The organism is Pseudomonas sp. BN415, from assembly GCF_029871195.1.
Taxonomy (GTDB): Bacteria; Pseudomonadota; Gammaproteobacteria; order Pseudomonadales; family Pseudomonadaceae; genus Metapseudomonas; species Metapseudomonas resinovorans.
In genome coordinates, this window is the sequence record NZ_SSOK01000064.1 from 56,808 (window position 1) to 111,629 (window position 54,822).

57 protein-coding genes and 1 other RNA gene (2 of these 58 running past the window's edge) are annotated in these 54,822 nt (G+C 61.7%); 41 read left to right on the plus strand and 17 right to left on the minus strand.

Annotated elements, in window-relative coordinates; genetic code table 11:
* The 6 genes from E8F20_RS22315 to E8F20_RS22340 form a co-directional block, all read right to left on the minus strand.
* Window positions 1-289: the 5' end (the start) of an RNA polymerase factor sigma-54 gene (locus tag E8F20_RS22315; protein ID WP_280285702.1), read on the minus strand. It extends 1,208 nt beyond the left edge of the window; only the first 289 of its 1,497 coding nucleotides appear in the window; its start codon is at window positions 287-289; the stop codon falls past the left edge of the window.
* 147 nt (window positions 290-436) lie between these two features.
* Window positions 437-1,162, minus strand: coding sequence for an LPS export ABC transporter ATP-binding protein (gene lptB / locus E8F20_RS22320; RefSeq protein WP_016490964.1), 726 nt, complete (start codon window positions 1,160-1,162; stop codon window positions 437-439).
* The gene (gene lptA, locus E8F20_RS22325; RefSeq protein WP_028628494.1) at window positions 1,162-1,698 is read right to left on the minus strand and encodes a lipopolysaccharide transport periplasmic protein LptA; all 537 of its coding nucleotides are present in this window, start codon (window positions 1,696-1,698) and stop codon (window positions 1,162-1,164) included. The genes lptB and lptA overlap by 1 nt, the downstream gene beginning before the upstream one ends.
* On the minus strand, window positions 1,685-2,254 hold the full coding sequence (gene lptC / locus E8F20_RS22330) for an LPS export ABC transporter periplasmic protein LptC (RefSeq protein ID WP_280285703.1): 570 nt from the start codon (window positions 2,252-2,254) through the stop codon (window positions 1,685-1,687). Before lptC ends, lptA begins: the two co-directional genes overlap by 14 nt.
* Window positions 2,255-2,262: 8 nt before the next feature.
* Complete coding sequence (locus E8F20_RS22335) at window positions 2,263-2,787, minus strand: HAD family hydrolase (protein ID WP_280285704.1); 525 nt, start codon at window positions 2,785-2,787, stop codon at window positions 2,263-2,265.
* Window positions 2,787-3,761 (minus strand): KpsF/GutQ family sugar-phosphate isomerase, encoded by a 975-nt coding sequence (locus E8F20_RS22340; protein ID WP_280285705.1) that lies wholly within the window; start codon window positions 3,759-3,761, stop codon window positions 2,787-2,789. Before E8F20_RS22340 ends, E8F20_RS22335 begins: the two co-directional genes overlap by 1 nt.
* Window positions 3,762-3,992: 231 nt before the next feature.
* Here E8F20_RS22340 and E8F20_RS22345 point away from each other — a divergent pair, with 231 nt between their 5' ends.
* From E8F20_RS22345 to hisC, 10 genes are all read left to right on the plus strand, one after another.
* The gene (locus tag E8F20_RS22345; protein ID WP_137821112.1) at window positions 3,993-4,802 is read left to right on the plus strand and encodes an ATP-binding cassette domain-containing protein; all 810 of its coding nucleotides are present in this window, start codon (window positions 3,993-3,995) and stop codon (window positions 4,800-4,802) included.
* Complete coding sequence (gene mlaE / locus E8F20_RS22350; RefSeq protein ID WP_280285706.1) at window positions 4,802-5,599, plus strand: lipid asymmetry maintenance ABC transporter permease subunit MlaE; 798 nt, start codon at window positions 4,802-4,804, stop codon at window positions 5,597-5,599. Before E8F20_RS22345 ends, mlaE begins: the two co-directional genes overlap by 1 nt.
* Window positions 5,599-6,066: an outer membrane lipid asymmetry maintenance protein MlaD gene (mlaD, locus tag E8F20_RS22355; RefSeq protein ID WP_028628488.1), complete on the plus strand. Its 468-nt coding sequence runs from the start codon at window positions 5,599-5,601 to the stop codon at window positions 6,064-6,066. The genes mlaE and mlaD overlap by 1 nt, the downstream gene beginning before the upstream one ends.
* Before the next feature lie 11 nt (window positions 6,067-6,077).
* Complete coding sequence (locus tag E8F20_RS22360) at window positions 6,078-6,722, plus strand: ABC transporter substrate-binding protein (RefSeq protein WP_280285707.1); 645 nt, start codon at window positions 6,078-6,080, stop codon at window positions 6,720-6,722.
* On the plus strand, window positions 6,719-7,027 hold the full coding sequence (locus E8F20_RS22365) for an STAS domain-containing protein (protein ID WP_280285708.1): 309 nt from the start codon (window positions 6,719-6,721) through the stop codon (window positions 7,025-7,027). Before E8F20_RS22360 ends, E8F20_RS22365 begins: the two co-directional genes overlap by 4 nt.
* 109 nt (window positions 7,028-7,136) lie before the next feature.
* Window positions 7,137-7,376 (plus strand): BolA family protein, encoded by a 240-nt coding sequence (locus E8F20_RS22370; RefSeq protein WP_028628485.1) that lies wholly within the window; start codon window positions 7,137-7,139, stop codon window positions 7,374-7,376.
* 20 nt (window positions 7,377-7,396) lie between these two features.
* Complete coding sequence (murA, locus tag E8F20_RS22375; RefSeq protein ID WP_028628484.1) at window positions 7,397-8,662, plus strand: UDP-N-acetylglucosamine 1-carboxyvinyltransferase; 1,266 nt, start codon at window positions 7,397-7,399, stop codon at window positions 8,660-8,662.
* A gap of 90 nt (window positions 8,663-8,752) precedes the next feature.
* Window positions 8,753-9,388, plus strand: a complete 636-nt coding sequence (hisG, locus tag E8F20_RS22380) for an ATP phosphoribosyltransferase (protein ID WP_028628483.1) — start codon at window positions 8,753-8,755, stop codon at window positions 9,386-9,388.
* A gap of 123 nt (window positions 9,389-9,511) precedes the next feature.
* Window positions 9,512-10,840, plus strand: coding sequence for a histidinol dehydrogenase (hisD, locus tag E8F20_RS22385; RefSeq protein ID WP_280285709.1), 1,329 nt, complete (start codon window positions 9,512-9,514; stop codon window positions 10,838-10,840).
* 2 nt (window positions 10,841-10,842) lie between these two features.
* Window positions 10,843-11,895, plus strand: coding sequence for a histidinol-phosphate transaminase (gene hisC, locus E8F20_RS22390; protein ID WP_280285710.1), 1,053 nt, complete (start codon window positions 10,843-10,845; stop codon window positions 11,893-11,895).
* A 63-nt stretch (window positions 11,896-11,958) separates the two neighbouring features.
* Here the strand turns inward: hisC and E8F20_RS22395 are convergent, their stop codons facing one another.
* From E8F20_RS22395 to algW, 3 genes are all read right to left on the minus strand, one after another.
* A complete protein-coding gene (locus E8F20_RS22395; protein ID WP_280285711.1) occupies window positions 11,959-12,687 on the minus strand; it encodes a DUF4198 domain-containing protein in 729 nt (242 codons plus the stop codon).
* Window positions 12,688-12,699: 12 nt separating this feature from the next.
* Window positions 12,700-14,799 (minus strand): TonB-dependent siderophore receptor, encoded by a 2,100-nt coding sequence (locus tag E8F20_RS22400; RefSeq protein ID WP_280285712.1) that lies wholly within the window; start codon window positions 14,797-14,799, stop codon window positions 12,700-12,702.
* Between the two features lie 131 nt (window positions 14,800-14,930).
* A complete protein-coding gene (algW, locus tag E8F20_RS22405; protein WP_280285713.1) occupies window positions 14,931-16,082 on the minus strand; it encodes a Do family serine endopeptidase AlgW in 1,152 nt (383 codons plus the stop codon).
* A gap of 111 nt (window positions 16,083-16,193) precedes the next feature.
* Between algW and E8F20_RS22410 the strand changes: the two genes are divergently transcribed.
* The 3 genes from E8F20_RS22410 (at window position 16,194) to cysN (ending at window position 19,932) form a co-directional block, all read left to right on the plus strand.
* Window positions 16,194-16,952: a Nif3-like dinuclear metal center hexameric protein gene (locus tag E8F20_RS22410; protein WP_280285714.1), complete on the plus strand. Its 759-nt coding sequence runs from the start codon at window positions 16,194-16,196 to the stop codon at window positions 16,950-16,952.
* A gap of 148 nt (window positions 16,953-17,100) precedes the next feature.
* A complete protein-coding gene (cysD, locus tag E8F20_RS22415) occupies window positions 17,101-18,018 on the plus strand; it encodes a sulfate adenylyltransferase subunit CysD (protein WP_028628478.1) in 918 nt (305 codons plus the stop codon).
* A gap of 12 nt (window positions 18,019-18,030) precedes the next feature.
* Entirely contained in the window at window positions 18,031-19,932 is a 1,902-nt protein-coding gene (gene cysN / locus E8F20_RS22420; RefSeq protein ID WP_280285715.1) for a sulfate adenylyltransferase subunit CysN, read from the plus strand.
* A gap of 88 nt (window positions 19,933-20,020) precedes the next feature.
* On the opposite strand, the gene E8F20_RS22425 is transcribed toward cysN, so the two are convergent.
* Window positions 20,021-20,461 (minus strand): DUF1043 family protein, encoded by a 441-nt coding sequence (locus E8F20_RS22425; protein WP_028628476.1) that lies wholly within the window; start codon window positions 20,459-20,461, stop codon window positions 20,021-20,023.
* 129 nt (window positions 20,462-20,590) lie between these two features.
* Between E8F20_RS22425 and E8F20_RS22430 the strand changes: the two genes are divergently transcribed.
* From E8F20_RS22430 to zapE, 3 genes are all read left to right on the plus strand, one after another.
* The gene (locus tag E8F20_RS22430; protein ID WP_280285716.1) at window positions 20,591-21,217 is read left to right on the plus strand and encodes an alpha/beta fold hydrolase; all 627 of its coding nucleotides are present in this window, start codon (window positions 20,591-20,593) and stop codon (window positions 21,215-21,217) included.
* Between the two features lie 29 nt (window positions 21,218-21,246).
* Window positions 21,247-22,593 (plus strand): tryptophan--tRNA ligase, encoded by a 1,347-nt coding sequence (locus E8F20_RS22435; RefSeq protein ID WP_280285717.1) that lies wholly within the window; start codon window positions 21,247-21,249, stop codon window positions 22,591-22,593.
* 95 nt (window positions 22,594-22,688) lie between these two features.
* Window positions 22,689-23,783, plus strand: coding sequence for a cell division protein ZapE (gene zapE, locus E8F20_RS22440; protein ID WP_280285718.1), 1,095 nt, complete (start codon window positions 22,689-22,691; stop codon window positions 23,781-23,783).
* A gap of 60 nt (window positions 23,784-23,843) precedes the next feature.
* On the opposite strand, the gene E8F20_RS22445 is transcribed toward zapE, so the two are convergent.
* Both E8F20_RS22445 and E8F20_RS22450 read right to left on the minus strand, forming a co-directional pair.
* Window positions 23,844-24,809, minus strand: coding sequence for a hypothetical protein (locus E8F20_RS22445; RefSeq protein ID WP_280285719.1), 966 nt, complete (start codon window positions 24,807-24,809; stop codon window positions 23,844-23,846).
* A 129-nt stretch (window positions 24,810-24,938) separates the two neighbouring features.
* Window positions 24,939-25,838 (minus strand): GlxA family transcriptional regulator, encoded by a 900-nt coding sequence (locus E8F20_RS22450; RefSeq protein WP_280285944.1) that lies wholly within the window; start codon window positions 25,836-25,838, stop codon window positions 24,939-24,941.
* A gap of 249 nt (window positions 25,839-26,087) precedes the next feature.
* Between E8F20_RS22450 and E8F20_RS22455 the strand changes: the two genes are divergently transcribed.
* Window positions 26,088-27,227 carry an acyl-CoA dehydrogenase family protein gene (locus E8F20_RS22455; protein ID WP_280285720.1) on the plus strand — a complete coding sequence of 380 codons (1,140 nt, stop codon included), beginning with the start codon at window positions 26,088-26,090 and terminating at the stop codon, window positions 27,225-27,227.
* 48 nt (window positions 27,228-27,275) lie between these two features.
* Here the strand turns inward: E8F20_RS22455 and E8F20_RS22460 are convergent, their stop codons facing one another.
* Entirely contained in the window at window positions 27,276-28,313 is a 1,038-nt protein-coding gene (locus tag E8F20_RS22460) for an NADP(H)-dependent aldo-keto reductase (RefSeq protein WP_280285721.1), read from the minus strand.
* Window positions 28,314-28,588: 275 nt separating this feature from the next.
* Here E8F20_RS22460 and rplM point away from each other — a divergent pair, with 275 nt between their 5' ends.
* The 7 genes from rplM to E8F20_RS22495 all read left to right on the plus strand — a co-directional run bounded on the left by rplM (window position 28,589) and on the right by E8F20_RS22495 (window position 33,410).
* Window positions 28,589-29,017: a 50S ribosomal protein L13 gene (gene rplM, locus E8F20_RS22465; RefSeq protein ID WP_016490991.1), complete on the plus strand. Its 429-nt coding sequence runs from the start codon at window positions 28,589-28,591 to the stop codon at window positions 29,015-29,017.
* A gap of 14 nt (window positions 29,018-29,031) precedes the next feature.
* Entirely contained in the window at window positions 29,032-29,424 is a 393-nt protein-coding gene (rpsI, locus tag E8F20_RS22470; protein WP_028628468.1) for a 30S ribosomal protein S9, read from the plus strand.
* Between the two features lie 254 nt (window positions 29,425-29,678).
* Window positions 29,679-30,272: a ubiquinol-cytochrome c reductase iron-sulfur subunit gene (gene petA / locus E8F20_RS22475; RefSeq protein ID WP_280285722.1), complete on the plus strand. Its 594-nt coding sequence runs from the start codon at window positions 29,679-29,681 to the stop codon at window positions 30,270-30,272.
* Window positions 30,272-31,483, plus strand: a complete 1,212-nt coding sequence (locus E8F20_RS22480) for a cytochrome bc complex cytochrome b subunit (RefSeq protein WP_280285723.1) — start codon at window positions 30,272-30,274, stop codon at window positions 31,481-31,483. Before petA ends, E8F20_RS22480 begins: the two co-directional genes overlap by 1 nt.
* Window positions 31,483-32,265, plus strand: a complete 783-nt coding sequence (locus E8F20_RS22485) for a cytochrome c1 (RefSeq protein WP_280285724.1) — start codon at window positions 31,483-31,485, stop codon at window positions 32,263-32,265. Before E8F20_RS22480 ends, E8F20_RS22485 begins: the two co-directional genes overlap by 1 nt.
* A gap of 88 nt (window positions 32,266-32,353) precedes the next feature.
* The gene (locus tag E8F20_RS22490) at window positions 32,354-32,971 is read left to right on the plus strand and encodes a glutathione S-transferase N-terminal domain-containing protein (RefSeq protein ID WP_280285725.1); all 618 of its coding nucleotides are present in this window, start codon (window positions 32,354-32,356) and stop codon (window positions 32,969-32,971) included.
* A gap of 10 nt (window positions 32,972-32,981) precedes the next feature.
* Window positions 32,982-33,410, plus strand: coding sequence for a ClpXP protease specificity-enhancing factor (locus E8F20_RS22495; RefSeq protein ID WP_280285726.1), 429 nt, complete (start codon window positions 32,982-32,984; stop codon window positions 33,408-33,410).
* Between the two features lie 48 nt (window positions 33,411-33,458).
* Here the strand turns inward: E8F20_RS22495 and E8F20_RS22500 are convergent, their stop codons facing one another.
* The 4 genes from E8F20_RS22500 to E8F20_RS22515 are packed head-to-tail and all read right to left on the minus strand — an operon-like array spanning window position 33,459 to window position 36,784.
* Complete coding sequence (locus tag E8F20_RS22500; protein WP_280285727.1) at window positions 33,459-33,989, minus strand: BON domain-containing protein; 531 nt, start codon at window positions 33,987-33,989, stop codon at window positions 33,459-33,461.
* A complete protein-coding gene (locus tag E8F20_RS22505) occupies window positions 33,986-34,579 on the minus strand; it encodes a phosphoheptose isomerase (protein ID WP_088192012.1) in 594 nt (197 codons plus the stop codon). Before E8F20_RS22505 ends, E8F20_RS22500 begins: the two co-directional genes overlap by 4 nt.
* A 28-nt stretch (window positions 34,580-34,607) precedes the next feature.
* Window positions 34,608-34,976 (minus strand): YraN family protein, encoded by a 369-nt coding sequence (locus E8F20_RS22510; protein ID WP_280285728.1) that lies wholly within the window; start codon window positions 34,974-34,976, stop codon window positions 34,608-34,610.
* The gene (locus E8F20_RS22515) at window positions 34,973-36,784 is read right to left on the minus strand and encodes a penicillin-binding protein activator (RefSeq protein ID WP_280285729.1); all 1,812 of its coding nucleotides are present in this window, start codon (window positions 36,782-36,784) and stop codon (window positions 34,973-34,975) included. Before E8F20_RS22515 ends, E8F20_RS22510 begins: the two co-directional genes overlap by 4 nt.
* Before the next feature lie 120 nt (window positions 36,785-36,904).
* On the opposite strand from E8F20_RS22515, the gene rsmI reads away from it, so the two are divergent.
* The 17 genes from rsmI to ftsZ all read left to right on the plus strand — a co-directional run.
* A complete protein-coding gene (gene rsmI, locus E8F20_RS22520; RefSeq protein ID WP_280285730.1) occupies window positions 36,905-37,777 on the plus strand; it encodes a 16S rRNA (cytidine(1402)-2'-O)-methyltransferase in 873 nt (290 codons plus the stop codon).
* A 40-nt stretch (window positions 37,778-37,817) separates the two neighbouring features.
* Window positions 37,818-38,176: RNase P RNA component class A (rnpB, locus tag E8F20_RS22525), an RNA gene on the plus strand.
* A gap of 323 nt (window positions 38,177-38,499) precedes the next feature.
* Entirely contained in the window at window positions 38,500-38,955 is a 456-nt protein-coding gene (mraZ, locus tag E8F20_RS22530; protein WP_028628457.1) for a division/cell wall cluster transcriptional repressor MraZ, read from the plus strand.
* Entirely contained in the window at window positions 38,952-39,899 is a 948-nt protein-coding gene (rsmH, locus tag E8F20_RS22535; protein ID WP_280285731.1) for a 16S rRNA (cytosine(1402)-N(4))-methyltransferase RsmH, read from the plus strand. Before mraZ ends, rsmH begins: the two co-directional genes overlap by 4 nt.
* Window positions 39,896-40,189 carry a cell division protein FtsL gene (ftsL, locus tag E8F20_RS22540; RefSeq protein ID WP_280285732.1) on the plus strand — a complete coding sequence of 98 codons (294 nt, stop codon included), beginning with the start codon at window positions 39,896-39,898 and terminating at the stop codon, window positions 40,187-40,189. Before rsmH ends, ftsL begins: the two co-directional genes overlap by 4 nt.
* Window positions 40,189-41,919, plus strand: coding sequence for a penicillin-binding transpeptidase domain-containing protein (locus E8F20_RS22545; RefSeq protein ID WP_280285945.1), 1,731 nt, complete (start codon window positions 40,189-40,191; stop codon window positions 41,917-41,919). Before ftsL ends, E8F20_RS22545 begins: the two co-directional genes overlap by 1 nt.
* On the plus strand, window positions 41,919-43,382 hold the full coding sequence (gene murE, locus E8F20_RS22550; RefSeq protein WP_280285733.1) for a UDP-N-acetylmuramoyl-L-alanyl-D-glutamate--2,6-diaminopimelate ligase: 1,464 nt from the start codon (window positions 41,919-41,921) through the stop codon (window positions 43,380-43,382). The genes E8F20_RS22545 and murE overlap by 1 nt, the downstream gene beginning before the upstream one ends.
* Window positions 43,375-44,739: a UDP-N-acetylmuramoyl-tripeptide--D-alanyl-D-alanine ligase gene (gene murF / locus E8F20_RS22555; RefSeq protein ID WP_280285734.1), complete on the plus strand. Its 1,365-nt coding sequence runs from the start codon at window positions 43,375-43,377 to the stop codon at window positions 44,737-44,739. Before murE ends, murF begins: the two co-directional genes overlap by 8 nt.
* A 2-nt stretch (window positions 44,740-44,741) precedes the next feature.
* A complete protein-coding gene (mraY, locus tag E8F20_RS22560) occupies window positions 44,742-45,824 on the plus strand; it encodes a phospho-N-acetylmuramoyl-pentapeptide-transferase (RefSeq protein WP_028628451.1) in 1,083 nt (360 codons plus the stop codon).
* 6 nt (window positions 45,825-45,830) lie between these two features.
* A complete protein-coding gene (murD, locus tag E8F20_RS22565) occupies window positions 45,831-47,177 on the plus strand; it encodes a UDP-N-acetylmuramoyl-L-alanine--D-glutamate ligase (protein ID WP_280285735.1) in 1,347 nt (448 codons plus the stop codon).
* On the plus strand, window positions 47,177-48,385 hold the full coding sequence (gene ftsW / locus E8F20_RS22570; RefSeq protein ID WP_280285736.1) for a putative lipid II flippase FtsW: 1,209 nt from the start codon (window positions 47,177-47,179) through the stop codon (window positions 48,383-48,385). Before murD ends, ftsW begins: the two co-directional genes overlap by 1 nt.
* Complete coding sequence (gene murG, locus E8F20_RS22575) at window positions 48,382-49,452, plus strand: undecaprenyldiphospho-muramoylpentapeptide beta-N-acetylglucosaminyltransferase (RefSeq protein WP_280285737.1); 1,071 nt, start codon at window positions 48,382-48,384, stop codon at window positions 49,450-49,452. The genes ftsW and murG overlap by 4 nt, the downstream gene beginning before the upstream one ends.
* Complete coding sequence (murC, locus tag E8F20_RS22580; RefSeq protein WP_280285738.1) at window positions 49,445-50,905, plus strand: UDP-N-acetylmuramate--L-alanine ligase; 1,461 nt, start codon at window positions 49,445-49,447, stop codon at window positions 50,903-50,905. The genes murG and murC overlap by 8 nt, the downstream gene beginning before the upstream one ends.
* Window positions 50,902-51,849 carry a D-alanine--D-alanine ligase gene (locus tag E8F20_RS22585; protein ID WP_280285739.1) on the plus strand — a complete coding sequence of 316 codons (948 nt, stop codon included), beginning with the start codon at window positions 50,902-50,904 and terminating at the stop codon, window positions 51,847-51,849. The genes murC and E8F20_RS22585 overlap by 4 nt, the downstream gene beginning before the upstream one ends.
* 4 nt (window positions 51,850-51,853) lie before the next feature.
* The gene (locus E8F20_RS22590) at window positions 51,854-52,717 is read left to right on the plus strand and encodes a cell division protein FtsQ/DivIB (protein WP_280285740.1); all 864 of its coding nucleotides are present in this window, start codon (window positions 51,854-51,856) and stop codon (window positions 52,715-52,717) included.
* Window positions 52,718-52,739: 22 nt separating this feature from the next.
* The gene (ftsA, locus tag E8F20_RS22595) at window positions 52,740-53,990 is read left to right on the plus strand and encodes a cell division protein FtsA (protein ID WP_280285741.1); all 1,251 of its coding nucleotides are present in this window, start codon (window positions 52,740-52,742) and stop codon (window positions 53,988-53,990) included.
* 48 nt (window positions 53,991-54,038) lie between these two features.
* A protein-coding gene (ftsZ, locus tag E8F20_RS22600) for a cell division protein FtsZ (RefSeq protein ID WP_028628443.1) crosses the window boundary here: on the plus strand, window positions 54,039-54,822 show its 5' portion. Its footprint extends 404 nt past the window's final position; the window shows 784 of its 1,188 coding nt (coding positions 1-784); it begins with the start codon at window positions 54,039-54,041; its stop codon lies off the right edge, out of view.

Genomic DNA, 54,822 nt, shown 5'->3' on the forward strand with positions numbered 1-54,822 from the left:
CGTGCCATTCGCCGTCTTCCAAGGCTTCAGCGTTGGTCTCGACGCTGGACTCTTGAAAGCTGGTCTCCTGATTGCCGGAGTTGGGCAACTGGTCGCCTTCGGCCATCGGGTCGGAGGTGTCGAAATCGTCGCCATCCTCCTGCCGTTCGAGCATCGGGTTGGACTCCAGCGCTTCCTGGATCTCCTGCTGGAGATCCAGGGTGGAGAGTTGGAGTAGGCGGATGGCCTGTTGCAGCTGCGGGGTCATCGTCAGCTGCTGGCCCATCTTTAGGACTAGCGATGGTTTCATGGCAGAGGGCTTAGCACCTTATTCGCCGGCGCTTGCGCGCCATCCACTACAGGGCGCCGTAGCGCCACCAGGAAGCAAATTATATGCCTGACCTTGAAGGATTTTCCTAGCTTACGCAACCGGTCTTGTAGGCAAGGTCGCGGGACGCTACAGGCGGAACTCGTGGCCCAGATAGACTTCCTTCACCAACTGGTTGGCCAGGATTGCTTCCGCATCCCCCTCGGCGATCAGTTGTCCGTCACTGACAATGTAGGCGGTCTCGCAGATATCGAGCGTCTCGCGGACATTGTGGTCGGTGATGAGTACGCCGATCCCTTTGGCCTTGAGGTGATGGATGATCTGCTTGATGTCGCCCACGGAAATTGGGTCCACACCGGCAAAGGGCTCGTCCAATAGTATGAACTTGGGGGCAGTGGCCAGTGCGCGGGCGATTTCCACGCGGCGACGTTCGCCGCCTGACAGGCTCATGCCGAGGCTATCGCGGATATGGCTGATATGAAATTCCTGTAGCAGGCTCTCCAGCTCCTTGCGGCGTGCGGCTCGGTCGAGTTCCTTGCGGGTCTCGAGAATCGCCATGATGTTGTCCGCCACGCTGAGCTTGCGGAAGATCGAGGCCTCCTGCGGCAGATAGCCGATGCCGGCGCGAGCGCGGCCATGCATGGGCTGATGGGTGACGTCCTGCTGGTCGATCAGGACGCGCCCTTGGTCGGCCTTGACCAGGCCGACGATCATATAGAAGCAGGTAGTCTTGCCCGCGCCGTTGGGGCCGAGGAGGCCGACGATCTGACCGCTGTCGATTGACAGGCTGACATCGCGGACCACCTGACGGCTCTTGTAGCTCTTGGCCAGGTGCTGGGCTTTGAGAGTCGCCATTACTGTGCTTTCTGCTCTTTCTTCTTCGGCTGGATGACCATGTCGATCCGCGGGCGCGGCGTGGTCACGTTGCTGCCGGTGGCGCGGCCTGCGTTGACGATCTGGCGTTGGGTGTCATAGACGATCTTCTCGCCTTCGAAGGTGTTGCCTTCCTGAATCACCTTGGCCTGGTCGAGCAGGATGATGCGCTCGTTGGCGGCGAAATATTGAATGGTCAGGCCGTAGGCCTTGACTATTTCCTTGTCGACGGCGGGCTTCTGTTCGTAGTACGCGGGTTTGCCCACCGAGGTGAATACCTCGACGTCGCCGTTGGAGTCTTGGGTAATGGTGACAGTGTCGCCGGTGATTTTCAGGGTGCCCTGGGTAATCACCACGTTGCCGCGGTAGACCGCGACGCCCTGCTTGTCATCAAGCTCGGCGCTGTCGGCCTGGACGCGAATCGGTTGCTCGCGGTCCGTAGGCAGTGCCCAGGCGGCAGCACTTCCGAGTGCGGTGCCCAGGCTGAGCAACAGGGGGAGGGTATTAACGAACCTCATGCTGGCCTCTTACGTTGGACTGCAGGATCATCCTGCTGTCATTCAAGTACGCTTTCATTCCTTGTGCCGTGGTCACCCCATTGGCCGCCTCGATTCTAACGGCTTGCTGGGTCTGCGCATATTCCTCGTCGGGGAATACGGTCAGCCGGCTGGTGGTCAGGAGGGTCGGACGGCCCTTGGCGTCGGTGCGGGCCACTCGGACCTTATCGATCAATTCAACTTGCTTGCCTTCGGGGCCCACTTCGCCACGCTCGCTCTGTACGTGCCAGGGAAAAGCCGTGCCGCGATGCAGGAGCAGGTCGGGACTGGTCAGCAGTGTGACATCAGTGGCCTTGATATGTTCGAGGTGTGTAGCCGTCAGCTCGTAGTGAAGCTTTCCGTCTTCCTGGAACTGGGTGCTCTTGCCATTTTCCACATAGAAGTCGATGGCGTTTTCATTGCCCGCTGCCGGAGACCGGTCCATGAAGCTTTCAGGGCTGATGTTCCAGTAGCCGAGGGCGACGAGCAGTGCTGCGATGGGAATCAGGACCAGCGCCAGTCGGATGTTCTTGGACATGTCAGGCCTCAGAGATAGGCGGCTTGTGCCGCTTCAAGGTTGCCTTGGGCGCGCAGGATGAGTTCACAGAACTCACGGGCCGCCCCCTCGCCGCCTCGTGCCTGCGTGACGCCATGGGCGTGCTGCTTCACGAAGGCGTCCGCATTGGCCACGGCCATGCCCAGGCCGACTCGACGGATTACGGGAAGGTCTGGCAGGTCATCGCCTAGGTAGGCGACCTGGTCGTGGGTCAGATCGAGTTCCGCGAGCAGGCCATCCAGCACAACCAGCTTGTCCTCGCGTCCCTGAAACAGATGCTGGATGCCGAGGTTCTGCGCACGGCGCTCGACGACTTCGGATTGGCGGCCGCTGATGATGGCTGTGCGCACTCCCGTGTTCATCAGCATCTTGATGCCTTGGCCGTCCAAGGTGTTGAAGGTCTTGAATTCGCCGCCTCCGGGGAGGAAGTAGAGGTGGCCGTCGGTTAGTACGCCATCCACGTCGAATACCGCCAGACGAACGGCCTTGGCACGGGTGAGGAGGTCGTTACTCATCAGATCACTCCGGCTCGGGTCATATCATGAATATGCAGGGCGCCGATGGGGTGGTCGTCTTCGTCGACCACGACCAGCACGTTGATCTTGTGGTCATCCATGATCTTCAGGGCCTCAGCGGCGAGCATGTCCGGGCGTACAGTCTTGCCATGGACGGTCATGACGTCGTCGATGCTGGCCTGGCGCACATCGATGCCTTTATCCAGGGTGCGGCGCAGGTCGCCGTCGGTGAAGATGCCGGCGAGACGGCCATCGTTCTCGTATACCGCGGTCATGCCCAGGCCCTTGCGAGTCATTTCCAGAAGCGCTTCGCGCAGCGGCGTGCCACGCGCGACGCTGGGCAGGCTTTCGCCGCCATGCATGATGTTCTCTACCTTGAGCAGCAGGCGTCGGCCCAGCGCGCCGCCCGGATGGGAGAAGGCGAAGTCCTCGGCGGTGAAGCCGCGAGCTTCCAGCAGGGCGATTGCGAGGGCATCGCCCAGTACCAGGGAGGCGGTGGTGGAGGAGGTGGGCGCGAGATTCAGCGGGCAGGCTTCCTGGGCAACGCGAGCGTCCAGGTTTGCCGCAGCGGTCTTGGCCAGTGGGGAATCCGGATTGCCCGTGAGGCTGATCAGGGTGATGCCCAGGCGTTTGATCAGCGGTAGCAGGGTGACGATCTCGGCAGTCGACCCGGAGTTGGAAAGCGCCAGGACCACGTCGTCGCGGGTGATCATGCCCATGTCGCCATGGCTGGCTTCGGCCGGGTGGACGAAGAACGAGGGGGTACCGGTACTGGCCAGGGTGGCGGCGACCTTTTTGCCGACGTGACCTGACTTGCCCATCCCGACTACGACTACGCGTCCCTTGCACGCCAGAATCAGTTCGCAGGCGCGAACGAAATCGGCGTCGATGCGCGGCAGAAGGGCGTCGATGGCCTCGCGTTCGAGTCGGATAGTACGTTGTGCGGACTTGATGAGATCGCTGGATTGGCTCATGGAGGGCGTGCAGTTGCCGAGGGAAAAGGCGGCGATTATAGCGATAAAGGTGATTTAGCTCACGCGCCAATGCCGTGGAGGCTGTCGCAAAGCTGAACAGACGCTGGTGTGGCCTTGGGAGCAGCAATGGCGCGGTGATATAGTCCGCGCCTTGTTCGGCCCGTCCCGGGCGGGGTGTCCTTGCGTTGGGACGCGTCGTCTTTCAGGGAGGCTGTATCGCAAGGAGTTTAGATGAGCGCCGAAAACGCCTATGCCGTCGAGTTGAAGGGAGTGACCTTCAATCGCGGCACGCGCAGCATTTTTCAAGATGTCGATATCCGCATCCCGCGCGGCAAGGTAACCGGCATCATGGGGCCTTCTGGCTGCGGCAAGACCACGTTGCTGCGACTGATCGCTGCCCAGCTCAAGCCCGCCAGTGGCGAGGTCTGGGTCAATGGCCAGAACCTACCCAAACTCTCCCGTGCCGACCTGTTCGACATGCGCAAGCAGTTTGGTGTGCTGTTCCAGAGTGGTGCGCTGTTCACTGATCTGGATGTCTTCGAGAATGTCGCGTTTCCGTTGCGGGTGCACACCAAGCTGCCTGAAGAAATGATTCGTGACATAGTTTTGATGAAGCTCCAGGCCGTTGGCTTGCGTGGCGCCATCGAGCTGATGCCTGATGAACTTTCCGGTGGCATGAAGCGCCGCGTGGCGCTGGCGCGGGCGATTGCACTCGATCCGCAGATACTGATGTATGACGAACCGTTCGTCGGTCAGGACCCCATTGCCATGGGCGTACTGGTGCGATTGATTCGCCTGCTCAACGATGCGCTCGGGATTACCAGCATCGTGGTTTCCCACGACCTGGCGGAAACCGCGAGCATCGCGGACTACCTCTATGTGGTGGGCGATTCCCAGGTACTGGGGCAGGGAACCCCGGATGAGCTGATGAATTCCGATAACCCGCGTATCCGCCAGTTCATGAAAGGTATTCCGGACGGTCCGGTGCCCTTCCATTTCCCGGCGCCGGATTACCGCAAAGACTTGCTGGGGGGGCGCTGATGCGCAAGAAATCCTTGCTCGAGCGCATTCGCCTGCTCGGGCGTTCCGGTCTGGATGTGCTGGAAGCGCTGGGCCGCTCCACCCTGTTCCTGATCCATGCCCTGTTTGGCCGTACCGGCGTGGGCAATGGCTTTCAGTTGCTGGTCAAGCAGCTCTACGCGGTTGGTGTGCTGTCGTTGGCGATCATTGTGGTCTCCGGCATTTTCATCGGCATGGTGCTGGCCCTCCAGGGCTATAACATCCTGGTCGACTACGGGTCCGAGCAGGCAGTGGGCCAGATGGTTGCGCTGACTTTGCTGCGTGAGCTTGGCCCAGTGGTGACCGGTCTGCTCTTCGCTGGACGCGCCGGCTCGGCGCTGACGGCCGAGATCGGCAATATGAAGTCCACCGAACAACTCTCCAGCCTGGAGATGATCGGTGTCGATCCGCTCAAGTACATCATTGCACCGCGCCTTTGGGCGGGCTTCATCTCGATGCCGCTGCTGGCGATCATCTTCAGCGTGGTGGGCATCTGGGGCGGCGCTATGGTTGCCGTGGACTGGCTGGGAGTCTATGAGGGCTCTTTCTGGTCCAACATGCAGAACAGTGTGCAATTCACCGAGGATGTGCTGAACGGCGTGGTCAAGAGCGTCGTATTTGCCTTCGTGGTGACCTGGATCGCTGTGTTCCAGGGTTATGACTGCGAGCCGACCTCGGAAGGGATCAGCCGCGCAACGACTAAAACCGTGGTCTACGCCTCGCTGGCCGTGCTGGGGCTTGACTTCATCCTGACCGCCTTGATGTTTGGAGATTTCTGATGCAAATCCGCACCTTGGAAATTGGTGTCGGCCTGTTCCTCCTGGCCGGTCTGTTGGCCTTGCTGCTTCTAGCTCTGCGGGTCAGTGGTCTGTCTTATGGCGCCAATGGCGACACCTACAAGCTTTACGCGCATTTCGACAATATTGCCGGTTTGACTGTCAGAGCAAAGGTGACCATGGCAGGTGTCACCATAGGCAAGGTTACAGCTATCGATCTGGATCGCGACAGCTACACCGGTCGCGTCACGATGGAGGTGGAGAAGCGCGTGGATAACCTGCCTGCCGACTCCACGGCATCCATCCTCACGGCCGGCCTGCTGGGTGAGAAGTACATTGGCATCAGCGTCGGTGGTGATGAGGAGCTGCTCGCAGATGGCGGCACCATCCGCGACACGCAGTCGGCCCTTGTGCTGGAAGATCTGATCGGAAAGTTCTTGCTGAACACGGTCAATAAAGAGAGCAAATGAGGATTCGAAACATGATCAAAACTCTGCGAAACGGCCTGCTGGTGCTGCTGGCGGCTTTGCCCCTGCTGGCCACGGCTGCGCCGAGTGCGCGCGATGTGGTGCAGCAGACCACTGACCAATTGCTGGCTGATCTCAAGGCGAACAAGCAGCAGTATCGCATTGACCCGAACGCATTCTACGAGGCCTTGAACGGCATTCTCGGTCCGGTCGTCGATGCCGATGGCATCTCTCGCAGCATCATGACCGTCAAGTATTCGCGCAAGGCCACGCCTGAGCAGATGACTCGCTTCCAGGAGAACTTCAAGCGCAGCCTGATCCAGTTCTACGGAAACGCCCTGCTGGAGTACGACAACCAGGAAATCCGGGTGCTGCCGACCAAGAAGGAAGACCCCGAGCGCACCAGTGTGGGAATGGAGGTCAAGGACAGCAAGGGCACGGTCTACCCGGTCTCCTACACGATGGTGAACGTCAATGGGCAGTGGATGCTGCGCAACGTGATCATCAATGGCATCAACATCGGCAAGCTGTTCCGTGATCAGTTCGCCGATACCATGCAGCGCAATGGCAATGATCTCGACAAAACCATCAATGGTTGGGCCGAGGTGGTCGCCAAGGCTAAGCAATCCGATGAGGCCAAACAGGCGGGCGGACAATGAGTGAGGCCCGTATCGAGCAGGCCGCTCCGGGCGAGTTGCGTCTGGTCGGCGTGCTCGATTACAGCACTGGGCCGCAGCTGCGTGAGGCGGGCAGGCAGATGATCCGTGCCAGTAAAGGCACAGGTCTGCTGCTGGACTGCTCCGCAGTAGAGAAGACCAGCAGTGTCGGCCTCGCCTTGCTACTGGCCTTCATGCGGGACGCCGCGGCTGCCGGAAAGGTGGTGACGGTGCGTGGAATGCCCGAGGATATGCGGCAGATCGCCGAAGTATCCGGAGTGACCGAGCTGCTTCCGTTAGAAGCTTGAGCCGGTCCAACGGCCCTCCGTCAGGCCCCGCGCACGCGGGGTTCGCAGGCGGAGGGCTTTTTTGTATCATGGCCGACCCGCGCGCGTTGGGCGCCGATTGAGGTTGAGCATGCAGGCCGTAGAAGTGAAAAGCCTCCTGGAGGCGAAACTGCCAGGTACTCAGGTGGAAGTTGAAGGGGAAGGCTGCAACTTCCAGTTGAACCTGATCAGCGATGAGCTGGCCGGCCTGAGCCCGGTGAAGCGTCAGCAGCAGGTATACGCCCACCTGAATCCCTGGATTGCTGACGGCAGCATCCATGCTGTCACCATGAAATTCTTCAGCCGGGCCGCCTGGGCCGAGCGCTCCTGAGCTCCGCTGCCGAGAGAACTATGGACAAACTGATTATTACCGGCGGTCAACGCCTCGATGGCGAGATCCGCATTTCCGGCGCAAAGAACTCTGCGCTGCCGATCCTGGCCGCTACCCTGCTGGCCGACACACCGGTCACTGTGGCCAACCTGCCACACCTGCACGACATCACCACCATGATCGAGCTCTTCGGTCGTATGGGCGTGCAGCCAGTGATCGACGAGAAGCTGGCCGTAGAAGTTGACGCCAGCAGCATCAAGACCCTGGTCGCTCCCTACGAGCTGGTCAAGACCATGCGTGCTTCCATCCTGGTGCTTGGCCCCATGGTTGCCCGCTTCGGCGAGGCCGAAGTGGCTCTGCCCGGTGGCTGCGCCATTGGTTCGCGTCCGGTCGACTTGCACATCCGTGGTCTTGAGGCCATGGGGGCGAAGATCGATGTCGAGGGTGGTTACATCAAGGCCAAGGCTCCGGCCGGCGGCCTGCGCGGCGCCAATTTCTTCTTCGATACCGTCAGCGTGACCGGCACCGAAAACATCATGATGGCTGCTGCCTTGGCCAACGGTCGTACTGTGCTGCAGAACGCCGCTCGTGAACCGGAAGTGGTTGACCTGGCCAACTGCCTGATCGCCATGGGCGCTCAAATCCAGGGCGCTGGTACCGATACCATCACCATTGATGGCGTCAAACGTCTGGGCGGCGCGCGCTACAACGTAATGCCCGACCGTATCGAAACCGGTACCTACCTGGTGGCTGCCGCCGCCACTGGTGGTCGCGTCAAGCTCAAGGACACCGATCCGACTATCCTCGAAGCCGTGCTGCAAAAGCTCGAAGAGGCCGGTGCCCACATCAATACCGGCAACAACTGGATCGAGCTGGACATGAAAGGCAACCGCCCGAAAGCGGTTAACGTCCGTACTGCCCCTTATCCAGCGTTCCCCACCGACATGCAGGCCCAGTTCATCTCCATGAACGCCGTGGCTGAAGGCACTGGTGCGGTGATCGAGACGGTGTTCGAAAACCGCTTCATGCACGTCTACGAAATGAATCGCATGGGTGCTCAGATCCTGGTTGAAGGCAACACCGCCATCGTTACCGGCGTACCGAAGCTCAAGGGTGCACCGGTCATGGCCACCGACCTGCGTGCTTCCGCCAGCCTGGTAATCGCCGGCCTGGTTGCCGAGGGCGACACTCTGATCGACCGCATCTACCACATCGATCGTGGTTACGAGTGCATCGAAGAAAAACTGCAGTTGCTCGGCGCCAAGATCCGCCGCGTGCCGGGTTAGGTCGTGTTATCGGCCGGCCCTGAACGGGGCCGGCCACTAGCGACCGCGCAACAGGCCCCGAACGGGCCGTAGCCAAGGAAATCCAGTTTCATGCTCACCATCGCACTGTCCAAGGGCCGCATTCTCGACGACACCCTGCCGTTGCTCGCCGAAGCCGGCATTGTGCCCACCGAGAATCCGGACAAGAGCCGCAAGCTGATCATCCCTACCACTCAGGACGATGTGCGCTTGCTCATTGTGCGTGCCACCGACGTGCCGACCTACGTCGAGCACGGCGCCGCCGACCTCGGCGTTGCTGGCAAGGATGTGCTCATGGAGTACGGTGGCCAGGGACTTTATGAGCCTCTGGACCTCAGGATCGCCTGCTGTAAGCTGATGACCGCCGGTGCGATTGGTGCACCGGAACCCAAGGGGCGCCTGCGAGTAGCGACCAAGTTCGTCAACGTCGCCAAGCGCTATTACGCTGAGCAAGGCCGTCAGGTCGACGTGATCAAGCTGTATGGTTCTATGGAGCTGGCGCCCCTTGTGGGTTTGGCCGACAAGATCATCGACGTGGTCGACACCGGTAACACCCTGCGCGCCAATGGCCTGGAGCCCCAGGAACTGATTGCCACCATCAGCTCGCGGCTGATCGTTAACAAGGCGTCGATGAAGATGCAGCACGCACGCATTCAGGCACTGATCGAAGTGTTGCGCAATGCGGTCGAGTCTCGACACCCAAGCTGACACCTTGAGTGCGGCCCTGCGCCGCACGCGCCTATCCGTGTCATAGCCAATATTCTCGGGTGCCCGCACGGTGGGCTTGCTACTCTAGCGGCGCCCGAGCTATTGCCATTCATGAGGCCCGCTATGACCGCTCCAATCGCTATCCGCCGACTCAATGCCGCTGATCCGGACTTTGCTCGACACCTGGATCATCTGCTGAGCTGGGAAAGCGTATCCGACGAAGCGGTCAATCAGCGTGTGCTCGACATCATCAAGGCCGTGCGCGAGCGTGGCGATGCTGCGGTAGTCGAGTTCACCCAGCGTTTCGATGGCGTTCAGGCGTCCTCGATGGCCGAGCTGATTCTGCCGCGCGAGCGCCTGGAGTTGGCCCTGAGGCGCATTACTGCCGAGCAGCGCAAGGCCCTGGAAACCGCTGCCGAACGCGTGCGCAGCTACCACGAGAAGCAAAAGCAGGATTCCTGGACGTACACCGAGGCCGACGGCACCGTGCTGGGCCAGCAAGTCACCCCGCTGGATCGCGCAGGCCTGTACGTGCCGGGTGGCAAGGCGTCCTACCCGTCGTCCGTGCTGATGAACGCGATTCCTGCCAAGGTTGCCGGCGTCACCGAGGTGGTGATGGTGGTGCCCACCCCCCGTGGCGAGATCAATGAAATCGTCCTCGCTGCCGCTTGCGTGGCCGGTGTGGATCGCGTCTTCACCATAGGCGGCGCCCAAGCCGTAGCCGCGTTGGCCTACGGTACCGAGAGCGTGCCTCAGGTAGACAAGATCGTCGGTCCGGGCAATATCTACGTTGCCACCGCCAAGCGCCATGTGTTCGGCCAGGTGGGTATCGACATGATTGCCGGCCCCTCGGAAATCCTGGTGGTCTGCGACGGTGGTACCGATCCGGACTGGATTGCCATGGACCTGTTCTCCCAGGCTGAGCACGACGAGGATGCACAGGCCATCCTGGTCAGTCCCGACGCCGCTTTCCTCGACAAGGTGGCCGCCAGCATCGACAAACTGCTGCCGACCATGGAGCGTGCCGAGATCATCCGTACTTCGTTGCAGAACCGTGGTGCGCTGATCCAGGTGACCGACCAGGCCCAGGCCTGTCAGGTGGCCAATCGCATTGCTCCTGAGCACCTGGAACTGTCCGTTGCCGATCCGCAGGCCTGGCTGCCGCAGATCCGTCACGCTGGCGCCATCTTCATGGGCCGCTACACCGCTGAAGCTTTGGGTGACTACTGCGCCGGCCCGAACCACGTGCTGCCGACCTCCGGTACCGCGCGCTTCTCCTCGCCGCTCGGCGTGTACGATTTCCAGAAGCGCTCTTCGATCATCTTCTGCTCGGCCGACGGTGCGTCCGAACTGGGCAAGACTGCATCCGTTCTGGCCCGCGGCGAGTCGCTGACCGCCCACGCGCGCAGCGCTGAATACCGCATGGCTCCTAACAAGGAGCAGGGGGAGTGAATATGAGCAAGTTCTGGAGTCCCTTCGTCAAGGAACTGGTGCCCTACGTACCGGGTGAGCAACCTAAGCTGGCCAAGCTGGTGAAGCTGAATACCAACGAGAATCCCTATGGTCCGTCACCCAAGGCAGTGGCGGCCATGCACGCCGAGGTTGGCGACAACCTGCGCCTGTATCCGGACCCGAACAGTGATCGCCTGAAGCAGGCGGTGGCCGATTACTATGGTGTGCAGACTAGCCAGGTGTTCGTCGGAAACGGTTCGGATGAGGTCCTGGCCCACGCCTTCCACGGCCTGTTCCAGCACGGCAAGCCGCTGCTGTTCCCGGACGTGAGCTACAGCTTCTACCCGGTCTACTGTGGCCTATACGGCATTCCGTTCGAGGCGTTGCCGCTGGACGAGCAGTTCCAGATCCGCGTCGAGGATTACGCGCGCCCCAACGGCGGCATCGTCTTCCCCAACCCCAATGCCCCGACCGGTTGCCTGCTGGCGCTTGAGGCAATCGAGCGTCTGCTCCAGGCCAATCCAGATACAGTGGTGCTGGTGGACGAGGCCTACATCGACTTCGGTGGCCAGACCGCCATCAGTCTGGTGGATCGCTACCCGAACCTGCTGGTGACTCAGACCCTATCCAAGTCCCGCTCCCTGGCAGGACTGCGGGTGGGCCTGGCCGTGGGGCATCCGGACCTGATCGAGGCGTTGGAGCGGATCAAGAACAGCTTCAATTCCTACCCGCTCGATCGCATGGCAATCGCGGGTGCGGCGGTCGCCTTCGAAGACAGGGCCTACTTCGAGGATACCTGCCGCAAGGTAATCGACAGCCGTGAGCACCTGGTGGCCGAGCTGGGCAAGCTGGGCTTCGACGTACTACCGTCGGCTGCCAATTTCGTCTTTGCGCGTCACCCGCAGAAGGATGCTGCCGGCATCGCCGCTGGGCTGCGCGAACAGGGCGTGATCGTTCGCCACTTCAAGCAGGAACGCATTGCCCAATTCCTGCGGATCACCATCGGCACGCCGGAGCAGAACCAGGCACTGCTGGACGCTCTGAATACGCTTTAAGCCTTCTGCGATCGAAAGAAAGAGCCGAGTGTGGAATTCCGCACTCGGCTTTTTCTTGGGCAATTACTCGTGGTGCGGCGCACCGAGGAACGTCAGTGAACTGAACAGGCCCTGTTGCTTCACGTCCGGATCGTTCGGCGTATCGAGGGTGATCTGGGTGGCGATGATGTTCAGCCCGGCGTTGCGCACCAGTACCGTGGCGCGTCCCTCGGCATCGGTTTTCGCACTGATTGCGTCGGGCTCACCACGATAGTCGCCGATCAGCTCGATACCGGCGGCCGGTTTGCCATCGAGCAGGACTCTCACCGCTAGCGGTTTGCCCGGGCCGACTTCCAGCGGGTCGACCTCAGGCACGATCGCAAGGCGCATGCGTTGTAGCTCCGGCAGTCGGGCGCCGGGCTGATAGAAGGCGAGGCTGTATTTCCAGGTATGAATTGAGGCGATAGCACCGGGCACTTGGCGCTGGCCCTGGTTGAGCCATTGCTTGTCGGCAGTCTGCGACCACGGGCCGTTATCCAGGGCGACTGCCAGGGTCGCCGGGGCTTTCAGGGGTTTGAGACGGGCGTGGTCGGCCAGTCGTTCCACCGTTACCGGAATCATTCTGCCCTTGCCATCGAATGCCCAGGCGCCGCTGACTTTATCCGCCTTGAAAGCGTCGTCCTCGGCGCCGTGGCCATAGATCACTTCGATGTTGCCACGACGTTGCTCGGTCCAAAGGCCGTGGGCCTGGACGCTGCTGGCGAAGAGGGCGGCAATGAGGGGCGTGACGAGTAAGCTTTTGTCCAGTCGCATGGGGGTTCCTTTTCAGAGGTCGAGGGTGAGATTGAAGTTGAGGTTGCGGGGCTCTCCTGGCATGACCCAGACGCTGTTGTAGGCGCGTTCGTAGTACTTGCGGTCGAAGAGGTTGTTGAGGTTCACGCCGAGGCTTACCCGCTGGCTAGCCTTGTAGTGGGCGAGCAGGTCGACGGTCGCGTAGGCGGGCAGTTCGAACTGGCTGCCGGCCTGGCCGGACCGGTCGCCGACATAGTTGAAAGCGGCTCCCACATCTGAGCCGCGCAGGTCGCCGCCCCGGAACTCGTAGACCGCCAGCAGGCTGCCGCTGTGCTCGGGAATGCCAAGCAGCCGGCTGCCTTCGGGAAGTACGTTGTCCTTGGTGATTTCGGCATCGATGTAGGCATAGGCGCCGATAACCCGTACGGCTTCGTTCAGTTGGCCGCTGACCTGCAGGTCCAGGCCCTGGCTGCGCGCACGTCCGGCGGCAATGTTCTGCGAGGGATTGTTCGGGTCGGCAGTGAGCACGTTTTCCTTGTCGATGTGGAAGAAGGCGACTGTGGCGCCGAGTCGGCCGTCCAGAAGGTCGAGCTTGAAGCCGGCTTCCTTGCCCAACCCTTTCTCTGGCTCGAATACCGTGCCCTGGCTGCTGATGGTGTTGGGTTTGACGGAGGTCGCGGCGTTGGCGAACAGACCGAGCTCCGGTGCCAGTTGATAGAGCAGGCCGCTGCGCAGGGTCAGATTGTCTTTGTCCTGGGCGTTGCGCACGGCAGTGGCGCGGTTCAGCGCGGTCTGCTCAAAGTGCTCGAAGCGTGCGCCGATCAGCCCCTTCCAGTTGCCGCCGAAGTCGATTTGGTCTTGCAGGTTCAGGGCATGGCTTTCCACTTGCTCGAAGAAGTTGTTGGGGTTGGTCAGCGCTGGCTTGGGTTTGCCATAGACCGGGTTGTAGATGTCCTGACCGTATTCGAGCGAAGCGAGGCTCTGCGGGTATTTCTGGCTGCTGCGGTAGTTCTCCACCTCCAGACCGACAAGAGGCTGGTGAATCCAGTCGCCCGTGTCGACATGGCCGTGTAGCTCCAGCTGGGTGATGCTGTCGTTCCACTCGAAATCGCGCTGGCGGTAGAAGCGGCTGACGTCGTTGCCGGTCAGTCTTGAACTCTCCGAGGCGTCGCCATGCAGGTGACCCTGGGCATAGTGGTTGGCCAGGCGCAGCTTCCAGCTGTCGTTGAGATCGTGCTCGAGGCTGGCCTGGAGCATCTGGTTGCGGTTTCGGATATCGCCGTCGTTGGGCTCGCCGAGGAAGGTAGAGCGCTTCACCGAGCCCAGTTCGCCGTTTACCGACGGGATTCCGCGATCGAACACCGAGTCGTGCTGCACGAATTCGGTCTCCAGCAACAGGCGAGTGTCGGGGCTCAGTTGCCAGCTCAACGACGGGCTGATCACCAGGCGCTGGTTGCCGAGGTGGTCGCGGAAGCTGCCGTTGTCCTCAGTGGCCAGATTGATGCGCGAGAGCAACCGGGCGCTATCGTCGAGCGGTGAGTTGACATCCAGACTCGTGCGATAGCGGTCCCAGCTACCGGCGCTGGCCTTGAAACGGGAAAACGCTTCGGCCTGGGGCTTCTTGGTCACGATATTCACGGTGCCGCCTGGATCACCACGGCCATAGAGGCTTGCGGCGGGGCCCTTGAGCACTTCGATGCGCTCGATCCCGGAACTGTCGGGCGAGCTGTAGCTGCCGCGGTTGATGGCGAAACCGTTCTTGTACAGCTCGCCGGTAGTGAAACCGCGAATGCTGTAAGAGAGGAAGGTCAGCCCGCCAAAGTTGTTCTGTCGCGACACGCCGCCAGCGAAATCCAGGGCACGGTCGAGGCGAGTGCTGCCGAGATCGTCCAGTACCTGCGCCGGAACCACGCTGATGGCCTGGGGAATGTCGCGGATATCGGTATCGGTGCGGGTGGCACTGGCCGAGCGAGTGGCGCGGTAACCCTGCACCGGGCCGTCGGCACTTTCATGGCTATGGCTTTCGATCTGGATGTCGTCAAGCAGCAGTGGGAGGGCGGGGGCGGCCGCTGCGGCCTCGCCAAGGAGGCTCAGGACCAGTCCTGTGGCAGGTGCAAAGTGGCGGGAGGACATCGGATGATCTCGATATAGATGTAATAACATAACATTTTGCGAGATGGGAATCGTTCTTGTCCAGTGCCGGAAGATGCGTGTGCTCGATTGCAGGAACGAAAACGGCGCCCGAAGGCGCCGTTACTGTGGGGTCAGTTTCCGCCGTTGCTGCTGGGGGGGGGACGAACGCCGACCTCGGCGATCAGCTCCAACTCCTTGCCGTTGCGCATGACCTGGATGCTGACCTTCTCTCCCGGGCGGGCGCGGGCTACCTGGTTCATCGAGCGACGGCCGTCGCCTGCGGGTTCGCCCTCGATACTGAGGATGATGTCACCGGGCTGCAGTGCCGCGCGTTGCGCCGGGCTGTCGCGGTAGATGCCGGCGACGACAATGCCGGGTCGGCCATCCAGGCCAAAGGATTCGGCCAGTTCCGGGGTCAGCGGCTGAACCTCGATCCCAAGCCAGCCGCGAATCACCGAGCCGTGCTCGATGATCGCCTTCATCACCTCTAGTGCTAACTTGACCGGAATAGCGAAACCGATGCCCTGGGAGCCGCCGGACTTGGAGAAGATTGCGGTGTTGATGCCGATCAGGTTGCCATTGGCGTCTACCAGGGCACCGCCGGAGTTGCCGGGGTTGATTGCGGCATCGGTCTGGATGAAATCTTCATAGGTATTCAGGCCCAATTGGTTACGGCCGGTGGCGCTGATAATGCCCATGGTCACGGTTTGGCCGACACCGAAGGGGTTGCCGATGGCCAGGGCGACGTCGCCGATGCGGATGTTGTCCGAGCGGCCGAGAGTGATGGGCGGCAAGTCCTTGAGGTCGATCTTCAGCACCGCCAGGTCGGTTTCCGGGTCGCTGCCCACCAGGCGTGCCAGGGTCTCACGGCCGTCCTTGAGGGCCACCACGATCTGGTCGGCGCCGGCGGTTACGTGGTTGTTGGTCAACAGGTAGCCTTCGGGGCTCATGATCACCGCTGAACCCAGGCTGGACTCCATGCGCCGTTGACGCGGCAGGTTGTCGCCGAAAAAGCGGCGGAACTGAGGATCCTCGAACAGTGGGTGAGCGGGCTTGCTCACCATCTTGGTGGTGTAGAGGTTGGCTACTGCCGGCGAGGCGCTGGTGACCGCGTCCGCATAGGAGTCCGGACCTTGGCGGGTGAAGTTGAACTTGGGTGCTTCCTGCAGATGCACTTCCTGGCGAGGCAGACCGACCCATTCAGGGTATTGCTGGATGATCAGCAGTGCCACGAGCACGCCGACAATCAGGGGCCAGCCGAGATATCGCAGGGCCTTGAGCATCGAGGGAGAATCCTGAGGGTTGCGAGGGGCAGGGGTGCCCCTTAAGGTGGCGCCATTATACGAGGGCGCCCGTTAAAAACGAGCCGTCCGCAACAGCTTGTGAGGAACGCCATGGCCATTGCCTTGAACACTCTGGTGGAAGAAGCGGAGCGCTACCTGAACGCTTCGCGGATCCAGGATTACTGCCCCAACGGCCTGCAGGTCGAGGGGCGTCCGCAGGTCAGCCGAATCGTCACCGGCGTCACCGCCAGCCAGGCCTTGCTGGACGCCGCGGTGGAGGCCGAGGCGGATGTGGTGCTGGTTCACCACGGCTACTTCTGGAAGGGTGAAAATCCATGCGTGGTAGGCATGAAGCAGCGCCGTCTGAAGACGCTGCTGGCCAACGACGTCAGCCTGTTGGCCTACCACCTGCCACTGGATTTGCATGCCGAGGTGGGCAACAACGTTCAGCTTGCGCGCCAGTTGGACATCATCGTTGAAGGCCCGCTGGAACCGGATAATCCGCGTACTGTTGGCCTGATCGGCTCATTGGTCGAGCCCATGACCGCCATCGACTTCGCTCGTCGTGTGCACGAGGTCCTGGGGCGTGAGCCGCTGCTGGTCGAGGGCGACCGGATGATCAGTCGGATCGGCTGGTGCACGGGTGGCGGCCAGGGCTACATCGATACCGCGATTGCAGCGGGCGTTGACCTCTACCTGACGGGCGAAGCCTCTGAGCAGACCTTCCATAGTGCACGGGAAAACGGTATCAGCTTCATCGCCGCCGGCCATCATGCGACCGAGCGTTACGGCGTGCAGGCGCTGGGCGACTATCTGGCGCGGCGTTTCGCCCTGGAGCATCTCTTCATCGATTGCCCGAATCCCGTTTGAGGGCGCTGTGCGGCATCTACCCGGTGGGCATATCACTAGATTTTTTCGTTCTAAACAGGCCTCTCAATAGAAGGGAGGGGCTGTGTTAGAGTGCCCGCTCGTCCACGGCCCGCCGGCCGTCGTATCAGAAAGATCTTCGTGAGTAGCCATGCTCGATAAACTGACGCACCTGAAACAGCTGGAGGCGGAGAGCATCCACATCATTCGTGAAGTGGCCGCCGAATTCGACAACCCGGTGATGCTCTACTCCATCGGTAAAGACTCCGCCGTCATGCTGCACCTGGCGCGCAAGGCGTTCTTCCCCGGCAAGCTGCCGTTCCCGGTCATGCATGTCGACACCCGGTGGAAGTTCCAGGAGATGTACCGTTTCCGCGACAAGATGGTCGCCGAGATGGGCCTGGACCTGATCACCCACGTCAACCCGGAAGGCGTAGCCCAGGGCATCAACCCCTTCACCCATGGCAGTGCAAAGCACACTGACGTGATGAAGACCGAGGGCCTGAAGCAGGCACTCGACAAGTACGGCTTCGATGCGGCATTCGGCGGCGCTCGCCGCGACGAGGAGAAGTCTCGCGCCAAGGAGCGCGTCTACTCCTTCCGCGACAGCAAGCATCGCTGGGACCCGAAGAACCAGCGCCCCGAACTCTGGAACGTCTACAACGGCAAGGTGAAGAAGGGCGAGTCGATTCGCGTCTTCCCGCTGTCCAACTGGACTGAGCTGGACATCTGGCAGTACATCTATCTGGAACAGATTCCGATCGTCCCGCTGTACTTCGCCGCCGAGCGTGAAGTCATCGAGAAGAACGGCACGCTGATCATGATCGACGACGAGCGCATCCTCGAGCATCTCTCCGACGAAGAGAAAGCGCGTATCGAGAAGCGCATGGTGCGTTTCCGCACCCTAGGCTGCTACCCGCTGACTGGCGCGGTGGAGTCCACGGCGACCACGTTGCCGGAAATCATCCAGGAAATGCTCCTGACCCGTACTTCCGAACGCCAGGGGCGGGTCATCGACCACGACGCCGCCGGCTCGATGGAAGAGAAGAAACGTCAGGGCTATTTCTAAGGATTCCGCATCATGAGCCACCAATCCGATCTGATCAGCGAGGATATCCTCGCTTACTTGGCCCAGCACGAACGCAAGGAACTGCTGCGCTTTCTCACTTGCGGCAACGTCGACGACGGTAAGAGCACCCTGATCGGGCGCCTGCTGCACGACTCCAAGATGATCTACGAAGACCATCTGGAAGCCATCACCCGTGATTCGAAGAAAGTCGGCACCACCGGTGACGACGTTGACCTGGCGCTGCTGGTCGACGGACTGCAGGCCGAGCGCGAGCAGGGCATCACCATTGACGTGGCGTACCGCTACTTCAGCACTGCCAAGCGCAAGTTCATCATTGCCGATACCCCCGGCCATGAGCAGTACACCCGCAATATGGCGACCGGCGCCTCCACCTGCGACCTGGCCATTATCCTGGTTGACGCCCGCTACGGTGTGCAGACCCAGACCCGCCGGCACAGCTACATCGCATCCTTGCTGGGTATCAAGCACATCGTCGTCGCCATCAACAAGATGGACCTGAAAGACTTCGACCAGGTGGTGTTCGAGAGCATCAAGGCCGACTACCTGCACTTTGCCGAACGCATCAAGCTCAACCCCACCTCGATCCACTTCGTGCCGATGTCGGCCCTGAAGGGCGACAACGTGGTGAACAAGAGCGAGCGCTCGCCCTGGTACACCGGGCAGTCGCTGATGGAAATCCTTGAAACCGTGGAAATCGCCGGCGACCGAAACGTCTCCGACATGCGCTTCCCGGTGCAGTACGTGAACCGTCCGAACCTCAACTTCCGCGGATTCGCCGGAACCTTGGCCAGCGGCGTCGTGCGCAAGGGTGATGAAGTGGTGGCTCTGCCTTCGGGCAAGGGCAGCCGCGTCAAGTCAATCGTCACCTACGAAGGCGAATTGGAGCACGCCGGCCCCGGCCAGGCGATCACCCTGACACTGGAAGATGAAATCGACGTTTCCCGCGGCGACATGTTGGTGCATGCCGACAACCGCCCGCAGGTCACCGACGGCTTCGACGCCATGCTGGTATGGATGTCCGAAGAGCCTATGCTTCCGGGCAAGAAGTATGACATCAAGCGCGCCACCAGCTATGTGCCGGGCTCCATTCCCAGCATCGCGCACAAGGTGGACGTGAACACCCTCGAGGAAACAGCAGGCAGCAGCCTTCAACTGAATGAGATCGCCAAGGTCAAGGTCAGCCTGGATGCGCCGATTGCCCTCGACGGCTACGAACAGAACCGCACCACCGGTGCATTCATCGTCATTGATCGCCTCACCAATGGCACCGTCGGCGCCGGCATGATCATCGCCGATCCGCAAGCCGGGCGTAATCTCGACGGTCACCATGGCAAACAGGCGCACGTTGCCCGCGAGGAGCGCGCAGCACGCTTCGGCCAGCAGCCGGCTACCGTGCTGTTCAGCGGCCTCTCAGGCGCAGGCAAGAGCACCTTGGCCTACGCCGTGGAGCGCAAGCTCTTCGACATGGGGCGTGCGGTTTACGTGCTGGATGGCCAGAACCTGCGTCATGACCTGAACAAGGGCTTGCCGCAGGATCGCGCCGGCCGCACCGAGAACTGGCGACGTGCTGCTCACGTTGCGCGCCAGTTCAACGAAGCCGGCCTGCTGACTTTGGCTGCCTTCGTTGCTCCGGATGCCGAAGGTCGCGAGCAGGCCAAGGCGCTGATTGGTGCTGACCGCCTGATCACCGTCTATGTGCAGGCATCGCCGCTGGCGTGCCGCGAGCGTGACCCGCAAGGCCTGTACGCTGCAGGTCGGGACAATATCCCGGGAGAGTCCTTCCCCTACGATGTGCCGCTGGATGCCGATCTGGTGATCGATACCCAGGCCGTCACGGTGGAAGAGGGCGTCAAGCAAGTCCTGGAACTGCTCCGCTCTCGCGGTGCGATCTAAGCGACCGAACAACAAAAAGCCCCGCATCGCGGGGCTTTTTGTTGGCCTCCGGTTCGGCTGGCCGATCGGAGGTCCAGCCGTGTCGGAATCAGTACTTGCCTTTCAGGCCGAAGGTCTCGTCCAGGGTGCCAGGGGCGTCCGGGGCTTTGGGCGCATAGTCCTTGGGCGCTTCATTGCTCTTCGGTGGTGTCAGGCGCTCTCGCGGACTGGCAGCCTCATCGGCGTGTAGTGCGGCCAGCAGGCGTTGGCGGGTCAGCTCATCCAGGGCCAGGCGGCTGGCGCCCTCGGACAGATGCTCCTGCACTTCCTGGTAGCTCTGGGTGAGTTTTTTCACCAGGCTGGCGGTGGTGTTGAAGTGAGTGACCACCTCGCTCTGGTAGGTATCGAAACGTTCCTGCAGATCATCCAGCTGGCGCTGCGTCCGGCTCGGAGCGGCATTGGGCACCAGGCGGGCAATCAGGAATCCGATGCCGATACCGGCGAGCAGGGCGAAGGCTGGTAACAACCAGACGGTGAGCGACTGTTCCACGAGTCCTTCCTCTATAAACGGCTTTGCTTTACGTTAACGGCTCGAATCCGCGCTGTATACCGCGACGCAAGCCCTGTTGTGCTAATCCAAGACGAGTCGACCCGTCACGGGGTCACGGAGTTTCCCTAGTTGAGCCGCGAAAACCCTCTCCTGCTCGATGGCCCATGTGGCCAGATCGAGGCGCTGCATCTTGATTTACCTGAGGCCAAGGGCCTCGCGCTGATCTGTCATCCTAATCCGGTGCAGGGCGGCACCATGCTCAACAAGGTGGTTTCCACCCTGCAACGCACCGCCCGTGACGCGGGATACAGCACATTGCGCTTCAATTATCGAGGCGTCGGCGCCAGTGCCGGTAGTCATGATATGGGCACTGGCGAGGTGGACGACGCCGAAGCCGTCGCCCACTGGTTCTACACTCAGCGACCGGAGTTGCCTTTGACCCTGTTCGGCTTCTCCTTTGGTGGCTTCGTTGCTGCCAGCCTTGCCGGTCGCCTCGGGCGTCAGGGTATCTTGGTTCCACGCCTGTTCATGGTGGCACCGGCGGTCATGCGCCTGACGGCGGATAACCCGCTGCCTGAAGGCGGCGAGGTGACAGTGATCCAGCCCGAGGCCGATGAGGTCGTGCCGCCCCAAGCAGTGTATGACTGGTCCGCTGGCCTCACGCGCCCCCATGAGCTGCTGAAAGTGGCAGAATGCGGGCACTTCTTCCACGGCAAGTTGACCGACCTCAAGGATCTGGTCCTGCCGCGTCTCTGATTCCGAACGAAGTCTGACAAGCGAACACCATGACCACTCGTATCCTTACCGGCATCACCACCACCGGCACGCCGCACCTCGGCAACTACGCAGGCGCCATCCGCCCGGCCATCGTTGCCAGTCGCGCCAGCGACGTCGATTCCTTCTACTTCCTGGCCGACTACCATGCCCTGATCAAGTGCGACGATCCGGTCCGCATCCAGCGTTCGCGTCTGGAAATCGCCGCCACCTGGCTGGCCTGTGGCCTGGATACCAATAAGGCGACCTTCTACCGCCAATCTGACATTCCCGAGATCCCCGAGCTCACCTGGCTGCTGACCTGCGTAAGCGCCAAGGGACTGCTCAACCGGGCGCACGCCTACAAGGCTTCCGTGGACAAGAACCTGGAGAACGGCGAAGACCCGGATGCCGGCGTGACCATGGGCCTGTACAGCTACCCGGTGCTGATGGCCGCGGACATTCTGATGTTCAACGCACACAAAGTGCCGGTTGGCCGCGACCAGATCCAGCATGTGGAGATGGCACGCGACATCGGCCAGCGCTTCAACCACCTGTTTGGTGCCGGTCGCGATTACTTCACCCTGCCGGAAGCGGTGATCGAGGAAGAGGTAGCGACCTTGCCCGGCCTCGACGGCCGCAAGATGTCCAAGAGCTACGACAACACGATTCCACTGTTTGGTAGCGCCAAGCAGCTGAAGGACGCCATCGCGCGCATCGTCACCGACTCCCGCGCCCCCGGCGAGCCGAAAGACCCGGACAACTCCCACCTCTTCACCCTCTACCAGGCCTTCGCCACCCCGGCGCAGCTCGCCGAGTTCCGTGCTGACCTGCTGGCTGGCCTGGCCTGGGGTGAAGCCAAGCAGCGTCTGTTCCAGTTGCTCGACAACGAACTGGGCGAGGCGCGCGAGCGCTACCATGCACTGATCGAGCGACCGTCCGATCTGGAGGACATCCTCCTGGCCGGCGCTGCCAAGGCCCGCAAGATCGCCACGCCCTTCCTCAACGAGCTGCGCGAGGCTGTCGGCTTGCGATCGTTCCGCACCAACGTACAAGCTGGTGGTGAGACGAAGAAAAAAGCGGCCAAGAGCGCGCGCTTCGTGAGCTTCCGCGACGAGGACGGCAGCTTCCGTTTCCGTCTGCTGGATGCTGATGGGGAGCAACTGCTGCTGTCTCGCTCCTTCGCCGACGGCAAGACCGCCGGCCAGGTCAGCAAGCGTCTGCAGTCAAGCGATGAGCTGGACCTGCGTGTCGAAGGCGAAGCCTTCGGCATCTGGCTGGATGACGAGCAGGTGGCTTCCAGCCCGGCCTTTGCCGACGCGGCGGCCCGCGATGCTGCTATCCAGCGCCTCTATGCGGCTCTCGCGTCCCAGGAATAACCGCCTTTCCAGCGGCCGGCTTTGCCGGCCAATTGCCAATCCACGGGGCAGGCTCTAAAGTACTCGCCCCGTTTTTCGTTGCCTTGCTACCGATCATGACCCCCCTCGAGCGCTACCAGGCCGATCTCAAACGGCCGGATTTCTTCCACGATGCTGCGCAGGAAACGGCTGTTCGCCACTTGCAGCGGCTGTATGACGACCTGATCGCCGACGGACGCAGCAAGCCTGGCCTGCTGGGTGGCCTGTTCGGCAAGAAGCGACAGGACCCGGTGAAGGGCCTGTACTTCTGGGGTGGAGTAGGTCGCGGTAAGACCTACCTGGTGGATACCTTCTACGATGCACTGCCGTTCAAGCAGAAGATGCGTACCCACTTCCACCGCTTCATGAAGCGCGTCCATGAGGAGATGAAGACCCTCAAGGGCGAAAAGAACCCGCTGACCATCATTGGCAAGCGTTTCGCCGATGAAGCCCGAGTGATCTGCTTCGACGAGTTCTTCGTTTCCGATATCACCGACGCCATGATTCTGGCCACGCTCCTTGAGGAGCTGTTCAAGAACGGCGTCAGCCTGGTGGCGACCTCGAACATTGTCCCTGATGGCCTCTACAAGGACGGCCTGCAGCGGGCGCGGTTCCTGCCAGCCATTGCGCTGCTCAAGGAGCACACCGATATCGTCAACGTTGACAGTGGCGTGGACTATCGGTTGCGCGCCCTCGAGCAGGCGGAGTTGTTCCACTTCCCGCTGGACACCGAGGCCGAGGCCAGCCTGAGTCGCAGCTTCAAGAGCCTGCTGCCGGACTGCACGATGGCTCAGGAAAACGAAGTCCTGATGATCGAGAATCGCGAAATCCGCGCCGTGCGCGTCTGCGAAGACGTCGCCTGGTTCGAGTTCCGTGAGCTTTGCGATGGCCCGCGCAGCCAGAATGACTACATCGAACTGGGCAAGATCTTCCACGCGGTGATCCTTGCCAACGTCGAACAGATGGGCGTGGCCAAGGACGACATGGCGCGGCGCTTCATCAACCTAGTGGACGAGTTCTATGACCGCAACGTGAAGCTGATCATCTCGGCCGAAGTGGAGCTGAAGGACCTGTATTCCGGTGGCCGCCTGAACTTCGAGTTCCAGCGTACCCTCAGTCGCCTGCTCGAGATGCAGTCCCACGAGTTCCTTTCCAGGCCGCACAAGCCCTGAGGAACGCACGCAAGAAAAAGGCTGCCCGAAGGCAGCCTTTTTCATTTTTGCCAGGTTATTTCAGTTCTGCGCCAGCTTCTGTTCCTGCTGTTTCAGCAGCCTTTGCGCATGGGCGACTTCCAGCGCTTCCATGGCGTTGATCGGCTTGATTGCCACCGCCTTTCTCAGGTGTTCCAGCGCCTTGGCTTCCTCGTCCTCGCCGTACACGTATTCCAGTGCGTTGGCGTACTCATAGTGGCCTATGGGCAGGTCGTCGGTGGTCTTGAAAGAGCGGGCAAAGTACTGCTCCATCTTGTCCGAGCTGACCCCGTAGGTCATCTTGCCCACCAGCTTGCCCACCTTGCGGATCACGCCAGCCTCGTAGCCGCCGTATAGGGCGAGAGCGAAAGGCTGCTGCGGTTGTTTCTTCAGCAGGGCGTCCAGCTCATCGGGAATCTGGCTGGTATAGCCGCGCTTGAGTACTACCGGCACCGGCAGCTCCTCACCCAGACGGGCCTTGGCGTAGGCCCGGCCGAACTGGGCGACCACATCGGCCTTGACCAGATCGCCGGCTTCGTCGGTGTAGCGGATCACTTCTTCCAGCAGTTGATGCTTCTCCGCCTGATCGGGCACCAGGAACATGGCATAAACCACTTGGGCGAACATGGCCGGCACCTGGCCGCCGACGCCCAGCTCCAGGCCCTGCTTCTTCGCCTTGGCAAATTCACCCCGGAACATCAGGCGCCAGACGTCCTGCAGCTTGGCTGCGTAAGCCTCGGCTTCCTCGGGCTTGCCCGTGAAGCCGGTATTGCCGGTAACGGTCAGTTCCAGGGCCTTCGGGTACTTGGTGGCCATGGTCACCACCCAGTCGGCATCCGGGTAGGGGTAGTTCGGGCCGAATCCTCGAGTCAGGCGCGGCCAGGCCTCACGCAGCTTGTCACCGGAGTAGTCGTAGGCGGTCTGGTCATAGGGGAAGGGTTTCCAGGTGTCGTCCGCCACAGCGGTAAGGCTGCAGGCGGCTAGCAGGGCAAGCAGGTAGCGGCGCATGGCGATGGACCTTTTCTTGTTGTTGTCCTCCCATGCCGGGGCTGGCGCGGGTTCGGGACATCCCGTTCGGGCATGGACCGATCATAGGGCGGTGGCGCTGCCGGCCAACCTATCCTTGGAATGGCGGCGTCATTCTCCTTTTTGCTGGTACTGACGGCGGTACTGATTCGGAGAGAGCTGGGTGTGCTGGCGAAACAGCCTGGCGAAGAAACTGGCGTCGTCGTAGCCCACTTCGTAACTGATGGTCTTGATGCTCTTGCGCGTAGCCGAGAGCAGCCCTTTCGCCGTTTCGATGCGTAACCGCTGCAGATAGTGCAGGGGCTTGTCGCCAGTAGCTGCCTGGAAGCGCCGCATGAAGTTGCGAATGCTCATGCCATGGTCGCGGGCCACATCCTCGAAACGGAACTTGTCGGCGAAGTGATCTTCCAGCCATTGCTGGATCTGCAGGATGGTCACGTCGTGGTGCAGCTTCTGCCCGCCGAAGCCGATGCGACCCGGGGTGTAGCTGCGCTGTACTTCGTAGAGGATGTCGCGGGCGACCGCCTGGGCGATGCCGGCGCCGCAGAAGCGTTCGATCAGGTAAATGTAGAGGTCGCAAGCCGAGGTGACACCGCCCGCGCAGTAGAGGTTGTCAGCGTCGGAGAGGTGCTTGTCCTGATTCAGCAGAACCTTGGGGAAGCGTTCGGCGAACTCTCCGAAGAAGCGCCAGTAGGTCGTTGCCTCCTTGCCGTCCAGCAGGCCGGCCTGGGCCATCCAGAATACCCCGGTGGCCTCGCCGCAAATGGCGCTGCCGGCGGCGTGGCGCTCTCGCAGCCAGCCACAGACCTGTGGATAACGCGCAAGCAGGGCGTCGAAATCGCCCCAGAAGGCCGGGATGATGATGATTTCCGCGTCGTCCAGAGGCCCGTCGACCGGGAGTTGTACTTCACTGAAACTGTCCGCTGGCCGGCCATCAGGGCTGACCAAGTGGATCTGGAACGCGGGGGTGAGGCCCTTGCCCTGCAGTTTGCCGAAGCGCAGGCTGGCCATGTGGAAGAAGTCCTTGGCCTGCATCAAGGTGGAGGCGAAGACACCGTCGATGGCCAGGATGCTGACCTGCCGAAGGTTAGGGGACTGCGAATTACTCATGGTGTTGTTCTTATTAGGGGAAAGCGGTCATTCTCCGGCTGGATCGTCTTATTTTTTGTCCTAAGTGTCCAGTGTGGCGGGGGAGGGGACTGGCCTAGAGTCGGTGGCCTCCGAACCCACATGACCACAGTGTCATTCCAAGGTGATGCCATGATCCCGAGAACCCTGTTCAGCTCTGACCACGAACTCTTCCGCGACAGCGTGCGCAAGTTCCTCGAGCAGGAGGCGGTGCCCTATCACCATCAGTGGGAGAAAGACGGCCACATCGATCGCACCCTGTGGAACAAGGCGGGTGAGGCCGGCATGCTCTGCTCGCACATTCCTGAGGAATACGGCGGTATGGCTGCCGACTTCCTCTACAGTGCGGTGGTGATCGAGGAGATCGGCCGTCTGGGACTGACCGGAATCGGCTTCTCGCTGCATTCCGATATCGTTGCACCTTATATCCTGCATTACGGCTCCGAGGCGCAGAAGAGGCAGTACCTGCCCAAGCTCGTCAGCGGTGAGATGGTGACTGCCATCGCCATGACCGAGCCTGGCGCTGGCTCGGACCTCCAGGGAGTGAAGACCACTGCGGTACTGGACGGCGGCGACTATGTCATCAATGGCTCCAAGACCTTTATCACTAACGGCATTCTCGCCGACCTGGTGATAGTGGTGGCCAAGACCGACCCCAAGGCAGGTGCCAAGGGCACCAGCCTGTTTCTGGTCGAAGCGGGTACCCCGGGCTTCGCGAAGGGCAAGCGCCTGGAGAAGGTCGGCATGAAGGCCCAGGACACTGCCGAACTGTTCTTCCAGGACGTTCGTGTACCGAAGGAGAACCTGTTGGGCCAGGCCGGTATGGGGTTCGCTTATCTGATGCAGGAGCTGCCCCAGGAACGCCTGACCGTGGGCATCGGCGCACTGGCCTCGGCAGAAGCGGCGCTGAACTGGACCCTGGACTACACCCGTGAGCGCAAGGCCTTCGGCAAATCCATCGCCGAGTTCCAGAACACCCGCTTCAAACTGGCGGAGATGGCCACTGAAATCCAGGTTGGTCGTGTATTCGTCGATCGGTGCCTGGAGTTGCATCTGGATGGCAAGCTGGATGTGCCCACGGCAGCGATGCTCAAGTACTGGGGAACCGACCTGCAGTGCAAAGTGCTGGACGAGTGCGTGCAGTTGCACGGCGGCTACGGTTTCATGTGGGAATACGCGGTGGCGCGGGCCTGGGCGGACGCGCGGGTGCAGCGGATTTACGCCGGCACCAACGAAATAATGAAAGAAATCATCGCCCGTTCCCTGGTGTAAGACGGCGGTGGATACGAGGAGCCCGGCGCGTGCCGGGCTTCTGCGTTTTCAGGGGGCTGGGTTTGGCTGGTCCTTATGGATGGCGGCAATGCCTTCCAGCACGGCTTCGGACAGTTTCAGCTCGCTGCTGTACAGGTTCGCTTCCAGCTGTTCCAGCGAAGTGGCGCCGATGATGTTGCTGGTCACGAAAGGCTGGGCTGTGACGAATGCCAGGGCCATTTGCGCTGGATCGAGCCCGTGTTCGCGAGCCAGTTGCACGTAGCGCGAGCAAGCTGCCTGGGACTGCGGATTGGTGTAGCGGGTGAAGCGACTGAAGAGCGTGATCCGCGCGTTGGTCGGGTGCGCGCCGTTCTCATACTTGCCAGATAGCATGCCGAAGGCCATTGGTGAATATGCCAGCAGCCCACACTGCTCGCGAATCGCCACTTCCGCCAGGCCCACTTCGAAGCTGCGGTTGAGCAGGTTGTAGGGGTTCTGAATGGACGCGGCGCGCGGCAACCCGAGCTGGTCGGCGAGCTGGAGGAACTTCATGGTGCCCCAGGGTGTTTCGTTGGACAGGCCGATATGGCGGATCTTGCCAGCCTTGACCTGCTCGCCGAGCACTGCGAGGGTTTCCTGCAGCGGGGTGAAGTCGTCCTCTTTGTGCTGATAGCCAAGCTGGCCGAAGAAGTTGGTGCTGCGTTCGGGCCAGTGCAACTGATAGAGGTCGATCCAGTCCGTACGCAGGCGCTTCAGACTGGCGTCCAGTGCGGCGGTGATGTGCTGGCGGTTGTGCTTTAGGTTGCCGTCGCGGATATGGCTGATGCCGTTGCCGGGGCCGGCCACCTTGCTTGCCAGGACCCACTCGGCACGGTCGCCGCGCTTGGCGAACCAGTTGCCGATGATGGTTTCGGTGGCGCTGTACGTTTCGGCACGCGGCGGTACCGGGTACATCTCCGCCGTGTCCATGAAGTTGATGCCGTACGACTTGGCGCGCTCGATCTGAGCGAAGGCTTCTTTCTCTGTGTTCTGCTCACCCCAGGTCATAGTGCCCAGACACAGGCTGCTGACCTTGAGGTCAGTGCGGCCGAGTTGGCGGTATTCCATCGCTGCCTCCAGCGTTTTCATAAAGGATGAATGAAATCAGGTTGAAATTTTTCCTGCAATCGGCATAATTTCGCGGCTTTCTTTGCGGGGATGCCTAGCCTGCCGAGAAAGAAGGCGGGGATGCCTAGCCTGCCGAAAACCCTATGCCGTAGCGGACGCGCTGACCCGAGCCCCCGATAGCGTCTGTTTCCGGCTGTCTCTGACCTTGTCAGAGCGAGCACTATTCAGTAAGATCCGCCGTCTTATTTTCAGGGCGGCCCCTGAGGCTATAGCGAATGAAGACTTTTACTGCAAAACCGGAAACTGTTAAGCGCGACTGGTACGTCGTCGACGCTGCAGGTCAGACCCTGGGTCGTCTGGCCACCGAAATTGCCAGCCGTCTGCGTGGCAAGCACAAGCCGGAGTACACCCCTCACGTTGATACCGGCGACTACATCGTCGTGATCAACGCCGAGCAAGTTCGTGTTACCGGTGCCAAGACTACCGACAAGATGTACTACTCGCACTCCGGTTTCCCGGGCGGCATCAAGGAAATCAACTTCGAGAAGTTGATTGCCAAAGCCCCTGAGCGCGTGATCGAGACCGCGGTGAAAGGCATGCTGCCGAAGAACCCGCTGGGTCGCGACATGTATCGCAAGCTGAAGGTGTACAAGGGTGCTGTTCACCCGCACACCGCTCAGCAGCCCCAAGAACTGAAGATTTAACGGGATAGTTCATTATGTCGGCGACTCAAAACTACGGCACTGGCCGTCGTAAGACTGCTACCGCGCGCGTCTTCCTGCGTCCGGGTACTGGCAAGATCTCCATCAACAATCGCACCCTGGATACCTTCTTCGGTCGCGAAACCGCTCGCATGGTCGTGCGTCAGCCGCTGGAGCTGACCGAGACTGTCGAGAAATTCGATATTTACGTCACCGTCGTTGGCGGTGGTGTAAGCGGTCAGGCCGGCGCTATTCGCCACGGCATCACCCGCGCTCTGATCGAATACGACGAGACCCTGCGCAGCTCGCTGCGTAAAGCCGGCTACGTGACTCGCGACGCTCGCGAAGTTGAACGTAAGAAAGTCGGTCTGCGCAAAGCGCGTAAGCGTCCGCAGTACTCCAAGCGTTAATTCAGCGCTTGCAAAGAACGCCCAGTTTCTTCGGAGCTGGGCGTTTTTTTATGCGCTAAAAGTTATGGCATGCGACAGCTTGTCGCATGTGCGAATCCCGCGCCATTCAAGGCTTTCGGCCTATTTGTATCCGGCTATTACCTTGTCAGCAAAGGGGGTTTTCTTTACCATTTGGCGAATTTTTTGCGCGGCTCGATTTTTTACTTAGTAGAGGCCTGAACAACAGGCCACAGAAGCTGATGGGAGACGACTGAATGAGCAATGACGGCGTGAATGCAGGCCGGCGTCGCTTCCTCGTAGCGGCCACGTCCGTGGTCGGTGCGGCGGGAGCGGTGGGGGCTGCGGTCCCGTTCGTGGGGTCATGGCTGCCCAGTGCCAAGGCCAAGGCCGCGGGTGCACCGGTCAAGGTGAATATAAGCAAGGTCGAGGCAGGCCAGCAGATCATCGCCGAATGGCGCGGTCAGCCGGTGTTCATCGTGCGTCGTACCGAAGAGATCCTGGCCAATCTGGGCAAGCTGAGCGGTAGCATGGCCGACCCGGAGTCCAAGGCTTCGGTGCAGCCGACCTACGTTGATCCGGTCAGCCGCTCGATCAAGCCGGAAATCCTGGTGCTTGTCGGTATCTGTACCCACCTCGGCTGCTCGCCGTCCTTCCGTCCGGAAGTCGCGCCGGCTGACCTGGGCGCCGAATGGGTCGGCGGCTATTTCTGCCCCTGCCACGGCTCCCGCTACGACCTCGCCGGTCGTGTCTACAAGGCGCAGCCCGCGCCTCTGAACCTGCCGGTGCCGCCCTACTCGTACGAGTCGGATGACGTTATCGTCGTCGGTGTGGACCAGGAGAAGGCCTGATGAGCAAATTCATGGAATGGGTCGATGCGCGCTTCCCCGCGACCAAGATGTGGGAAGACCATCTGAGCAAGTACTACGCCCCGAAGAACTTCAACTTCTTCTACTTCTTCGGTTCGCTGGCACTGCTGGTGTTGGTTAACCAGATCCTTACCGGTATCTGGCTGACCATGAGCTTCACTCCGTCAGCCGAAGAGGCCTTCGCGTCGGTCGAGTACATCATGCGCGACGTGGAGTACGGCTGGATCATCCGCTACCTGCACTCCACCGGTGCATCGGCATTCTTCGTCGTTGTCTACCTGCACATGTTCCGCGGCCTGCTCTACGGCTCCTACCAGAAGCCGCGTGAGCTGGTGTGGATCTTCGGCATGCTGATCTACCTCGCCCTGATGGCCGAGGCCTTCATGGGTTACCTGCTGCCCTGGGGCCAGATGTCCTACTGGGGTGCTCAGGTGATCATCTCCCTGTTCGGTGCTATCCCGGTGGTGGGTGAGGACCTTACCCAGTGGATCCGTGGTGACTACCTGATCTCCGGTATCACTCTGAACCGTTTCTTCGCCTTGCACGTGATCGCTCTGCCGATCGTCCTGCTCGGCCTGGTTGTGCTGCACATCCTGGCCTTGCACGAAGTGGGTTCGAACAACCCGGACGGCGTGGACATCAAGAAGAAGAAGGACGAGAACGGAGTGCCGATCGATGGCATCGCGTTCCATCCCTACTACACCGTGAAAGACATTGTCGGTGTCGTGGTGTTCCTCTTCGTGTTCTGCTTCGTAGTGTTCTTCTTCCCGGAAATGGGCGGTTACTTCCTCGAGAAGCCGAACTTCGAACAGGCGAACCCGTTCAAGACGCCTGAGCACATCGCGCCGGTATGGTACTTCACCCCGTTCTACGCGATTCTTCGTGCGGTACCAGACAAGCTCCTCGGCGTCATCGCCATGGGGGCTGCCATCGCTGTGCTGTTCGTGCTGCCGTGGCTGGATCGTAGTCCCGTCAAGTCGATGCGCTACAAGGGCTGGCTGAGCAAGATCTGGCTGCTGGTGTTCTGCGTCTCCTTCATCATCCTTGGCGTGCTGGGCGTTCTAGCGCCGACCCCGGGCCGTACGTTGTTGTCGCAGGTGTGCACCATCCTGTACTTCGCGTACTTCATCCTGATGCCGTTCTACACCAGGATGGAAAAAACCAAACCGGTTCCGGAAAGGGTGACGGGCTAATGAAAAAGCTATTTGCTGCATTTGTATTTGCTGCGCTGCCGGCTCTTTCCTTCGCTGCCGGCGGTCATGATGTGCATCTGGACAAGGTCGACATCGATCTGACCGACAAGGCTGCGATGCAGGATGGCGCGCGTACTTTCGCGAACTACTGCATGGGCTGCCACAGTGCCAAGTTCCAGCGCTACGAGCGTGTAGGCAAGGATCTCGGCATTTCCGAAGAGCTGATGCTGCAGAACCTGGTCTTCACAGGCGCCAAGATTGGCGACCACATGAAGATCGGCATGCAGCCCAACGATGCCAAGGTGTGGTTCGGCGCGGCTCCCCCGGACTTGACCCTGGTTGCTCGCGTGCGTGGTACTGACTGGCTGTACAGCTACCTGCGTGCCTTCTATGAGGATCCTGCGCGTCCGTGGGGCGTGAACAACAAGGTCTTCCCGAACGTGGGTATGCCAAACGTCCTGGTCAGCCTGCAGGGCCGTCAGGTCATTGGTTGCAAGCAGGTTCAGGTGGTAGAGGACGGCAAGAAGCAGTTCGATCCGCTGACTGGCGCGCCAATCACCCATGAAGCCTGTGATCAGCTGACCGTGGTGCCGAAGACCGGCAAGCTGACCGAAGCCGAGTTTGACGAGAAGGTCCAGAACCTGGTGACCTTCCTGGCTTACTCGGCCAATCCGGTCAAGCTGGAAAGCCAGCGCATCGGGACCTATGTCCTGCTGTACCTGGCGTTCTTCTTCGTATTCGCCTATCTGCTCAAGCGCGAGTACTGGAAGGACGTGCACTGATACACTGCTGGACTGTTTCACAACCGCGCGCCCTCATTGGGCGCGCGCGTCTTTCTGCCCCTGAATAATCCCTAGTGAGGAGGGCGCAATGGCCGTCACCAATAGGCTGGCCTGTTATTCCGACCCTGCCGACCACTACTCCCATCGTGTGCGCATTGTGCTCGCCGAGAAGGGGGTCGCTGCCGAGATCATCAATGTCGAGCCGGGCCGTTGCCCGCCCAAGTTGGCCGAGGTCAATCCCTACGGCAGTGTGCCAACCCTGGTAGATCGCGATCTGGCGCTCTATGAGTCCACCGTGGTGATGGAGTACCTCGAAGAGCGCTATCCCCATCCACCGTTGTTGCCTGTCTATCCGGTGGCTCGAGCCAATACTCGCTTGCTCATCCATCGCGTACAGCGCGACTGGTGTTCGCTGGTGGATCGTATCCTTGATCCGCGCAGCAAGGACGCCGACAAGGCGCTGGCGCGCAAAGAGCTTCGCGAGAGCCTGACCGGCGTATCGCCGCTCTTTGCCGACAAGCCCTATTTTCTGAGCGAAGATTTCAGCCTGGTGGATTGCTGCTTGCTGCCGATTCTGTGGCGCCTTCCCGTGCTGGGCATCGAGCTGCCGCGGCCGGCCAAGCCGCTTCTGGACTACATGGAACGGGCCTTCGCTCGAGACTCTTTCCTGGCCAGCTTGTCCGCCGCCGAGCGCGATATGCGCTGAGGAGACCAAGATGAATTCCAGTCGTCCCTACCTGGTCCGTGCTCTCTACGAGTGGATCGTTGATAACAACTGCACGCCGCACTTGCTGGTCAATGCCGAGCATGTGGGCGTGCAGGTGCCACCGGGCTACGCCAATGATGGCCAGATCGTGCTCAATGTTTCTCCCAGTGCTGTGCGCCATCTTCATATGGACAACGACGCGGTGAGCTTCGAGGGTCGCTTCGGAGGGGTTGCCCACAGCCTCTACATCCCTTCGGCTGCGGTAATGGCCATCTATGCCCGAGAAAATGGACAGGGCATGGTCTTCGATCTTGAGCCGCCGCTTCCCGGGGATGATCCAGAGCCTGACGATGACGGCCCCTCCGGTAATGAGCCGCCAAGTTCGGGGGGGGACTCTACGCGCCCAAGCGGCCGGCCCAGTCTAAAAGTGGTCAAGTAAGAAAAAAGGCGATCCTCGGATCGCCTTTTTTTGTGCCTGCCGCAGGGGTCAGTTGGTGTATTCGAAGAGTCGAACGATCTTCTGTACGCCGGAAACACTCTGAACGATGCTGGTGGCCAGTTGGGCTTCCTGGCGGGTGACCAGGCCTAGCAGATAGACGATTCCATTCTCGGTCACCACCTTGATCTGCGAACTGGGAACCTTGCTGTCGGCCAGTAGTTGGGTGGTGATCTTGGTGGTGATGGTGCTGTCATTCATGCGCGCCAGGGTGGAGGAGGGCGGCAGGACTTGCAGTTCGTTGTGCACGCGGCGTACGCCCTGAGCGCTCTGGGCAGCCTGTCCGGCCAGTTCCTTGAGGTCGGCGCGCGGCGTCTGGCCAGCGAGCAGCACCACGCCGTTGTAGCTGGAGACTACGATGTGCGAGTTGGTCTTCAGGTCAGCGCTGGCGGCCTCGACTTTCGCGCGCACCTTGGATGGCGTGGACTGGTCGTCGATGGTCTTGCCAATGGTGCGGCCACCGCAGCCGGAAAGCGCGAGGCAAAGGGCGAGGCCAGCGAGAATCAGGGGGGAACGGATCATTCTTCACTCCCAAACAGTTGACGGTCGATCAGGTCGCAGAGGCAGTGGATGGTCAGCAGGTGTACTTCCTGGATGCGTGCAGTGACCTTGGAGGGAACGCGGATTTCCACATCTTCGGGCAGTAGCAATGAGGCCATACCACCACCGTCGCGCCCCGTCAGGGCAACTACCACCATTTCGCGGTCATGGGCGGCCTGGATGGCTTGGATCACATTGGCCGAATTGCCGCTGGTAGAAATGGCCAACAGTACGTCGCCGGGTTGGCCGAGTGCGCGGATCTGCTTGGAGAAAACTTCGTTGTAGCTATAGTCGTTGGCGATTGAGGTGATGGTCGAACTGTCGGTGGTTAGTGCGATCGCGGGCAGGCTCGGGCGTTCGCGCTCAAAACGGTTGAGCAATTCCGAGGAGAAGTGCTGGGCGTCGCCGGCCGAGCCGCCGTTGCCGCAGGACAGGATCTTGCCCTCATTGAGCAGCGCGTGGACCATCACCATGCTGCCGTGCTCGATGTGCGGGGCCAGCAGTTCCATGGCCTGCAGCTTGGTATCGATGCTGGCTTGGAAGAGTTGGCGAATACGGGGTTGCATGTCCATCGGGTAAGACCTTCAGTGGGGCGACCGATCAGGTGTCGAAGGCATTCTTCAGCCAGGTCAGTCGCGGGGGTGAGTTACCGTCCATTGCATTGACGGCAATCACATCAAATCGACAAGGGTGTTTGGCCCAGCGGGATTCCTGCTGGAGGAACTGCTGGGCGGCGTATGCCAGTTTTTCGCGCTTGCGGGCATCGACGCTCTCGAGGGCGCCACCCCAGCCGGCATGACGCCGGTAGCGGACTTCGGCGAATACTACTGTATCGCCGTCGAGCATGACCAGATCGAGCTCGCCGCGACGGCACAGCCAGTTCTGGGACAACAAACGCAGTCCGTTTGCTTCTAGGTGGGCGCGGGCAAGGGCTTCCGCCGCTTGTCCGCGGGCGCGTTTGTCGCTCAAGAGTCGCTGTCTTTCAGGCGCTGGACCTGGCCATTTCGGAACTCAGCCCAGGGGAGCTGGCGTTCGATACGGCGGGCGGGGTTGAGGCTCAGTCGGCCGGAAAGGCCATCTACTTGGGTTTCCGGCAGTACTTTTAGTTGCGTTAGGCGCGGTGCCAGGCGATAGGCGTCTGCGCCCATGGCATAGAGGCGCCCCAGGCTGCCGCCGGCTTGTGGCCATTGGTTGCTGACCTGCTGGCGTAGTGGGTCGTCGCCGTTCAGCAGCCAGGGGGTTTCGCAGAAGCGGATACCGTTCAGGTCCTGGTACTGGGCCTGATCGTTGCCTGCCGAATAGAGATGGGAAGTGGCGTAGACCGGTACGTCGCCAGCGTACTGGAAGGCCAGGGTCGGTTTGATCTGTTGGGCTTGCTGTGGAGTAGCGGCGAGGAAGATGAAGTCGACGTCCTGGCGTCGCGCCGGTTGGGCGGCTACCGGTACGCCCAGGGTCCCCTGCAGGCGCTTGGCGCGGGCTTCGCTCTGGCGGAGCTGGAACAGATCGGCGATCTGCTGGGCCAGCGCCACCGGCTGGTCGACGTGCTCGGCGGCGATAAGGCGACCACCTTCGGCTTGCCAGCTCTGCTGGAAGGCACGCAGTACGCGATCCCCCCACTCGCCGCGAGGCACCAGGGCCACGGCGCTACGCATGCCGTCAGCCCAGGCGCGACGGGCCACTTCCCGGGCTTCATCTTCGGCGGCAAGGCCAAACTGGAAGAGTTGGGCTGGAGCTTCCTGGGCCGAGTCACTGTAGTTCAGGGCCAGGGTAGTGATGGGTAGTTGCTCTCGGGTGCTGAGCTGCTTGACCAGCGGTTTCTCCAGTGGACCGACTACCAGTTGTACGCCGTCGGCCTGGGCTTGGCGGTAGAAGTCGTCGATAGACGTCAGCTTGGAGCTGTCGTAGAGCTCAATGGTCGGTTGTTGCTGGCCGGACTGCTTCGCCTGGTAATGGGCGGCCAGGAAGCCATCGCGCAAGGCGCGGGACACGGAGGCCAGTTGGCCTTCCTGGGGTAGCAGGAGGGCAATCTTGGTCAGTGGTTGGCCGGCAACTTCCTTGAGTTTGGTCAGGGCCTGCGGTAGTTGCTTGGCGGCCGGGTGGTCCGGATTCATGGCGCGCCAGTTATCGATGGCGGCTTGTTGCTGTTCCAGGGTGGACGAGGTCTTGGTCAGGCTCGCCAGTTCCAGCCAGCCGGCAAGATCCTTGTCGGCGCCGCCTTGCAATTGGTCCAGTGGCAGGCTGGAAACCAGTGCCCAGATTGCTTCATGGTTGCTGCTGGCAGCTTCGCCGCTGAGCAGCGGAGCGATGAACACGCGTTCGCGGGCGGCGGCGAGTGTCTGGCCATCGGCCTCCAGAGTGCGGGCACGAACTAGTTGAGTGCGCACCTGCTGGTCAACGGGTAGCTCGGCAAGGTGGTCGAGGCTGGGATGGCTCAGTGCCTTGAGGGCGCTCTTGGGTTGGTTGCGGGCCATGGCCAGTTCGGCAGCCAGGGTGCTGGCGAATATCTGCTGGGCGGGCTTCAGGCTCTCCAGCGGGATCTGCTCCAGGATGCGAGCCGAACGACCGATATCCTGCTGTTTGTAGGCGAGGTCGGCGGCGGACAGGCGCAGCAGTGCGGCTTCTTCCGGCTTTGCCTCGCTGGCTTGCTGCAGCAGTTGCTCGATGCTGGCCTGGGGGGTGCGGGGCAGTTCGCCAAGGCTGGACGAGGGCGAACTGGCGCAGGCAGCCAGCAGGCCGGCGAGGCAGAGGGCGGAGAGCGGACGCAGGCAAGCGATCATTTATCGGTCCCGATACTCGTTGAAGAAAGACGCGATTGTACCCAAGCCCCGGTTGAGGCGCGATGTCGGGCCGGCGAATCGGGATACAATGCGCGCTTTAAGTCTTTTCCGAGGTGGCTTGTGACACTTTCCCCTGCCAGTGGCAGCGCTTGCGGCACGCTGTACGTGGTCGCAACGCCTATCGGTAACCTCGACGACATTACCGCCCGCGCACTGCGGGTGCTGCGAGAGGTTGCGTTGATCGCCGCCGAGGACACCCGTCACTCGGCCCGCCTACTGCAGCACTTCGGCATCGAAACACCGCTGGCTGCCTGTCATGAGCACAACGAGCGGGATCAGGGTGGGCGCTTCCTTGCGCGATTACAGGCAGGGGACGACGTGGCGCTGATTTCCGATGCGGGCACGCCGCTCATCTCCGATCCGGGTTTTCACCTGGTGCGACAAGCGCGTGCTGCGGGAATTGCAGTGGTGCCTGTGCCTGGGGCCTGTGCACTGATCGCCGCGCTATCGACCGCTGGTCTGCCGTCGGATCGATTCATTTTCGAGGGATTCCTGCCGGCCAAAGCCAATGCTCGCCGAGGGAGGTTGGACGAGTTAAAGGAAGAGCCGCGTACGCTGATCTTCTATGAGGCGCCTCATCGACTTCTGGAGTCTTTGGAAGATATGCGTGGCGTATTCGGTGGCGATCGCCCGGCGGTGCTGGCGCGGGAGTTGACCAAGACCTTCGAAACGCTGAAGGGCGCACCGCTGGATGAGTTGTGTGGCTGGGTGGCGGCGGACTCAAACCAGCAGCGCGGCGAGTGCGTAGTGCTGGTAAAGGGGTGGCAGGCGCCGGAGGGTGAGGGGGCTCTGAGTACGGAAGCGCTGCGAATTCTGGATCTGTTACTCGCAGAAATGCCGGTGAAGCGGGCTGCCGCGCTGGCGGCGGAGATCACGGGCGTGCGCAAGAATCTGCTCTACCAGGCGGCCTTGGAACGGCAGGGCGATTCCTGAGCTTGTTCTTGGGAGCGCGTGCCGTTAATCTTGGCGGTGGAGAGTCGATCGGGCAGTCGCTGTCTCATTTCGTTCTGCGATTTTGAGAGGGAGGAAAGTCCGGGCTCCACAGGGCGGAGTGCCAGGTAACGCCTGGGAGGCGCAAGCCTACGGAAAGTGCCGCAGAAAATAACCGCCTAAGCGCGCAAGCGCCGGTAAGGGTGAAAAGGTGCGGTAAGAGCGCACCGCACGACTGGCAACAGTTCGTGGCTAGGTAAACCCCACTCGGAGCAAGACCAAATAGGAATCCATGGCGTGGCCCGCGTCGGATTCGGGTAGGTTGCTAAAGGCTGTCAGTGATGGCAGCCGTAGATGAATGACTGTCCTCGACAGAACCCGGCTTACAGATCGACTCTCTGCTTTTTCTCCTTTCTCCTCCGCGTTAGCTCTTTCGCGTTCTCTTACCCTCCTTAGAAATACCGAAAAGATCTTACTCTTAACAATTTACTTTAAGTTCGAAGTTCAGCTTCCTGTAAGTGCTGGATTTTGCTCCGTCTTTGCCTCGGTATAACCATCCCAATCCCTTCCGAACCCTCGCTAAATTGCCGTCCTGTAAGGAGTTTTCCGCTTTTGCCCGCCTTGACGGTGGGGCTTGCGCATTTCTATAGTGTGCGGAAGTGGAGCGAAGTGGGTAGAAGTGGGATTCACTGGCACGGAAAGCCAATCAAAGGGGGAGCGCAGCCTTGTTTCGCGGAGCTAACGCCATCAGTCTCGACGCCAAAGGGCGACTCGCGATGCCAAGTCGGTATCGTGATGAGCTCGTTTCGCGTTGTGGTGGACAGCTCATCGTGACAATCGACGCCGTCGATCCCTGTTTGACTGTCTATCCCCTGCCTGAATGGGAGCTCATCGAAGCCAAGCTGCGAGAGCTGCCTTCCCTGCGCGAGGAGACTCGCCGCCTGCAACGTCTGCTGATCGGTAATGCCGTGGACCTGGAGCTGGATAGCGCCGGGCGTTTCCTTGTTCCGCCGCGCCTGCGTGAGCACGCCAGTCTGGACAAGCGGGCCATGCTGGTCGGCCAGCTGAACAAATTTCAACTGTGGGATGAAGACGCCTGGAACGCGATTTCCGAGGCGGATCTCATGGCAATCAAACAACCCGGCGGTCTGCCGGATGAACTACGTGACCTAATCCTGTGAGCGCAACCAGCAGCTTCCGCCATATCACCGTACTGCTCGAAGAGGCAGTGGAAGGACTCGCCTTGCGCGCAGACGGCTGCTACTTGGATGGCACCTTCGGGCGAGGTGGGCATAGTCGGCTCATTCTGGAACGGCTCGGGCCCGACGGGCGCTTGTTGGGGTTCGACAAAGACCCGCAAGCGATTGCAGCGGGGCAAGCTCTGGCGGCCGATGACGGCCGCTTTGTCATTGTGCAAAGGAGCTTTGCCGAGCTGGGTGATGAGGTGCAGGCGCGCGCCTTGGTCGGCAAGGTTGACGGGGTACTGCTCGACCTTGGCGTGTCCTCCCCGCAGCTGGACGATCCGGAGCGTGGCTTCAGTTTTCTGAATGATGGTCCGCTGGACATGCGCATGAACCCCGGCCGCGGCCAGAGCGCCGCGCAGTGGATTGCCAGCGCCGGCGAGGACGAAATCGCCCGCGTCTTCAAGGATTACGGAGAAGAGCGCTTCGCCAAGCGAATGGCCCGCGCCGTGGTGCAGCGTCGTGCTGAGAAACCATTCGAGCGCACCGCCGATCTGGCTGCTGTGTTGACCGCCGCCAATCCCGCCTGGGAGAAGGGCAAGAATCCTGCTACCCGCGCGTTCCAAGGCATTCGCATTCATGTCAACAATGAACTCGGCGACCTGGAGCAGGGGCTGGATGCTGCGCTGGAGTCCCTTGCTGTCGGTGGTCGTTTGGTGGTGATCAGCTTCCACTCGCTGGAAGATCGTATTGTCAAGCTGTTCATGCGCAAACACGCCAAGGGTGAAGCCGACAAGCTGCCCCGTGACCTGCCGGTTCGCCAGGCTGTCTTCGAGCCGCGCTTGAAGCTGCTGGGCAAGCCGCAGTACGCGTCGGACGAAGAGCTCAAGGCCAACCCGCGCTCACGTAGCGCAGTTATGCGTGTCGCGGAGAAGGTGCGATGAGTCGCATCTACGCCAAGCCATTGCCTGGCGGCAGCCTCCTGATGTTGCTGCTGTTCGTTGGCGTCTTGCTGTCAGCCATCGCGGTGTCGTACAGCGCCCACTGGAACCGCAAGCTACTCAACGAGCTCTATTCGGAGCTCAGTGTGCGCGACAAGGCACAGGCCGAATGGGGGCGCCTGGTTCTTGAGCAGAGCACTTGGACTGCACACAACCGCATCGAGTCCCTGGCCAGCGAACAGCTGAAGATGCGAATCCCCGATCCGACCGAAGTGCGGATGGTGGCGCCATGATGAAACTCGAAGGCGCGCTCTATCCGTGGCGCTTCCGGGTCGTCCTGGGTTTGCTCGCCATCATGATCGGTGCCATCTCTTGGCGTATCGTTGACCTGCACGTGATTGACCATGACTTCCTCAAGGCGCATGGCGATGCACGCAGCGTGCGGCATATCCCGATTCCCGCTCACCGCGGCCTGATCACCGACCGCAATGGTGAGCCCCTGGCGGTTAGTACCCCGGTTACCACCCTCTGGACCAATCCCAAGGATTTGATGGCGCTGCGCGGCGAGTGGCCGAAGATCGCCCAGTCACTGGGGCAGGATCCGAAGGCCTTTGCCCAGCGCATCGAGCAGAACGCCAACCGCGAGTTCATGTACCTGGTGCGAGGACTTACACCGGAGCAGGGGCAGGCCATCATCGCCAACAAGCTACCGGGGGTTTACGGCATCGAAGAATTTCGCCGCTTCTATCCGGCGGGCGAAGTCACCGCTCATGTGGTGGGCTTTACGGATGTCGATGACCGCGGTCGTGAAGGTGTCGAGCTGTCATTCGAAGAGTGGTTGGCTGGTGTGCCTGGCAAGCGCCAGGTACTGAAGGATCGCCGTGGTCGTCTGATCAAGGACGTTCAGGTTGCCCGCAACGCCAAGCCTGGCAAGACCTTGGCCCTGTCCATTGACCTGCGTCTGCAATACCTGGCCCACCGGGAGCTGCGCAACGCCCTGGTAGAAAACGGTGCCAAGGCGGGCAGCCTCGTGATCGTCGATGTGAAGACTGGCGAGGTACTGGCCATGGCCAACCAGCCCACTTACAACCCGAACAACCGTCGTAACCTGCAGCCGGCGGCCATGCGCAACCGCGCGATGATCGACGTCTTCGAACCGGGCTCGACCGTGAAGCCGATTTCCATGTCTGCGGCCCTGCAGACCGGCCGCTGGAAGCCTGAGGACAAGGTCGAGGTTTACCCCGGCTCTCTGCAGATAGGCCGCTATACCATCAAGGACGTATCCAGGAGCGAAGGTCCGATCCTCGACCTGACCGGTATCCTGATCAACTCCAGTAACGTCGGTATGAGCAAGATCGCCTTCGATATCGGCGGCGAGGCTATCTACGACACTATGCGCAAGCTTGGCCTGGGCCAGGACACCGGCCTTGGCTTCCCGGGTGAGCGCGTGGGCAACCTGCCCAACCACCGCGAATGGCGCAAGGCGGAAACGGCGACCCTGTCCTACGGCTATGGCCTGTCGACCACCGCGATCCAACTGGTCCACGCCTACGCCACCTTGGCCAATAACGGCCAGGCGGTACCGCTGTCGATGACTCGTGTGGACAACGTCCCCGATGGCGTCCAGGTCATTCCCGAAGATGTCGCCAGGACCATGCAGGTCATGCTGCAGCAGGTGGTCGAGGCGCCGCGCGGTGTGTTCCGAGCGCAAGTGCCGGGCTACCACGTGTCCGGCAAGAGTGGCACGGCACGTAAAGCCAGCGTAGGAACCAAGGGCTACACCCAGAACGCCTATCGCTCGCTGTTCGCGGGCTTCGGTCCTTCCACAAATCCGCGCATTGCGATGGTGGTGGTGATCGATGAGCCCAGCAAAGCGGGCTATTTCGGTGGTCTGGTTTCCGCCCCGGTATTCGGCAAGGTCATGGCCGGCGCGCTGCGACTGATGAACATCGCGCCAGACAACCTGCCCACCGAGGAACAACAAACCGCAAACGCGGTTACCGGCAAAGGAGGGCGGATCTGATGCCCATGCCACTGAACCAACTACTGCCCCAAGCACAATGCGCCACCCTGATTCGCGAACTGACCTTGGACAGCCGCAAGGTGCGTCCGGGCGATCTGTTTCTGGCTGTGCCCGGCGCACAACACGACGGTCGTGCCCATATCGCCGACGCAGTGGCGCGCGGTGCGGTCGCCGTGGCCTATGAAACTACTGGTGCCGAGGTGCCTGAGGTCGTCGGCGCGGAACTGATTCCGATCAAAGGCCTGGCCAACCAGCTGTCGGCCATTGCCGGCCGTTTCTATGGCGAGCCGAGCCGTGCCCTGCGCCTCGTTGGCGTCACCGGCACCAACGGCAAGACCAGTGTTAGCCAACTGCTGGCCCAGGCCCTTGACCAATTGGGCGAGCGTTGCGGCATTGTCGGCACTCTGGGTACCGGATTCTACGGCGAGCTGGAAAGCGGTCGTCACACCACGCCCGACCCGTTGGCCGTGCAAGCCACCCTGGCTAATTTGAAACAGGCCGGTGCCCGAGCCGTGGCGATGGAAGTCTCTTCCCATGGTCTGGAGCAGGGCCGGGTTGCCGCCCTGGACTTCGACGTAGCGGTGTTCACCAACCTGTCCCGTGATCATCTGGACTACCACGGTTCCATGGAGGCCTATGCGGCGGCCAAGGCCAGGCTGTTCAGCTGGCCCAACCTGCGTGCGCGGGTCGTCAACCTGGATGACGAGTTTGGTCGCCAACTGGCTAACGAGCAGCACGAGTCGCGCTTGTTCAGCTACAGCCTGGAAGATTCAAGTGCCTTCCTTTATTGCCGCGAAGCCCGTTTCGACGATCACGGTGTAAGCGCCCACGTAGTTACCCACCAGGGCGAAGGCCTTCTGCGCAGCCCGTTGCTGGGCCGATTCAACCTGAGCAACCTGCTTGCCGTGGTTGGCGCGCTGCTGGCCATGGATTACCCGCTGGCCGACGTACTGCATGTCCTGACGTCGCTGCAAGGCCCGGTTGGTCGTATGCAGCGTCTGGGGGGAGGCGAGAAACCCCTGGTGGTAGTGGATTACGCCCACACACCGGATGCGCTGGAAAAAGTTCTCCAAGCTCTGCGTCCACACGTCCAGGGTCACCTGCTCTGCCTGTTCGGCTGTGGCGGTGATCGGGATCGCGGCAAGCGCCCACTGATGGCGGCCGTCGCCGCGCGCCTCGCCGACCGGGTGCTGGTGACCGATGACAATCCGCGCACCGAAGACCCCGCGCAGATATTCGGTGACATCCGCCCAGGTTTTGCCGACGCCGACAACGTTGAGTTCGTCGCCGGCCGCGGTATGGCGATTAGCCAACTGATCGCCTCCGCCAATGTTGACGATGTGGTGCTGTTGGCAGGCAAGGGACATGAGGATTACCAGGAGATCGCCGGCGTGCGTCATCCCTTCTCCGACCTGGACGAAGCTGCCAAGGCGCTGGATGCCTGGGAGGTGCCGCATGCTTAAGCCCTTCCAGTTGTCTGAACTGCTCGCGCCGCTCCAGGGAGAGCTGGTGGGGGCCGACGTCGCCTTTACCGGCGTCTCTAGCGACAGCCGCAAGATTGAAGCCGGACAACTATTCGTTGCCCTGGTCGGCCCGCGCTTTGACGGACACGACTACCTGTCAGACGTCGCTGCGAAAGGTGCCGTCGCTGCCCTGGTACAGCGCAAGGTGGCTGACGCTCCAATTCCGCAACTGCTGGTGGCCGATACCCGCGAAGGTCTCGGCCGTCTGGGGGCCTACAACCGCGATGGCTTCACCGGCCGTGTTGCGGCGGTCACCGGTTCCAGTGGCAAGACCACGGTCAAGGAAATGCTCGCCAGCATCCTGCGGACCCAAGGTTCCGTGCTGGCTACCCGCGGCAACCTGAACAACGATCTCGGCGTGCCCCTGACTTTGTTGGAGCTGGGCGCCGAACACGACAGCGCCGTCATCGAGCTCGGCGCCTCCCGTGTCGGCGAGATTCTCTACACGGTACGCCTGACCCGTCCCCAAGTAGCGATCCTGAACAATGCCGGCACTGCCCATGTGGGTGAATTCGGTGGGCCCGAGAAAATCGTAGAGGCCAAGGGTGAAATCCTAGAAGGGCTGTCGTCTGACGGTATCGCTGTCCTGAATCGCGACGACCGCGCATTCGACATCTGGCACGCACGTGCTGCCGGTCGGAAAGTCATCAGTTTCGGTCTGGATGATTCGCGCGCCGACGTGCGTGCCGAGAACCTGGCTCGGGATGCCCGCGGATGCATGGCTTTCAGCCTTCGCGGCGTAGTCGGCGAAGCGGACATCCAGCTCAACCTGTTGGGGGCGCACAACGTCGCCAACGCTCTGGCCGCTGCTGCAGCCGCCCATGCCCTGGGCGTGCCGTTGGTCGGGATCAAGGCGGGCCTTGAAAACCTGCAGCCTGTCAAAGGCCGCGCCGTAGCGCAGCTCGCCACCAGCGGCATGCGCGTAATCGACGACAGCTACAACGCCAACCCCGCGTCGATGCTTGCCGCCGTTGATATACTCGCCGGCTTTTCCGGTCGCACCGTTCTGGTGCTCGGAGATATGGGCGAGCTCGGCGAATGGGCGGAGCAGGGCCACCGTGACGTAGGCGAATACGCGCGCGGCAAGGTTAGCGCCTTGTACGCCGTCGGTCCGCTGATGGCACAAGCGGTTACTGCCTTTGGCACTCAAGGGCGCCATTTCGCCGACCAGGCCAGCCTGATCCAGGCGCTGGTCAGCGAGCAGGACTCAAACACCACAATTCTGATCAAAGGCTCCCGCAGCGCAGCGATGGACAAAGTCGTCGCGGCGCTTTGCGGGACGGGGGAGGCTCACTAATCATGCTGCTGCTGCTCGCTGAGTACCTGCAACAGTTTCATAAGGGGTTCGGTGTATTCCAGTACCTGACCCTGCGCGGGATTCTCGGCGTCCTGACGGCGCTGTCGCTGTCGCTCTGGCTCGGTCCCTGGATGATCCGTACTCTGCAGATTCGCCAGATCGGCCAGGCCGTGCGTAACGACGGCCCGCAATCGCATCTGTCGAAATCCGGCACGCCGACCATGGGGGGTGCGCTGATTCTGACCGCCATTGGCATCAGTACCCTGCTCTGGGCCGACCTGTCCAACCGCTATGTATGGGTGGTGCTGGCCGTGACCCTGGCCTTCGGCGCCATCGGTTGGGTAGACGACTACCGCAAGGTGATCGAGAAGAACTCCCGTGGCCTGCCGAGTCGCTGGAAGTATTTCTGGCAGTCCGTATTTGGTATTGCCGCCGCGATCTTCCTCTATATGACCGCTAGCACTCCGGCCGAGACCACCCTGATCCTGCCGCTGGTGAAGAACATCGAGATCCCGCTGGGCATCGGCTTCGTGGTGCTGACGTACTTTGTGATCGTCGGCTCCAGCAATGCGGTGAACCTGACTGACGGACTCGATGGGCTTGCCATCATGCCGACTGTCATGGTCGGCGGCGCACTGGGGATCTTCTGCTACCTGTCGGGCAACATCAAATTCGCTGAATACCTGCTCATCCCGTACGTACCGGGTGCGGGAGAACTGATTGTGTTCTGTGCCGCCCTGGTAGGTGCCGGCCTCGGCTTCCTCTGGTTCAACACCTACCCGGCCCAGGTCTTCATGGGCGACGTAGGAGCCCTGGCTCTGGGGGCGGCCCTGGGCACTATCGCCGTGATCGTGCGCCAGGAAGTGGTGCTCTTCATCATGGGCGGCGTGTTCGTTATGGAAACCCTGTCGGTGATGATCCAGGTCGCGTCGTTCAAGCTGACCGGTCGTCGCGTTTTCCGCATGGCTCCTATTCATCACCACTTCGAACTGAAAGGCTGGCCCGAACCCCGGGTCATCGTACGGTTCTGGATCATCACTGTGATCCTGGTGCTGATCGGTCTAGCCACCCTGAAATTGAGGTAACCGAGAGTGACGCTGATCGCTTCCGACCAGTTCCGCATCGTTGTCGGCCTCGGCAAGAGCGGCATGTCCCTGGTGCGCTTCCTGGCGCGCCAGGGCGTTCCGTTTGCCGTGGCTGATACCCGTGCGAACCCGCCGGAACTTGCGACGCTCCAGAGTCAGTTCCCGCAGGTGGAAGTGCGTTGTGGCGAGCTTGATCCGGACTTCCTCAGTCGCGCCAGCGAACTCTATGTGAGCCCTGGCCTGGCGCTGGCCACACCGGCACTGCAGGAAGCCGCCCGACGCGGCACCAAGCTGTCCGGCGATATCGAGCTGTTCACCCGACATGCCAAGGCGCCGATCGTTGCCATCACCGGCTCCAACGCCAAGAGCACCGTCACCACGCTGGTGGGCGACATGGCCAAGGCTGCCGGCAAGCGCGTTGCCGTGGGCGGCAACCTCGGCACGCCGGCACTGGATTTGCTGGCCGACGACATCGAACTCTACGTACTGGAACTGTCGAGCTTCCAACTGGAAACCACCGATCGGCTGAACGCCGAGGTGGCAACGGTGCTCAACGTCAGTGAAGACCACATGGACCGTTACGCCGACATGCAGGCCTATCACCTGGCCAAGCACCGCGTCTTTCGTGGCGCACGCCAGGTTGTGGTCAACCGAGGCGATGCGCTGTCGCGACCGCTGGTGGCTGACCAGGTGCCCTGCTGGACCTTCGGCCTCAACAAGCCCGATTTCAAATCCTTCGGCCTTATCGAGGAAGAGGGTGAGAAGTACCTGGCCTACCAGTTCGACAAGCTGATGTCGGTGCGCGAGCTGAAAGTCCGCGGCGCCCACAATCAGTCCAATGCCCTGGCCGCCCTAGCCTTGGGACATGCCGTGGGCCTGCCGTTCGAACCCATGCTGGGCACCCTGCGGACCTTCGCCGGTCTGGCCCATCGTTGCCAGTGGGTACGTGAGCTGCACGGCGTTTCCTACTACGACGACTCCAAAGCCACCAACGTCGGGGCGGCCCTGGCGGCAATTGAAGGTCTGGGAGCTGACATCGACGGCAAGCTGGTGCTGATTGCGGGCGGTGATGGCAAGGGCGCGGATTTTTCTGGGCTCAAGGCGCCGGTGTCACGTTTCTGCCGCGCCGTCGTTCTGCTGGGGCGCGATGCCGAGTTGATTGCCGAGGCTCTGGGGGACGCAGTTCCTCTCGTGCGGGTCAGAACCCTGGAAGATGCCGTGCAGCGTTGCGCCGAGCTGGCCGAAGCCGGCGATGCCGTGCTGCTCTCGCCGGCGTGCGCCAGCCTGGACATGTTCAAGAACTTCGAAGAACGCGGTCGTCTGTTCGCGCAAGCCGTGGAGGGGCTCTCCTGATGCTGGCCCGTCTGCTCGCCGCCCCCTCGCCGCTGCGTAGCCGCCGCGGCGTCGACATCGACTTCCCGCTGCTCGCCGGTTGCCTGTCGCTACTCGGCCTGGGCCTGGTGATGATCACCTCGGCTTCGTCGGAGGTCGCGGCGGCCTCGTCTGGCAACCCGCTGTACCACATGATCCGTCATCTGATTTACCTGGCGATTGGCCTCGGTGCGGGCTTGGTCACCCTGCAGATACCCATGGCCTTTTGGCAGCGACATGGCGCCCGGCTGATGCTGGCCGCCATCGTTCTGCTGATCCTGGTGCTGCTGCCTGGCATCGGTCGCGAGGTCAACGGCGCGAAGCGCTGGATCGGCTTCGGTCTGTTCAACCTGCAGCCGTCTGAGTTGGCCAAGTTGTTCACCGTGATGTTCATCGCTGGTTACCTGGTGCGTCGCCAGGATGAGGTGCGTGAAAAACTCACCGGCTTCATCAAGCCGATGCTGGTGCTGGGCCCGATTGCGGTGCTGCTGCTGGCCGAGCCGGACTTCGGTGCCACCGTGGTGCTGGTGGGCTCCTGCATCGCCATGTTGTTCCTTGGTGGCATCAACCTGTTGCGCTTCATCCCTCTGGTCGGTGCGGTACTTGCCGCCGGCGTGCTGGTAATGACCAGCCAGAGTTACCGGATGCAGCGTCTGACCAACTTCATCGACCCCTGGGCTGACCAGTACGGTGCCGGCTATCAACTTAGCCAGGCGCTGATTGCCTTTGGCCGTGGGGAATGGTTCGGCGTGGGGTTGGGTAACAGCATCCAGAAGCAGTTCTACCTGCCAGAAGCCCACACCGACTTTGTCTTCGCTGTGTTGGCCGAAGAGTTGGGCATGATCGGTGCCCTGGCCACTGTTGGCTTGTTCGTCTTCGTAAGCGTCCGCGCTCTCTATATCGGTCTCTGGGCGGAGAAGGCGCACCAGTACTTCTCCGCCTATGTCGCTTATGGCCTGGCTTTCCTCTGGATCGGCCAGGTTCTGATCAACATCGGCGTGAACGTCGGCTTGCTGCCGACCAAGGGACTGACATTGCCGTTCCTCAGCTACGGCGGCAGCTCCCTTGTGATCTGCTGCGTCAGCCTCGCCTTGCTGCTGCGTATCGAGTGGGAGCGGCGTACCCAACTGGGCAATGAGGAAGTGGAGTTCGTCGAGAGCGATTTCTTCGACGAGGAGGTGCGCCCATGAGCGGCAACGTGCTGATCATGGCCGGCGGCACCGGCGGCCACGTCTTCCCGGCTCTGGCCTGCGCCCGCGAGTTCCAGGCGCGCGGCTTCAAGGTGCATTGGCTGGGCACACCAAAAGGTATCGAGAACGAATTGGTACCCCAGGCCGGTCTGCCCCTGCATCTCATTCAGGTGAGCGGTTTGCGGGGCAAGGGGCTGAAGTCGCTGCTCAAGGCACCGTTCGAGTTGCTGAAGTCGCTGTTCCAGGCACGTCGCATCGTGCGTGATCTGAAACCCATCTGCGTACTCGGTATGGGGGGCTATGTCACGGGGCCAGGTGGTCTGGCCGCTCGCCTGTCCGGTGTGCCGCTGATCATCCACGAGCAGAATGCCGTGGCGGGTACCGCCAACCGCAGTCTGGCGCCATTCGCCAGCCGCGTGTGCGAGGCTTTCCCCGAAACCTTCGGGAAAAGCGATAAACGGCGGACCACCGGCAACCCGGTGCGTGAGGAGCTGTTCCTGGAGACGCCGCGTGATGCGCTGTCAGGTCGCAAGCCGCGCCTGCTGGTGCTGGGCGGGAGCCTGGGCGCCGAACCGCTGAACAAGCTGTTGCCTGAAGCTTTGGCCAAAGTACCGGCGGACTTGCGTCCGGAGGTATTCCACCAGGCGGGGCGCAAACATGACGAGATCACCGCGGAGCGTTATCGCGAAGCTGCGGTCGAAGCCGAGGTCGCGCCCTTCATCAAGGATATGGCTCGTGCCTATGCCTGGGCCGATCTGGTCATCTGCCGTGCGGGTGCCCTGACCGTGAGCGAACTGGCAGCCGCTGGGCTGCCATCGTTCCTGGTGCCGCTGCCCCATGCGATCGACGATCACCAGTCGCGCAATGCCGATTATCTGGCGAAGGAGGGCGCGGCTGTCCTTCTTCCGCAACATTCCACTGACGCGGCCAAGTTGGCCGCTCAGCTGACCGAGGTCCTGATGCAGCCCGAGAAACTCAAGGCCATGGGTGCTACCGCCCGCCGTCTGGCCAAACCTGCCGCCACCCGTACTGTGGTTGAGATCTGCCTGGAGGTGGCCAATGGTTGAGAGTCAGAAAGCCATGCCGCAGCCGGAGATGCGTCGCATCCGCCGTATTCATTTCGTCGGTATTGGCGGTGTGGGTATGTGCGGGATCGCTGAGGTGTTGCTGAACCTTGGCTACCGGGTATCCGGTTCCGACCTCAAGACCTCGGCCGTAACCGAGCGTCTGGAGAGGTTCGGGGCGCAGATCTTCATCGGTCACCGTGCCGAGAATGCCGAGCACGCTGACGTGCTGGTGGTTTCGAGCGCCGTCAACAAGTCCAACCCCGAGGTTGCGGTTGCCCTGGAGCGCCGCATCCCGGTCGTTCCGCGTGCCGAAATGCTCGCCGAGCTGATGCGCTACCGGCATGGCATTGCGGTCGCTGGCACCCACGGAAAAACCACCACCACCAGCCTGATTGCGTCGGTCTTCGCCGCTGGCGGCCTCGACCCGACATTCGTCATCGGTGGCCGACTGAACGCCGCGGGTACCAATGCCCAGCTTGGCACCAGCCGCTACCTCGTGGCTGAGGCCGACGAAAGCGACGCCAGCTTCCTGCATCTGCAACCGATGGTGGCAGTGGTCACCAATATCGACGCCGATCATATGAGTACCTACGAGGGGGACTTCAACAAGCTGAAGAAAACCTTCGTCGAGTTCCTCCACAACCTGCCGTTCTACGGCCTGGCCGTGCTTTGCGTAGACGACCCGGTGGTCCGCGAGATCCTGCCCCAGGTGGCACGCCCCACTGTGACCTACGGCTTCTCGGAGGACGCAGACGTACGCGCCATCAACGTGCGCCAGGAAGGCATGCGCACCTGGTTCACCGTCCTGCGCAAGGACCGCGAGCCGCTGGATGTCTCGGTGAACATGCCGGGCAACCACAACGTACTCAATTCCCTGGCCACCATTGCCATCGCTACCGACGAGGGCATTAGCGATGAAGCTATCGTCCAGGGCCTGTCCGGCTTCCAAGGGGTGGGCCGGCGCTTCCAGGTCTACGGCGAACTGGAAGTGGAAGGCGGCAGCGTGATGCTGGTGGATGACTACGGCCACCATCCGCGCGAAGTGGCTGCGGTGGTCAAGGCCGTTCGCGGTGGCTGGCCGGAGCGTCGCCTGGTGATGGTCTACCAGCCGCACCGCTTCAGCCGTACCCGCGACCTGTACGACGATTTCGTACAGGTGCTGGGCGAAGCCAACGTGCTGCTGCTGATGGAGGTCTACCCGGCTGGCGAAGAGCCGATCCCCGGCGCCGACAGCCGCCAGCTCTGTCACAGCATCCGTCAGCGCGGCCAACTGGATCCGATCTATATCGAGCGTGGCGTTGACCTGGCACCGCTGGTCAAGCCGCTGCTGCGTCCCGGCGACATTCTGCTCTGCCAGGGTGCCGGCGACATTGGCGCGCTGGCGCCACAACTGATTCAGAACCCGTTGTTTGGCGGTCAGCCTGCTGACGCCGCCAAGAGGAAGACGAAATGAGCGCGCAATTGAAATCCACCCTCGAACCGGCTGCGTTCGGCCGGGTCGCCGTGCTCTACGGTGGCAAGAGCGCTGAACGCGAAGTTTCGCTGAAGTCCGGCGCCATGGTGCTGCAGGCTCTGCAGGCCGCGGGTGTGGATGCTTTCGGCATCGATGTGGGTGATGACCTTCTGCAGCGCTTGCAGGCAGAGAAGATCGACCGCGCCTTCATCATCCTCCACGGCCGTGGAGGCGAAGACGGCAGCATGCAAGGTCTGCTGGAGTGCCTGGGCATTCCCTATACCGGAAGCGGCATCCTGGCGTCAGCCCTGGCGATGGACAAGCTGCGCACCAAGCAGCTGTGGGTCAGCCTCGGTCTGCCGACGCCGCGCCACGCCGTACTCGCCAGCGAGCAGGACTGCCGCCAGGCTGCCGCCGAGTTGGGCTTCCCGCTGATCGTCAAACCCGCCCACGAAGGCTCCAGCATCGGCATGGCCAAGGTGGAGAACGTCGAGGCACTCATCGAGGCTTGGCGTGATGCTGGCGCTTACGACCCGCAGGTGCTGGTGGAGCAGTGGATCCATGGGCCGGAGTTCACCATCGCCTGGCTACGCGGCGAGGTGCTGCCGCCCATCCGTCTCGGTACACCGCACACCTTCTACGACTACGACGCCAAGTACCTGGCCAGTGATACCCGCTACCAGATCCCCTGTGGCCTGGATGCGGACAAGGAAGAGGAGCTGAAGCTGCTCACCGCGCGTGCCTGCGAGACCCTCGGCATCCAGGGCTGGGCCCGGGCCGATGTGATGCAGGACGCTGAAGGGCGTTTCTGGCTCCTTGAAGTCAACACCGCACCCGGCATGACTGATCACAGCCTGGTGCCCATGGCAGCGCGCGCTGCGGGTCTGGATTTCCAGCAGTTGGTGCTGGCGATTCTGACCGACAGCGTCGAGGCAAGGGGCTGATTCCATGCGAAGCGCCACTATCCGTCGTCAGGAACCCGTAATCGGTCGCGCCGTTCCGCCGCGCAAGCCGATGCCGCGTGGCGCCAGTCGGATGGTGGCGAAGGAACCGCTGACGCAGCGCCTACCGAAGCCCAGCTTCGGCTTCCTGCGGAAACTGGTCTGGCCGGTGATGCTGGCGGTGCTCGGCTTCGGCGCCTATGAGGCGGCGCAGCGACTGCTGCCTTACGCTGACCGGCCCATCGCCAAGGTCAATGTGCAGGGCGACTTGAGCTACATCAGCCAGCAGGCGGTGCAGCAGCGAATCGCGCCGTACATCGCCGCGAGTTTCTTCAGCATCGACTTGGCGGGCATGCGCCGCGAGCTGGAACAGATGCCGTGGATTGCCCATGCCGAGGTACGTCGGGTGTGGCCGGACCAGGTGATGGTCCGCCTGGAAGAACAACTGCCCATCGCCCGTTGGGGCGATGAAGCGCTTTTGAACAATCAGGGCCAGGCCTTTACTCCGCGCGAGCTGGCCCACTATGAGCAGCTGCCGCAGCTCTGGGGGCCGCAGCGGGCCCAGGAACAAGTGATGCAGCAATACCAGATGCTCAGCCAGATGCTGCGTCCGCTCGGCTTTTCCATAGTCCGGCTGGAACTGCGTGAGCGCGGTAGCTGGTTCCTGTCCACCGGCCAGGGCGTCGAGCTGCTGCTGGGGCGGGATCATCTGGTGGAAAAGATGCGGCGTTTCATCTCGATCTACGAGAAAACGCTGAAGGATCAGATAGCGAACATCGAGCGCGTCGACCTGCGCTACCCCAACGGCCTTGCAGTGGCCTGGCGGACGCCGGTCGAGGCCCCAGCGGCGGCTGCGGTCGCCGTGCAGTGAATTGAGAGAGAAGGTTAGAACCATGGCAAGCGTACAGAGCGGCAAGATGATCGTCGGCCTGGACATCGGCACCTCCAAAGTGGTGGCGCTGGTGGGCGAGGTCGCAGCCGACGGCCAACTGGAAATCGTTGGCATTGGCACCCATCCGTCGCGCGGCCTGAAGAAGGGCGTGGTGGTGAACATCGAGTCCACCGTGCAGTCCATCCAGCGCGCCGTGGAAGAGGCGCAGCTGATGGCGGGTTGCCGCATCCACTCGGCGTTCGTCGGCATCGCCGGCAACCATATCCGCAGCCTGAACTCCCACGGCATCGTGGCGATTCGCGACCGGGAAGTGAGCGGCGCCGATATCGAGCGTGTGCTGGACGCCGCCCAGGCGGTGGCCATTCCTGCCGACCAGCGCGTGCTGCACACCCTGGCCCAGGACTATGTGATCGACAACCAGGAAGGCGTGCGCGAGCCGCTGGGCATGTCTGGGGTGCGCCTGGAAGCCAAGGTGCATGTGGTGACTTGCGCGGTGAATGCCGCCCAGAACATCGAGAAGTGCGTGCGCCGTTGCGGCCTGGAAGTGGACGACATCATCCTTGAGCAGCTGGCTTCGGCCTACTCGGTGATTACCGATGACGAGAAGGAGCTGGGTGTTTGCCTGGTGGATATCGGTGGCGGCACCACCGACATCGCCATCTTCACCGAGGGCGCCATCCGCCATACCGCGGTGATCCCGATTGCTGGCGACCAGGTGACCAACGACATCGCCATGGCCCTGCGTACGCCGACCCAGTACGCCGAAGAGATCAAGATCCGCTACGCCTGCGCACTGGCCAAGTTGGCTGGTGCTGGAGAAACCATCAAGGTGCCCAGTGTCGGCGACCGTCCGCCGCGCGAGCTGTCGCGCCAGGCCCTGGCTGAGGTGGTCGAGCCCCGTTACGACGAGCTCTTCACCCTGATCCAGGCCGAGCTGCGCCGCAGTGGCTACGAAGACTTGATCCCAGCCGGCATCGTCCTAACAGGTGGCACCGCCAAGATGGAAGGCGCGGTCGAGCTGGCCGAAGAGATTTTCCACATGCCGGTGCGCCTCGGCGTGCCGCATAGCGTCAAGGGGCTCGCCGATGTCGTGCGCAACCCCATCTATTCCACGGGCGTGGGCCTGCTGATTTACGGGTTGCAGAAGCAGTCCGACGGCATGCCTGCTTCCACAGGCAGCTTCGGCTACTCCGAAGACGCCAAGGCTCCTGTACTGGAACGGCTCAAGCGCTGGGTTCAGGGCAATTTTTAACCGCGGTACGCAGTAGGCGAAAAAACTAAAAAAGGAAGGAGAGGGGATATGTTCGAACTCGTAGATAATGTTCCGCAAACAGCGGTCATCAAGGTAATAGGTGTCGGCGGTGGCGGTGGCAACGCCGTGAACCACATGGCCAAGAGCAACATAGAAGGCGTCGAGTTCATCTGCGCCAACACCGATGCCCAGGCGCTGAAGAACATCGGAGCGCGCACCGTTCTGCAGCTCGGCCCAGGTGTGACCAAGGGCCTGGGCGCCGGTGCCAATCCGGAAGTCGGACGTCAGGCTGCCATCGAAGATCGTGAGCGCATCGCCGAAGTGCTGCAGGGCGCCGACATGGTCTTCATCACCACCGGCATGGGCGGTGGCACCGGTACCGGTGCGGCGCCGATCATCGCCGAAGTGGCCAAGGAAATGGGCATCCTCACCGTTGCGGTGGTGACCCGTCCGTTCCCGTTCGAAGGCCGCAAGCGCATGCAGATCGCCGACGAGGGCATCCGTTCGCTGGCTGAAAGCGTCGACTCCCTGATCACCATCCCCAACGAGAAGTTGCTGACCATTCTCGGCAAGGACGCCAGCCTGCTGTCCGCCTTCGCCAAGGCTGACGACGTGCTCGCCGGAGCGGTGCGCGGCATCTCCGATATCATCAAGCGTCCCGGCATGATCAACGTCGACTTCGCCGACGTTAAGACCGTGATGGGCGAAATGGGTATGGCGATGATGGGCACCGGATGCGCCAGCGGTCCGAATCGCGCTCGCGAAGCCACTGAAGCGGCTATCCGCAACCCGCTGCTCGACGACGTGAACCTGCAGGGCGCCCGCGGCATCC

Coding starts and splice junctions, on each gene's coding strand:
- lptB (WP_016490964.1), bottom strand. CDS start 1,162: ATGGCGACTCTCAAAGCCCAGCACCTGGCCAAGAGCTACAAGAGCCGT.
- lptA (WP_028628494.1), bottom strand. CDS start 1,698: ATGAGGTTCGTTAATACCCTCCCCCTGTTGCTCAGCCTGGGCACCGCA.
- lptC (WP_280285703.1), bottom strand. CDS start 2,254: ATGTCCAAGAACATCCGACTGGCGCTGGTCCTGATTCCCATCGCAGCA.
- E8F20_RS22335 (WP_280285704.1), bottom strand. CDS start 2,787: ATGAGTAACGACCTCCTCACCCGTGCCAAGGCCGTTCGTCTGGCGGTA.
- E8F20_RS22340 (WP_280285705.1), bottom strand. CDS start 3,761: ATGAGCCAATCCAGCGATCTCATCAAGTCCGCACAACGTACTATCCGA.
- E8F20_RS22345 (WP_137821112.1), top strand. CDS start 3,993: ATGAGCGCCGAAAACGCCTATGCCGTCGAGTTGAAGGGAGTGACCTTC.
- mlaE (WP_280285706.1), top strand. CDS start 4,802: ATGCGCAAGAAATCCTTGCTCGAGCGCATTCGCCTGCTCGGGCGTTCC.
- mlaD (WP_028628488.1), top strand. CDS start 5,599: ATGCAAATCCGCACCTTGGAAATTGGTGTCGGCCTGTTCCTCCTGGCC.
- E8F20_RS22360 (WP_280285707.1), top strand. CDS start 6,078: ATGATCAAAACTCTGCGAAACGGCCTGCTGGTGCTGCTGGCGGCTTTG.
- E8F20_RS22365 (WP_280285708.1), top strand. CDS start 6,719: ATGAGTGAGGCCCGTATCGAGCAGGCCGCTCCGGGCGAGTTGCGTCTG.
- E8F20_RS22370 (WP_028628485.1), top strand. CDS start 7,137: ATGCAGGCCGTAGAAGTGAAAAGCCTCCTGGAGGCGAAACTGCCAGGT.
- murA (WP_028628484.1), top strand. CDS start 7,397: ATGGACAAACTGATTATTACCGGCGGTCAACGCCTCGATGGCGAGATC.
- hisG (WP_028628483.1), top strand. CDS start 8,753: ATGCTCACCATCGCACTGTCCAAGGGCCGCATTCTCGACGACACCCTG.
- hisD (WP_280285709.1), top strand. CDS start 9,512: ATGACCGCTCCAATCGCTATCCGCCGACTCAATGCCGCTGATCCGGAC.
- hisC (WP_280285710.1), top strand. CDS start 10,843: ATGAGCAAGTTCTGGAGTCCCTTCGTCAAGGAACTGGTGCCCTACGTA.
- E8F20_RS22395 (WP_280285711.1), bottom strand. CDS start 12,687: ATGCGACTGGACAAAAGCTTACTCGTCACGCCCCTCATTGCCGCCCTC.
- E8F20_RS22400 (WP_280285712.1), bottom strand. CDS start 14,799: ATGTCCTCCCGCCACTTTGCACCTGCCACAGGACTGGTCCTGAGCCTC.
- algW (WP_280285713.1), bottom strand. CDS start 16,082: ATGCTCAAGGCCCTGCGATATCTCGGCTGGCCCCTGATTGTCGGCGTG.
- E8F20_RS22410 (WP_280285714.1), top strand. CDS start 16,194: ATGGCCATTGCCTTGAACACTCTGGTGGAAGAAGCGGAGCGCTACCTG.
- cysD (WP_028628478.1), top strand. CDS start 17,101: ATGCTCGATAAACTGACGCACCTGAAACAGCTGGAGGCGGAGAGCATC.
- cysN (WP_280285715.1), top strand. CDS start 18,031: ATGAGCCACCAATCCGATCTGATCAGCGAGGATATCCTCGCTTACTTG.
- E8F20_RS22435 (WP_280285717.1), top strand. CDS start 21,247: ATGACCACTCGTATCCTTACCGGCATCACCACCACCGGCACGCCGCAC.
- zapE (WP_280285718.1), top strand. CDS start 22,689: ATGACCCCCCTCGAGCGCTACCAGGCCGATCTCAAACGGCCGGATTTC.
- E8F20_RS22445 (WP_280285719.1), bottom strand. CDS start 24,809: ATGCGCCGCTACCTGCTTGCCCTGCTAGCCGCCTGCAGCCTTACCGCT.
- E8F20_RS22450 (WP_280285944.1), bottom strand. CDS start 25,838: ATGGCCAGCCTGCGCTTCGGCAAACTGCAGGGCAAGGGCCTCACCCCC.
- E8F20_RS22455 (WP_280285720.1), top strand. CDS start 26,088: ATGATCCCGAGAACCCTGTTCAGCTCTGACCACGAACTCTTCCGCGAC.
- E8F20_RS22460 (WP_280285721.1), bottom strand. CDS start 28,313: ATGGAATACCGCCAACTCGGCCGCACTGACCTCAAGGTCAGCAGCCTG.
- rplM (WP_016490991.1), top strand. CDS start 28,589: ATGAAGACTTTTACTGCAAAACCGGAAACTGTTAAGCGCGACTGGTAC.
- rpsI (WP_028628468.1), top strand. CDS start 29,032: ATGTCGGCGACTCAAAACTACGGCACTGGCCGTCGTAAGACTGCTACC.
- petA (WP_280285722.1), top strand. CDS start 29,679: ATGAGCAATGACGGCGTGAATGCAGGCCGGCGTCGCTTCCTCGTAGCG.
- E8F20_RS22480 (WP_280285723.1), top strand. CDS start 30,272: ATGAGCAAATTCATGGAATGGGTCGATGCGCGCTTCCCCGCGACCAAG.
- E8F20_RS22485 (WP_280285724.1), top strand. CDS start 31,483: ATGAAAAAGCTATTTGCTGCATTTGTATTTGCTGCGCTGCCGGCTCTT.
- E8F20_RS22490 (WP_280285725.1), top strand. CDS start 32,354: ATGGCCGTCACCAATAGGCTGGCCTGTTATTCCGACCCTGCCGACCAC.
- E8F20_RS22495 (WP_280285726.1), top strand. CDS start 32,982: ATGAATTCCAGTCGTCCCTACCTGGTCCGTGCTCTCTACGAGTGGATC.
- E8F20_RS22500 (WP_280285727.1), bottom strand. CDS start 33,989: ATGATCCGTTCCCCCCTGATTCTCGCTGGCCTCGCCCTTTGCCTCGCG.
- E8F20_RS22505 (WP_088192012.1), bottom strand. CDS start 34,579: ATGGACATGCAACCCCGTATTCGCCAACTCTTCCAAGCCAGCATCGAT.
- E8F20_RS22515 (WP_280285729.1), bottom strand. CDS start 36,784: ATGATCGCTTGCCTGCGTCCGCTCTCCGCCCTCTGCCTCGCCGGCCTG.
- ftsL (WP_280285732.1), top strand. CDS start 39,896: ATGAGTCGCATCTACGCCAAGCCATTGCCTGGCGGCAGCCTCCTGATG.
- E8F20_RS22545 (WP_280285945.1), top strand. CDS start 40,189: ATGAAACTCGAAGGCGCGCTCTATCCGTGGCGCTTCCGGGTCGTCCTG.
- murE (WP_280285733.1), top strand. CDS start 41,919: ATGCCCATGCCACTGAACCAACTACTGCCCCAAGCACAATGCGCCACC.
- murF (WP_280285734.1), top strand. CDS start 43,375: ATGCTTAAGCCCTTCCAGTTGTCTGAACTGCTCGCGCCGCTCCAGGGA.
- mraY (WP_028628451.1), top strand. CDS start 44,742: ATGCTGCTGCTGCTCGCTGAGTACCTGCAACAGTTTCATAAGGGGTTC.
- ftsW (WP_280285736.1), top strand. CDS start 47,177: ATGCTGGCCCGTCTGCTCGCCGCCCCCTCGCCGCTGCGTAGCCGCCGC.
- murG (WP_280285737.1), top strand. CDS start 48,382: ATGAGCGGCAACGTGCTGATCATGGCCGGCGGCACCGGCGGCCACGTC.
- murC (WP_280285738.1), top strand. CDS start 49,445: ATGGTTGAGAGTCAGAAAGCCATGCCGCAGCCGGAGATGCGTCGCATC.
- E8F20_RS22585 (WP_280285739.1), top strand. CDS start 50,902: ATGAGCGCGCAATTGAAATCCACCCTCGAACCGGCTGCGTTCGGCCGG.
- E8F20_RS22590 (WP_280285740.1), top strand. CDS start 51,854: ATGCGAAGCGCCACTATCCGTCGTCAGGAACCCGTAATCGGTCGCGCC.
- ftsA (WP_280285741.1), top strand. CDS start 52,740: ATGGCAAGCGTACAGAGCGGCAAGATGATCGTCGGCCTGGACATCGGC.